The 55,667-nt window shown below is 51.9% G+C and carries 61 protein-coding genes and 1 pseudogene (2 of these 62 running past the window's edge); 39 read left to right on the top strand and 23 right to left on the bottom strand.

All coding sequences use genetic code 11. The features are described 5' to 3' along the window. A protein-coding gene (locus AO353_RS24565; protein WP_054597288.1) for a hypothetical protein crosses the window boundary here: on the top strand, positions 1 to 1,570 show its 3' portion. It extends 188 nt beyond the left edge of the window; 1,570 of the gene's 1,758 nt are visible here — the last part of the coding sequence; its start codon lies off the left edge, out of view; its stop codon occupies positions 1,568 to 1,570. Positions 1,571 to 1,747: 177 nt separating this feature from the next. Here the strand turns inward: AO353_RS24565 and AO353_RS24560 are convergent, their stop codons facing one another. Further along, positions 1,748 to 2,056: a helix-turn-helix domain-containing protein gene (locus AO353_RS24560; RefSeq protein ID WP_028941133.1), complete on the bottom strand. Its 309-nt coding sequence runs from the start codon at positions 2,054 to 2,056 to the stop codon at positions 1,748 to 1,750. A 120-nt stretch (positions 2,057 to 2,176) separates the two neighbouring features. Here AO353_RS24560 and AO353_RS24555 point away from each other — a divergent pair, with 120 nt between their 5' ends. The 6 genes from AO353_RS24555 to AO353_RS24535 all read left to right on the top strand — a co-directional run bounded on the left by AO353_RS24555 (position 2,177) and on the right by AO353_RS24535 (position 4,254). Further along, positions 2,177 to 2,695: a hypothetical protein gene (locus AO353_RS24555; protein WP_054597287.1), complete on the top strand. Its 519-nt coding sequence runs from the start codon at positions 2,177 to 2,179 to the stop codon at positions 2,693 to 2,695. Between the two features lie 39 nt (positions 2,696 to 2,734). Next, a complete protein-coding gene (locus AO353_RS24550; protein ID WP_054597286.1) occupies positions 2,735 to 2,926 on the top strand; it encodes an antitoxin Xre/MbcA/ParS toxin-binding domain-containing protein in 192 nt (63 codons plus the stop codon). Positions 2,927 to 2,958: 32 nt separating this feature from the next. After that, positions 2,959 to 3,114 carry a hypothetical protein gene (locus tag AO353_RS30950; RefSeq protein WP_237142924.1) on the top strand — a complete coding sequence of 52 codons (156 nt, stop codon included), beginning with the start codon at positions 2,959 to 2,961 and terminating at the stop codon, positions 3,112 to 3,114. Between the two features lie 67 nt (positions 3,115 to 3,181). Further along, entirely contained in the window at positions 3,182 to 3,541 is a 360-nt protein-coding gene (locus AO353_RS24545) for a hypothetical protein (RefSeq protein WP_054597285.1), read from the top strand. Positions 3,542 to 3,642: 101 nt separating this feature from the next. Beyond that, positions 3,643 to 3,960 carry a DUF7693 family protein gene (locus AO353_RS24540; RefSeq protein WP_054598326.1) on the top strand — a complete coding sequence of 106 codons (318 nt, stop codon included), beginning with the start codon at positions 3,643 to 3,645 and terminating at the stop codon, positions 3,958 to 3,960. 84 nt (positions 3,961 to 4,044) lie between these two features. Then, the gene (locus AO353_RS24535; protein WP_054597284.1) at positions 4,045 to 4,254 is read left to right on the top strand and encodes a hypothetical protein; all 210 of its coding nucleotides are present in this window, start codon (positions 4,045 to 4,047) and stop codon (positions 4,252 to 4,254) included. A gap of 9 nt (positions 4,255 to 4,263) precedes the next feature. Here AO353_RS24535 and AO353_RS24530 read toward each other — a convergent pair whose 3' ends face one another. Together AO353_RS24530 and AO353_RS24525 are read right to left on the bottom strand one after the other, a co-directional pair. Then, entirely contained in the window at positions 4,264 to 4,590 is a 327-nt protein-coding gene (locus AO353_RS24530) for a DUF1652 domain-containing protein (RefSeq protein WP_219731351.1), read from the bottom strand. A 99-nt stretch (positions 4,591 to 4,689) separates the two neighbouring features. After that, positions 4,690 to 5,604 (bottom strand): LysR substrate-binding domain-containing protein, encoded by a 915-nt coding sequence (locus tag AO353_RS24525; RefSeq protein ID WP_019579140.1) that lies wholly within the window; start codon positions 5,602 to 5,604, stop codon positions 4,690 to 4,692. 198 nt (positions 5,605 to 5,802) lie between these two features. Between AO353_RS24525 and AO353_RS24520 the strand changes: the two genes are divergently transcribed. From AO353_RS24520 to AO353_RS24460, 15 genes and pseudogenes are all read left to right on the top strand, one after another. After that, positions 5,803 to 6,552: an SDR family NAD(P)-dependent oxidoreductase gene (locus AO353_RS24520; protein ID WP_054598325.1), complete on the top strand. Its 750-nt coding sequence runs from the start codon at positions 5,803 to 5,805 to the stop codon at positions 6,550 to 6,552. Between the two features lie 97 nt (positions 6,553 to 6,649). Next, on the top strand, positions 6,650 to 7,948 hold the full coding sequence (locus AO353_RS24515) for an MFS transporter (RefSeq protein ID WP_019579142.1): 1,299 nt from the start codon (positions 6,650 to 6,652) through the stop codon (positions 7,946 to 7,948). Positions 7,949 to 7,965: 17 nt separating this feature from the next. Further along, positions 7,966 to 8,814 (top strand): transketolase, encoded by an 849-nt coding sequence (locus AO353_RS24510; RefSeq protein WP_054597283.1) that lies wholly within the window; start codon positions 7,966 to 7,968, stop codon positions 8,812 to 8,814. Then, complete coding sequence (locus AO353_RS24505) at positions 8,811 to 9,833, top strand: transketolase family protein (RefSeq protein ID WP_028941118.1); 1,023 nt, start codon at positions 8,811 to 8,813, stop codon at positions 9,831 to 9,833. The genes AO353_RS24510 and AO353_RS24505 overlap by 4 nt, the downstream gene beginning before the upstream one ends. Before the next feature lie 378 nt (positions 9,834 to 10,211). Beyond that, the gene (locus AO353_RS24500; RefSeq protein ID WP_008015705.1) at positions 10,212 to 10,544 is read left to right on the top strand and encodes a carboxymuconolactone decarboxylase family protein; all 333 of its coding nucleotides are present in this window, start codon (positions 10,212 to 10,214) and stop codon (positions 10,542 to 10,544) included. A gap of 66 nt (positions 10,545 to 10,610) precedes the next feature. After that, positions 10,611 to 10,811: pseudogene (locus AO353_RS31710) on the top strand (alkene reductase); the annotation flags it as partial. Between the two features lie 58 nt (positions 10,812 to 10,869). Further along, the gene (locus AO353_RS24495) at positions 10,870 to 12,213 is read left to right on the top strand and encodes a 2-hydroxycarboxylate transporter family protein (protein WP_054597282.1); all 1,344 of its coding nucleotides are present in this window, start codon (positions 10,870 to 10,872) and stop codon (positions 12,211 to 12,213) included. A gap of 71 nt (positions 12,214 to 12,284) precedes the next feature. Continuing rightward, the gene (locus AO353_RS30160) at positions 12,285 to 12,443 is read left to right on the top strand and encodes a DsbA family protein (protein ID WP_081013878.1); all 159 of its coding nucleotides are present in this window, start codon (positions 12,285 to 12,287) and stop codon (positions 12,441 to 12,443) included. After that, positions 12,443 to 13,195: an alpha/beta hydrolase family protein gene (locus tag AO353_RS24490; protein WP_052037635.1), complete on the top strand. Its 753-nt coding sequence runs from the start codon at positions 12,443 to 12,445 to the stop codon at positions 13,193 to 13,195. Before AO353_RS30160 ends, AO353_RS24490 begins: the two co-directional genes overlap by 1 nt. 153 nt (positions 13,196 to 13,348) lie before the next feature. Beyond that, entirely contained in the window at positions 13,349 to 13,981 is a 633-nt protein-coding gene (locus AO353_RS24485) for a response regulator (RefSeq protein WP_054597281.1), read from the top strand. Between the two features lie 295 nt (positions 13,982 to 14,276). Continuing rightward, entirely contained in the window at positions 14,277 to 15,635 is a 1,359-nt protein-coding gene (gorA, locus tag AO353_RS24480; RefSeq protein ID WP_054597280.1) for a glutathione-disulfide reductase, read from the top strand. A 390-nt stretch (positions 15,636 to 16,025) separates the two neighbouring features. Next, complete coding sequence (locus AO353_RS24475) at positions 16,026 to 17,459, top strand: NAD-dependent succinate-semialdehyde dehydrogenase (protein ID WP_019579150.1); 1,434 nt, start codon at positions 16,026 to 16,028, stop codon at positions 17,457 to 17,459. Between the two features lie 81 nt (positions 17,460 to 17,540). Next, entirely contained in the window at positions 17,541 to 18,038 is a 498-nt protein-coding gene (locus tag AO353_RS24470) for a CMD domain-containing protein (protein WP_054597279.1), read from the top strand. Continuing rightward, complete coding sequence (locus AO353_RS24465) at positions 18,035 to 18,610, top strand: peroxidase-related enzyme (RefSeq protein ID WP_008015715.1); 576 nt, start codon at positions 18,035 to 18,037, stop codon at positions 18,608 to 18,610. Before AO353_RS24470 ends, AO353_RS24465 begins: the two co-directional genes overlap by 4 nt. 288 nt (positions 18,611 to 18,898) lie before the next feature. Next, on the top strand, positions 18,899 to 20,014 hold the full coding sequence (locus AO353_RS24460) for an AraC family transcriptional regulator (RefSeq protein ID WP_054597278.1): 1,116 nt from the start codon (positions 18,899 to 18,901) through the stop codon (positions 20,012 to 20,014). Here the strand turns inward: AO353_RS24460 and AO353_RS24455 are convergent. After that, the gene (locus AO353_RS24455; protein ID WP_054597277.1) at positions 20,011 to 21,609 is read right to left on the bottom strand and encodes a phytoene desaturase family protein; all 1,599 of its coding nucleotides are present in this window, start codon (positions 21,607 to 21,609) and stop codon (positions 20,011 to 20,013) included. The two genes, AO353_RS24460 and AO353_RS24455, sit on opposite strands and share 4 nt — an antisense overlap. 290 nt (positions 21,610 to 21,899) lie before the next feature. On the opposite strand from AO353_RS24455, the gene AO353_RS24450 reads away from it, so the two are divergent. Next, the gene (locus AO353_RS24450; RefSeq protein WP_054597276.1) at positions 21,900 to 22,778 is read left to right on the top strand and encodes a TauD/TfdA dioxygenase family protein; all 879 of its coding nucleotides are present in this window, start codon (positions 21,900 to 21,902) and stop codon (positions 22,776 to 22,778) included. Positions 22,779 to 22,803: 25 nt separating this feature from the next. Beyond that, complete coding sequence (locus AO353_RS24445) at positions 22,804 to 23,118, top strand: EthD family reductase (RefSeq protein ID WP_054597275.1); 315 nt, start codon at positions 22,804 to 22,806, stop codon at positions 23,116 to 23,118. 101 nt (positions 23,119 to 23,219) lie between these two features. Here the strand turns inward: AO353_RS24445 and AO353_RS30155 are convergent, their stop codons facing one another. The 8 genes from AO353_RS30155 to AO353_RS24410 form a co-directional block, all read right to left on the bottom strand. Then, positions 23,220 to 24,359, bottom strand: coding sequence for a PLP-dependent cysteine synthase family protein (locus tag AO353_RS30155; protein WP_081013814.1), 1,140 nt, complete (start codon positions 24,357 to 24,359; stop codon positions 23,220 to 23,222). A 31-nt stretch (positions 24,360 to 24,390) separates the two neighbouring features. Continuing rightward, positions 24,391 to 24,768 (bottom strand): Rid family detoxifying hydrolase, encoded by a 378-nt coding sequence (locus AO353_RS24440; RefSeq protein ID WP_019579157.1) that lies wholly within the window; start codon positions 24,766 to 24,768, stop codon positions 24,391 to 24,393. A gap of 102 nt (positions 24,769 to 24,870) precedes the next feature. Beyond that, the gene (locus AO353_RS24435; protein WP_054597274.1) at positions 24,871 to 26,373 is read right to left on the bottom strand and encodes an FAD-dependent oxidoreductase; all 1,503 of its coding nucleotides are present in this window, start codon (positions 26,371 to 26,373) and stop codon (positions 24,871 to 24,873) included. Positions 26,374 to 26,651: 278 nt separating this feature from the next. Further along, the gene (locus AO353_RS24430) at positions 26,652 to 27,962 is read right to left on the bottom strand and encodes an NAD(P)/FAD-dependent oxidoreductase (RefSeq protein WP_231380584.1); all 1,311 of its coding nucleotides are present in this window, start codon (positions 27,960 to 27,962) and stop codon (positions 26,652 to 26,654) included. Positions 27,963 to 28,033: 71 nt separating this feature from the next. Beyond that, positions 28,034 to 28,699, bottom strand: a complete 666-nt coding sequence (locus AO353_RS24425; protein WP_019579160.1) for an amino acid ABC transporter permease — start codon at positions 28,697 to 28,699, stop codon at positions 28,034 to 28,036. Between the two features lie 10 nt (positions 28,700 to 28,709). Further along, on the bottom strand, positions 28,710 to 29,378 hold the full coding sequence (locus AO353_RS24420; RefSeq protein WP_019579161.1) for an amino acid ABC transporter permease: 669 nt from the start codon (positions 29,376 to 29,378) through the stop codon (positions 28,710 to 28,712). Then, a complete protein-coding gene (locus tag AO353_RS24415) occupies positions 29,362 to 30,165 on the bottom strand; it encodes an amino acid ABC transporter ATP-binding protein (RefSeq protein ID WP_019579162.1) in 804 nt (267 codons plus the stop codon). Before AO353_RS24415 ends, AO353_RS24420 begins: the two co-directional genes overlap by 17 nt. A gap of 46 nt (positions 30,166 to 30,211) precedes the next feature. Next, on the bottom strand, positions 30,212 to 31,033 hold the full coding sequence (locus AO353_RS24410; RefSeq protein WP_028941113.1) for a substrate-binding periplasmic protein: 822 nt from the start codon (positions 31,031 to 31,033) through the stop codon (positions 30,212 to 30,214). A 277-nt stretch (positions 31,034 to 31,310) separates the two neighbouring features. On the opposite strand from AO353_RS24410, the gene AO353_RS24405 reads away from it, so the two are divergent. Continuing rightward, positions 31,311 to 31,814, top strand: coding sequence for an Lrp/AsnC family transcriptional regulator (locus AO353_RS24405; protein ID WP_019579164.1), 504 nt, complete (start codon positions 31,311 to 31,313; stop codon positions 31,812 to 31,814). Positions 31,815 to 31,866: 52 nt separating this feature from the next. Here the strand turns inward: AO353_RS24405 and AO353_RS24400 are convergent, their stop codons facing one another. After that, positions 31,867 to 32,472, bottom strand: a complete 606-nt coding sequence (locus AO353_RS24400) for an ACP phosphodiesterase (RefSeq protein ID WP_019579165.1) — start codon at positions 32,470 to 32,472, stop codon at positions 31,867 to 31,869. Between the two features lie 301 nt (positions 32,473 to 32,773). Here AO353_RS24400 and AO353_RS24395 point away from each other — a divergent pair, with 301 nt between their 5' ends. The 5 genes from AO353_RS24395 to kefC all read left to right on the top strand — a co-directional run bounded on the left by AO353_RS24395 (position 32,774) and on the right by kefC (position 37,221). Beyond that, positions 32,774 to 33,106, top strand: a complete 333-nt coding sequence (locus AO353_RS24395) for a carboxymuconolactone decarboxylase family protein (RefSeq protein ID WP_008015729.1) — start codon at positions 32,774 to 32,776, stop codon at positions 33,104 to 33,106. Positions 33,107 to 33,150: 44 nt separating this feature from the next. Then, on the top strand, positions 33,151 to 34,293 hold the full coding sequence (locus AO353_RS24390) for an alkene reductase (protein WP_054597273.1): 1,143 nt from the start codon (positions 33,151 to 33,153) through the stop codon (positions 34,291 to 34,293). A gap of 169 nt (positions 34,294 to 34,462) precedes the next feature. Next, complete coding sequence (locus AO353_RS24385) at positions 34,463 to 34,681, top strand: tautomerase family protein (protein WP_019579167.1); 219 nt, start codon at positions 34,463 to 34,465, stop codon at positions 34,679 to 34,681. Positions 34,682 to 34,871: 190 nt separating this feature from the next. Further along, the gene (kefF, locus tag AO353_RS24380) at positions 34,872 to 35,393 is read left to right on the top strand and encodes a glutathione-regulated potassium-efflux system oxidoreductase KefF (protein ID WP_026331681.1); all 522 of its coding nucleotides are present in this window, start codon (positions 34,872 to 34,874) and stop codon (positions 35,391 to 35,393) included. Between the two features lies 1 nt (position 35,394). Continuing rightward, a complete protein-coding gene (gene kefC / locus AO353_RS24375; RefSeq protein WP_019579169.1) occupies positions 35,395 to 37,221 on the top strand; it encodes a glutathione-regulated potassium-efflux system protein KefC in 1,827 nt (608 codons plus the stop codon). Positions 37,222 to 37,259: 38 nt separating this feature from the next. On the opposite strand, the gene AO353_RS24370 is transcribed toward kefC, so the two are convergent. From AO353_RS24370 to AO353_RS24335, 8 genes are all read right to left on the bottom strand, one after another. Next, complete coding sequence (locus AO353_RS24370; RefSeq protein WP_019579170.1) at positions 37,260 to 37,589, bottom strand: thioredoxin family protein; 330 nt, start codon at positions 37,587 to 37,589, stop codon at positions 37,260 to 37,262. Positions 37,590 to 37,661: 72 nt separating this feature from the next. After that, entirely contained in the window at positions 37,662 to 38,357 is a 696-nt protein-coding gene (locus tag AO353_RS24365) for a DsbA family oxidoreductase (protein WP_054597272.1), read from the bottom strand. A gap of 65 nt (positions 38,358 to 38,422) precedes the next feature. After that, positions 38,423 to 39,046: a TetR/AcrR family transcriptional regulator gene (locus AO353_RS24360; RefSeq protein ID WP_019579172.1), complete on the bottom strand. Its 624-nt coding sequence runs from the start codon at positions 39,044 to 39,046 to the stop codon at positions 38,423 to 38,425. Positions 39,047 to 39,221: 175 nt separating this feature from the next. Next, the gene (locus tag AO353_RS24355; protein WP_019579173.1) at positions 39,222 to 39,995 is read right to left on the bottom strand and encodes an SDR family NAD(P)-dependent oxidoreductase; all 774 of its coding nucleotides are present in this window, start codon (positions 39,993 to 39,995) and stop codon (positions 39,222 to 39,224) included. A 97-nt stretch (positions 39,996 to 40,092) separates the two neighbouring features. Further along, on the bottom strand, positions 40,093 to 40,647 hold the full coding sequence (locus AO353_RS24350) for an OsmC family protein (protein ID WP_019579174.1): 555 nt from the start codon (positions 40,645 to 40,647) through the stop codon (positions 40,093 to 40,095). Positions 40,648 to 41,132: 485 nt separating this feature from the next. Then, complete coding sequence (locus tag AO353_RS32265; protein WP_054597271.1) at positions 41,133 to 41,543, bottom strand: hypothetical protein; 411 nt, start codon at positions 41,541 to 41,543, stop codon at positions 41,133 to 41,135. Between the two features lie 674 nt (positions 41,544 to 42,217). Further along, positions 42,218 to 42,781 (bottom strand): TetR/AcrR family transcriptional regulator, encoded by a 564-nt coding sequence (locus AO353_RS24340; RefSeq protein ID WP_008022721.1) that lies wholly within the window; start codon positions 42,779 to 42,781, stop codon positions 42,218 to 42,220. A 106-nt stretch (positions 42,782 to 42,887) separates the two neighbouring features. After that, complete coding sequence (locus tag AO353_RS24335) at positions 42,888 to 44,372, bottom strand: amino acid permease (protein ID WP_028941111.1); 1,485 nt, start codon at positions 44,370 to 44,372, stop codon at positions 42,888 to 42,890. Positions 44,373 to 44,762: 390 nt separating this feature from the next. Here AO353_RS24335 and metC point away from each other — a divergent pair, with 390 nt between their 5' ends. After that, complete coding sequence (gene metC / locus AO353_RS24330; protein ID WP_028941110.1) at positions 44,763 to 45,932, top strand: cystathionine beta-lyase; 1,170 nt, start codon at positions 44,763 to 44,765, stop codon at positions 45,930 to 45,932. 110 nt (positions 45,933 to 46,042) lie between these two features. Here the strand turns inward: metC and AO353_RS24325 are convergent, their stop codons facing one another. Continuing rightward, positions 46,043 to 47,356, bottom strand: a complete 1,314-nt coding sequence (locus AO353_RS24325; protein ID WP_028941109.1) for a sigma-54 interaction domain-containing protein — start codon at positions 47,354 to 47,356, stop codon at positions 46,043 to 46,045. A gap of 197 nt (positions 47,357 to 47,553) precedes the next feature. Here AO353_RS24325 and AO353_RS24320 point away from each other — a divergent pair, with 197 nt between their 5' ends. From AO353_RS24320 to AO353_RS24310, 3 genes are read left to right on the top strand one after another with little or no spacing between them, the layout of a single operon-like run. Beyond that, on the top strand, positions 47,554 to 48,438 hold the full coding sequence (locus AO353_RS24320) for an MBL fold metallo-hydrolase (RefSeq protein ID WP_054597270.1): 885 nt from the start codon (positions 47,554 to 47,556) through the stop codon (positions 48,436 to 48,438). A 44-nt stretch (positions 48,439 to 48,482) separates the two neighbouring features. Next, positions 48,483 to 50,159 carry a bifunctional protein tyrosine phosphatase family protein/NAD(P)/FAD-dependent oxidoreductase gene (locus AO353_RS24315; protein WP_054597269.1) on the top strand — a complete coding sequence of 559 codons (1,677 nt, stop codon included), beginning with the start codon at positions 48,483 to 48,485 and terminating at the stop codon, positions 50,157 to 50,159. Between the two features lie 3 nt (positions 50,160 to 50,162). Continuing rightward, the gene (locus tag AO353_RS24310; protein ID WP_054597268.1) at positions 50,163 to 50,993 is read left to right on the top strand and encodes a sulfite exporter TauE/SafE family protein; all 831 of its coding nucleotides are present in this window, start codon (positions 50,163 to 50,165) and stop codon (positions 50,991 to 50,993) included. Between the two features lie 67 nt (positions 50,994 to 51,060). On the opposite strand, the gene AO353_RS24305 is transcribed toward AO353_RS24310, so the two are convergent. Continuing rightward, on the bottom strand, positions 51,061 to 51,906 hold the full coding sequence (locus tag AO353_RS24305) for a fumarylacetoacetate hydrolase family protein (RefSeq protein ID WP_019579181.1): 846 nt from the start codon (positions 51,904 to 51,906) through the stop codon (positions 51,061 to 51,063). A gap of 232 nt (positions 51,907 to 52,138) precedes the next feature. Between AO353_RS24305 and AO353_RS24300 the strand changes: the two genes are divergently transcribed. The 5 genes from AO353_RS24300 to AO353_RS24280 form a co-directional block, all read left to right on the top strand. Continuing rightward, positions 52,139 to 52,825, top strand: a complete 687-nt coding sequence (locus tag AO353_RS24300) for a GntR family transcriptional regulator (RefSeq protein WP_054597267.1) — start codon at positions 52,139 to 52,141, stop codon at positions 52,823 to 52,825. 140 nt (positions 52,826 to 52,965) lie between these two features. Continuing rightward, a complete protein-coding gene (locus tag AO353_RS24295) occupies positions 52,966 to 53,514 on the top strand; it encodes a YbhB/YbcL family Raf kinase inhibitor-like protein (protein WP_054598324.1) in 549 nt (182 codons plus the stop codon). Continuing rightward, a complete protein-coding gene (locus AO353_RS24290) occupies positions 53,514 to 54,353 on the top strand; it encodes a helix-turn-helix transcriptional regulator (protein ID WP_054597266.1) in 840 nt (279 codons plus the stop codon). Before AO353_RS24295 ends, AO353_RS24290 begins: the two co-directional genes overlap by 1 nt. 299 nt (positions 54,354 to 54,652) lie before the next feature. Then, entirely contained in the window at positions 54,653 to 55,540 is an 888-nt protein-coding gene (locus tag AO353_RS24285) for a DMT family transporter (RefSeq protein ID WP_054597265.1), read from the top strand. Positions 55,541 to 55,612: 72 nt separating this feature from the next. Continuing rightward, positions 55,613 to 55,667: the 5' end (the start) of an ACT domain-containing protein gene (locus AO353_RS24280; RefSeq protein ID WP_054597264.1), read on the top strand. The gene runs 338 nt beyond the window's last position; the window shows 55 of its 393 coding nt (coding positions 1-55); the start codon lies at positions 55,613 to 55,615; the stop codon falls past the right edge of the window.

Here is a 55,667-nt window from a genome sequence, read left to right as displayed (position 1 = left end):
GTATTCACGCGACCTGAACGCCTATTCAGCAATGCGCTGGATGTACTACTTTCGACGCACACCCAACGCTGTTTTCGCTGGGGATTTGGCTTCAACCGGCCCTAACGCGCGTGCATTAGCTGAGGTCTACGCAAACCGTAGCGTCAAGCTGGAGTCAGCAGCGTATGGCAGCAACGGTTTTGTCTTTCCTATCAACGAAAGCACACTGAGGCATATCGCACGCTTCATAGCCTTCATCACCATCATTTACGACTTACAGGTTGGATTCAAGTTAGCGAGCAAGGAATACAGCTTTACTTTCCGAACTGAACGCTCTCGCGGCCCCGGCAGGCTTAAAAAAGGTGCGCTCACCTTCAGACCGATGGCAAGCCCGGCACCGACAATACTTCCGTGTAGCGTTTCAGATCCGGTATTGGAGTCTGCGGTTCGGATTTATGACCAGCGCCATGATGCCCATGGCCGCACATTTCATGGCGCTGCCTTGAACCAGGCAGGCTTGGCTCATGATGATGCCGCTGACAACGTCGACGATGCGAACATGAACTTTGCACAAGCGTATTGGGGCCTGTTAAGCGACGAAATCGCATTTTCGCCACAAGAGTTCCTGAAGGGGCACCCACATGCCGCCGCTTACGGAAGCGAAGGAAAGGTTTTGATTCGGTTCTGCCCAAGCAACCTAGATCTCGCGAAAATCTTTGAACTGTACAGAACGCCAGCGCTGGAAAAACACGGCATTGAGCCCAATGCCTCGCTTTGCCTCTTGGTACTTTTGATCGCTGGACGCTGGCTGCAGAGAAACCGCTACTCGATCCTGAGGGCTATGGAGCTCGGCTATTTCATCATGCCTTTCAACGAGTGGAACATGCTCGGGGAGAACGTGTATGACGCCGTCTGCGATGAGGTACGTCAGCACCTGCCTCAGTTCGAGGCACCGGAAAGCTTCAAAGCATTCAATTCCAGCTGTTTGAGCTTTTTGGGAGAGGTTTGGCCTGCCGCTCATGGTGCTCCTGCCAGGAAAACGAATGACTACATGTGTATCGACATGTGGGCCGCCTCGATGGGATTCTTGGCGTGGTTCAACTTCCCAAAGGCACAAGGTAAAGTCGCCAACGAGCGGGCAACAAAATTCGAGGATGTCGTTCAGCAAACGATTGATCGAACCCGCTGGGCCGACAACGACACTCGCGAGCTGAGGCAACGGACGCTCAAAGTCGGCGGCCAAGCCGTGACCGATATAGATGCAATTGGATCGTTTGAAGGTACTCTCCTCCTCGTGTCCTGCAAAAGCATCCCGTACTCACGGGAGTACGATCAAGGAGTCCATAATGTTATCCGCAACGCTGCGTCGACCGTAAACAGCGGTGTGAACACCTGGGTAAACATCGTGAATCGGCTTTCAGAAAACCCCGCGGGTGACAACTTCGACTTCACCAATTACGAGAGAATCGTCGGTGTTGTTTGCACCCCCTTCGCAGTCTATACGAGCGATGAACAGTCACTCTCGACTTCTGTTGGCAAGCTGCGATGGGCGTGCTCACTGGATGAGTTGATCGCGTTCCTCGAGGACTAGCCCCTTAGGGAGTGGAGAGGTCTAATGGCGGGCACAGCAGTCCGCTTACGCTAAATACGTTCAACGCCTTTCCTTAACTTGTCCTGTATGGCATTGAAATGCGCACTCAATGAGCCTCCTTTGAGTTAAACCATTCGATCAAGAAAAGCACTTTCAAAGCATTTCGCAGCGCGTACATCAGCCACCCAGTGCCAGTCGCTCCACCAGATCAACCACATCCTTGCGCTCCTTCCCTTTCAATAAATGAAAACACTGCAGCAGATGCGCCGTCTCGTCATCCTCGCAGTAAAAATACGGCACCGGTAAATTCAGGACAGCAGCAATCTGCTTCACGATGCTTTCACCAGGCTGGTGAACGCCCTTTTCGTACTGAGACATCCTCGCAGAAGCTGTGGCCGGCTCAATGCCCGCCTCAATCCCCAAACGTTCCTGTGAAAAACCTCTTATCTTGCGTGCCTCTTTCAAGCGCTTGCCAAACGTACCCATTTTCTCATCGCCGAAAGGCTAAGAGATTCTTAGATTCGCTTTGACGACATACTAAGTATTACTTAGTATTTGGCAGAAATATCCTTTTGCCATCACTTCAAACGCGAGACAGGGATCAAAATGAAGGAAATGCAAATCGTAGACGGCCGGCTCGACGAGAAATCGCGAGGGTTTGGCGGCGACGTGGTCAGCTACCACTACTGGAAAATTGACGGCAAGAAGCACGAAAGGCTCGAGATCCCGGACGTTCTCGATGCGCACGTTAAGGCGGGTAACCGGATTCGAGCGACGTATCAGCCAGGCAAAGACAACGTCAATCGGATCTGGGCCATTCAGCTCGACGATGAACCTGTCCGTTCAGTTGTCGACATTCCCTTCATTGCCGTCTCCCTGGGAAGGCTCAGCATCCTGCCTCTGGCGGTCGCCATCTTTACGATTTTTGTTGCCTACGGCTTTTGGGAGAACAGCGCCAACCATCGGAGCTTTCATGGCTCGTCCTACCAGTTGAGCTGGATCGCGCTCAATTTGTTCGTCAGCTACCGCTACATGATTAAGCCAATGCTGATGATCAAGCGAGGCATCAACGCGTTTCGCGAATATTGCGCAAAGGCTCCGGCATCGACCTCGACCGCTAGCTAAAACCGAGCGGACGCCGGCAAGTCTCCCGAGAGTCAGAAAATGAATTACGTCGAGCTGATCCAACACCAAGCCGAGCAGGTCTTTGGCAACAAATCGAAAGCAGATGTCTGGCTGAATCAGCCCATCGTAGGGACTGATGAATACTCACGGTTACAAGCAGCTCACAGTGAAGCGGGATACAAACTGGTAAAGGCTGAACTAGAAAGACTCAGTCACGGGTTTGCCTGCTGATGCGTCCCCCTCCTCCAAGCCCAGGACTCAACATGATTGTTTTTGATCTCAACACAAACAATGCGGAAGCCCTTCTCCGGCACGTCGAAGAATTCAAGCCGAGCTCGGGCGACCGGCGCGCGAGAAGCGTTGCTGGAATTGAAAGAAGCTTTGGTGTCGCATCTGGAAGACGCCAGCACGCCAGCTGACCCAAAACCAGAGCGACAGATTTAGGTCGAAACAGGAGCTCAAGCACATCATCATCCTGGCGTGTGTATGAAGATCACGACCTCTCTCGAAGGGCAGCTTTGGCAATTGGCTGTGGCCACGCTCGGCGCGCAAGGCTTGGAGCAGTTGGTGGCTGAACTGCTAAAGAGTCATGTAAGGACTCGCGCGGTGAACGTGTATGGATTTCTACGCCTCGAATGGCTCGACCAAGAGGCATTAGAAGCCCTGCGCAAGGGCCAGCGCCGGGCAGGAGCAGAGCTAGCGTTTTCCGGGGATGACCCGAGTAAAGTCGCGATACTTCACTGTCACTCCGGTCATCTGCTGCGAGGCATCGTCCAAACTTTGCCGCCGGAAGTACTGCCAGAGGACGTGCTTGAATGGCGTATGCAACTCGATATTGGGTTGTGATTTCATCCCGTAGCTCCTTGCGAGCTGAAGTGCGCTTCGGCGAAGTTCATTGAACTGGCCTAATGATTTTGGACACCTCAAGACGAGTATCGGTAATCAAGATGAGGGAAATTTTGAACACAAAGGCCCCTCTCACCGCCCGCGAGGTCTACCAGGTACTGAAGGACGTCGCGCTAGGCACACGCATCATGAGAAGAACCAGCAGCCAGTCATTGTGCGAACTCTACAACGACCTCATGACTGTTGAGATCGATGGCTGGCGTCTCACGCTTTTCAATGACGGCGGCACCTTGGATTACTGCGAGGATTGCAGGTCTCCTGACGGTCGCATCGGGTCTCTTGAAGACTGGCAACGCTATGTCGAGCTTTTGAGTGGTTGGGAGCGTGAGCAGCTTGAGCGTCTACTGAACGCGCTCTGACTCTGTGCGACCATCAATATCAGCGACAAGATCCTACTAAATTCACCTACTGCTACGCTTTCCTTTTTCCATGGAGGAATCGCAATGCAAAACTCAGACCTGCTCCCTTCCCTACTATTCAAGATCAACGAAAACCAGCAAGCCCTTGAGGCTGCCATTATGGAACTGACACTCTGGGTCGAGCAGCGTGGATCGGGTGAGGTTGGAGGCAATGTGCGCGGTGCCCTGGACGCGATCAGAACCAATGAAGAGTTCATCAACATGACGCTCGCTGTGTTGATGGCACCGGAATAATTCACCCCCCTACGCCGAAAGATCTTGCTGACCTTGGGTCACTGAAAACGTGCGCTTGCTGATTGTGCTCCGAGCCTGCTGAGCAAAAGAAACCCTCGTCGTGGCCATCTCTGAGCGAAGCTCGCTAATTAGATTGGCAATGGCTCGGCTCGATGTGAGATTCGCCGTCGAGATACCAGTGACCAGCAATTCCACTTGACCAGAGGATGGCTCGAATACCTTGATCATCAGAGATCCGTCGGGGTTCACGGTGCAGCTACAAGACAGCGGCAGGAAGCCACATTCAATGGTGTGGCGGAGCTCCAGAATGGAAAGAATGATGGTCGGCCTTAGCATTATTTCTCTTTAGTTTTTTCTCCCAAAGAATGGTCGTCAAGCAGTGTGACAGCGCAAAATATGACCAGTTGTCGCATGTCTTCATGTTGGGCACAGGCATCAATAGGCAAAGTCATGCCCCAGCTCTTTCTGCATCCACTCCAAAAAGCGCCTGACCCGAGGGAAATTTGAATGAGCCCTAGGGAAAACTAGATGGTGTGCAGTGATAGAAGCGCTCAGCTCCGGCGCCACCTCAACCAATGCGCCTCTCGCAAGATAGTCCCGGGCCAGCAGCGTGCTTTCTAACGCAAAGCCAAGGCCGTGACTGGCAGCTTCCAGCGTCATATACGAGCGGTCGAAGCTTAGCGTGTAAGGTTGTTCGGGACGCGACAGACCATGTTGTGCGAACAACTGCGGCCACTTTATTAACGTGGCCTCCGACAGAATCAGATTACAGTCCAGCAAATCCGCAACTACCCGGATGGGGCGCTTGGCCAACAGTTTCGGGGAAGCCATCACCGCCATCTTTTCATTGCGTATCGTGCGCACTTCATAGCTAGGCCAATTGGGCATGCCATGGCGGATATCCACATCAATCTTGTCTCGACTGAAGTGCAGTGATTCATAGGAGCACGAGAGGTTGAGCTGGATATCGGGATGGCTCTGGCGAAACTGCTCCAAGCGCGGCATTAGCCACAGCAAACCGAAACTGGGCGACGAGTGCAACCGCAGGCAATCCAGGCTGACATCACTGGTAGCGCGCTCTGTGGCTACGGCGAGGCTATGCAGGATGCCGGAAACCTCGGTGAGATATTGCTCACCAACCGGCGTCAATGTGACGCCTCTGGCCGTTCTGAAAAACAGCTGTCTGCCGATCATTGCCTCTAGTTTGGCCAGCTGGTGACTAACCGCCGAGGGTGTCAGGTCGAGTAATTCAGCTGCGCGAGCGACATTGCCGAAGCGCGCCGTCTGTTCAAAGGCCTGAATGGCTTTCAGGGGTGGCAGTATCGGAGGTGCATCGCCGGGTGAACGCATGATTATTGTTATTCCGCTGCAAGTGACATAAGCCGGGCATCCAGCTATTCAAGCATTCGCTCACTGGGTTGGCGAGTGCTGAATTTTTTTCAGCAACCAGTGAAATTCGCGTTATTGCTCAAGGTCACCCTGGAGAACAAGCTGGGCCATCGATTCATTGCGGGTCGACCCAATAACAACAATCAGAGGTACCCTCCCATGCTTCTTCAAGGCAAAGTCGCGATCATCACAGGTGCCGCCTCCGCACGTGGAATTGGCCGCGCAACGGCGACTACCTTCGCGCAACAAGGCGCGCGTGTCGTGATCCTCGATCTGGATGAATCCGCCGCACGGGATGCCGCTGCTTCCCTGGGCGAAGGTCATTTGGGGATTGGGGCCAACGTCGCAGACGAATTGCAGGTTCGGCAGGCCGTAGCCAAAATCATCGAGCACTTTGGTCGTATCGACATCCTCATCAACAATGCCGGCATTACCCAGCCCCTCAAGACATTGGACATTCGCCCTTCCGATTACGACAAGGTACTGGACGTCAGCCTGCGCGGCACCTTGCTGATGTCGCAGGCGGTGATTCCGACCATGCGTCAACAGTCTTCAGGCAGCATTGTGTGCATGTCTTCCGTTTCGGCTCAGCGTGGTGGCGGCATTTTCGGTGGCCCTCATTACAGTGCCGCAAAAGCAGGTGTGCTGGGGCTGGCGAAAGCAATGGCACGGGAACTGGGGCCGGACAAGGTACGCGTCAACTCCATCGCCCCCGGTCTGATTCACACCGACATTACCGGTGGCCTGATGCAGGACGAACGCCGCCACGCGATCATCGATGGCATCCCACTAGGGCGTCTGGGTGAAGCCCAGGATGTGGCGAATGCCGCATTGTTTCTGGCCAGCGATCTCTCCTCATATTTGACTGGCATCACGCTGGATGTGAACGGCGGCATGCTGATTCACTGATTACACCTGGCGGGCCTCGCGGCCCGTGCGGATCTGGATCGACGATGCAGCCGGGCCTTTGGCCTGGCGGTCAATAAAAACAAGAGATCAGACCATCATGACAACCCTGTCGCTCGAAGCGGTTTCGACCGTGCGCTCTAACGCCTACCGGAAAACCGCATGGCGCCTGATGCCTTTTCTGATGCTGTGCTACCTATGCGCCTACCTCGATCGCGTCAACGTCGGCTTTGCCAAACTGCAAATGATGAACGATCTGGCGCTCAGCGAAACGGTCTACGGACTGGGTGCGGGCATGTTCTTCATTGGCTACTTCCTCTGCGAAGTCCCCAGCAACATCATCCTGCACAAGGTCGGTGCGCGGGTCTGGATCGCGCGCATCATGATCACCTGGGGCATCGTTTCTGCGTTGTTCGCCTTCGTTGAAACCGCCTGGCAATTCTATGCCCTGCGCTTCCTGCTGGGCATCGCCGAAGCCGGCCTGGCGCCGGGCTTGTTGCTCTATCTGACCTACTGGTTTCCCTCCTACCGACGTGCGCGCATGACCGTGCTGTGGTTTATCGCCATTCCGCTGTCAGGGATGGTCGGTGGCCCGCTCTCAGGCTGGATCATGAACCACTTCGCCGGGATGCATGGCTGGGCCGGCTGGCAGTGGATGTTTGTCCTGGAAGCCGTGCCGACCGTCCTTATTGGCCTGCTGGTACTGAGCTACCTCAAGGACGGCGTGCATCAGGCCAGCTGGCTGGATGATGACGAGAAAGCACTGATCAGCCGCGAACTGGCCGAGGACGACCAGCAGAAAGTCACCCATGCCTCGGTGGGTGAGTTCATCCGCGACCGTCGCCTGTGGTTGCTGGCCGGGATTTACTTCTGCGTGGTCATGGGCCAGTACGCCATCACCTTCTGGCTGCCGACCCTGGTGCGTAATGCGGGGGTTTCCAATCCATTGCACATCGGCTTTCTGAGCAGCCTGCCCTACCTCTGCGCAATTGCGGCCATGCTGTATGCCGGGCGCAGTGGTGACAAACATCGTGAACGTCGCTGGCACCTCATCGTACCGATGATCGCCGGTGCCATCGGGTTGAGCCTGGCCGCACTGATGGGTGGAAATGTACTGCTCTCGATTCTCAGTCTGTGCCTGGCCGCTTCCGGAATCCTGTCCGCGACGTCGATGTTCTGGATGCTGCCCACCACGCTGCTCGGTGGTGTGTCCGCCGCCGCAGGCATCGCCGCGGTCAACAGCTTCGCCAACCTCGCCGGCTTCTGCTCGCCCTATCTGATCGGCTGGGTCACCACTCAGACCGGCTCCAGCGCCATCGGCATGTACCTGATCACCGGCGTACTGCTGTTCGGCGCGACGTTGGTGCTGCGCATCCCCGCCGCCTCGGTCAATCGTTGATTCATTGGAGTTTCACCATGACTGCTCATCCTGCATTCACGTCATCCACGACGCTGGCGCAACGCACCCATAACATTCGCCGCCATGCCTTGCGCATGGGTCAGGTTCAGGGGCAAGGCTATGTTGGCCAGGCCCTCGGCGCTGCCGACCTGCTGGCCGTGTCCTACTTCCACGCCCTGAGTTACCGGCCCGAAGACCCGGAGTGGGAAGCCCGCGATCGCTTCTACCTGTCGATCGGGCACTACGCCATTGCCCTGTATGCGGCCCTGATCGAAGCCGAGATCATCCCGCTGGACGAACTGGAAACCTACGGCGCAGACGACAGCCGCCTGCCGATGTCGGGCATGGCCGCCTACACCCCGGGCATGGAGATCACCGGCGGATCGCTCGGCCAGGGCCTGGGTATCGCCGTCGGTGCCTGTCTGGGCCTCAAGCGCAAAGGCTCGACAGCCTTCGTCTACAACCTGCTGTCGGACGGCGAACTGAATGAAGGCTCGACATGGGAAGCCGTGATGTCGGCCTCGCATTGGAAGCTCGACAACCTGATCGCCATAGTCGACGTCAACAACCAGCAAGCCGATGGCTACTCCAGTGAAATCCTCTCCTTTGAACCGATCGTCGATCGCTGGCAGGCCTTTGGCTGGTTCACCCAACGGGTCGATGGCAATGATCTGGAAACACTGGTCGCCGCGTTCGATGCCGCACGCAACCATCCTGGCACGCAACCGCGAGTCATCATCTGCGATACCAAAATGGGTAAAGGTGTGCCCTTCCTGGAAACCCGGGAGAAGACGCACTTCATCCGCGTGGAAGAGCACGAATGGGATCTGGCACTGAGCAATCTTGAAGAAGGAAAAAAGCAATGAGCAACGCCATCCACAGTCCGACTTCGACTGGCGAGCCAGCCAAAAAGCGCCTGACCACCTCGGCAATGATCGCGTCGATTGCCTCTGAAGGCCAAGCCACCCGCTCAGCACCTTTTGGCCATGCATTAGCCGCGCTGGCGGATCAGCGCTCAGACATCGTGGGCATGTCCGCCGACTTGTCCAAGTACACCGATCTGCACATTTTCGCCAAGGCCCACCCGGATCGTTTCTATCAGATGGGCATGGCCGAACAGTTGCTCATGAGTGCTGCAGCAGGGATGGCACGTGAAGGTTTCGTGCCGTTCGCCACAACCTACGCCGTGTTCGCCTCGCGCCGTGCCTATGACTTCATTTGCATGGCGATTGCCGAGGAAAACCTCAACGTCAAAATCGTCTGCGGCCTGCCCGGCCTGACCACTGGCTACGGCCCAAGCCACCAGGCCACGGATGACCTGGCGATCTTCCGTGCCATGCCCAACCTGATGATTGTCGATCCGTGTGATGCACTGGAAATCGAACAGGCGGTGCCTGCTATCGCGGCGCATCAAGGGCCGGTCTACATGCGGCTGTTGCGCGGGAATGTGCCGCTGGTGCTGGATGAGTACGGCTACAAATTCGAGATCGGCAAGGCCAAAACCCTGCGCACCGGTAACGATGTGTTGATCATCTCCACCGGCTTGATGACGATGCGCGCACTGGAAGCGGCCAAAGAGCTACAAGCGGACGGAGTTGATGTCGCTGTACTGCACGTACCGACGATCAAACCACTGGATGAGCAAACCATTCTCGCTGAAGCGAGGAAGTCCGGTCGCTTGGTCGTTACCGCAGAAAACCACTCGATTATCGGTGGATTGGGTGAAGCCGTTGCAACGGTCTTGCTACGTAACGGCGTAACACCAACCTTCAGGCAAATCGCGTTGCCCGATGCTTTCCTGGATGCTGGCGCCTTACCTACGCTGCATGATCGTTACGGAATTTCGACTCAGGCAGTCTGCGCCCAGATCAAAGCATGGCTTTGATCTGGGCCTAAAGAGAAGAGCCTAAGCATCGGCTTAGCTGTCAAGAGCGATGAACAAGGGCGTCTCTCGACGCCCTGACTTGTTAAGCGGTCTTGATTACTAACATCTCCAATGCATCTTTGGTGAGATGCTCATAAGCTTGACCAGGCGGATTTAAGAGAGGCGAACCTCGAGGACATTGGGCAAAGCCACACCAAATTCTCCTACCGCTACTGAATTGTCACGCCCATTCCCTCCCCCTTCGCAACGCCCTCACTACACATACGATCAAGTCGGCTGTCGCGCCCCCCTTGCAAGCCTACCAACTAGATGGTAGATTCTATCGGATTCACATTTCCTCCCGTAAACCTACAGGGCGCCCCGCCCAGGTGAGTCCCCATGCAAGATTGGAAGCAAACTCGAAAAGACATCAGCGCCCGCCTAGTACAGCTGAATGGCCTGTCCCCAGAGACCATGAAAGGTATGGCTTCTCTAGGGAGCGCCGGCGCAAAAACAAACCACCTCGATGCTAAAACTCGTGAACTGATTTCGCTCGCCGTAGCGGTGACCACCCGCTGTGATGGCTGCATCGCTTTCCACGCTGCTGAGGCCAAAAAGCTTGGTGTAACTACTGAAGAGGTTGCTGAAGCATTGGGTGTAGCAATCAACATGAACGCCGGTGCTGCATTGGTTTACAGCACTCACGTTTTGGATGCATTCGACAAACCTTAATACAGGGCATTGCGGAAATATCAGAACTAACTGCTGCCATCCGCCCAGCCAACTGCGAGACTTTTCATGAATGAGCTTTTCACGCCCTACGGTCTGTGCGGAACGCTATTAGAAAACCGTGTCGTTTTAGCCCACATGACTCGCACTCGAACACTGGAAAAAAATTCAAATGAACTTATCGCTCTCTACTTCGCGTAGCAAGCGTCTGCCAGTCTGATCACAGAAGGACTGGAGGCCCGTGGCTATTTGTATACCCCGGGTACTTACACTGCGGAATAGGTTGAGGCTGGCGCCAAGTCAGTGATGCTGTATGAGGAATAGCGACATGAACAAGTCTTATGAGCAGTCCCTGAAAATCGATGCTCCCCGTGATGGCAGGTTGCGTCAACTGCGTAGCCTGTGCGGTTACGAAATAGGGGTAATCCCACTCCCGATTTTTCTCGGCATCGCCGTAATCGTATATCTCTCGGCACACTTGGGTTTTTTGCCTAATAACATGATCGGTGGCCTTGCCGTCATCATGACGATGGGCATGTTCTTCGGCCAACTGGGTTCGCGTCTTCCGATTCTGAAGGAAATCGGAGGAGGAGCCATTCTGTGCTTGATGCTGCCATCGATTCTGGTGTTCTACGGCTTCTTCGGGCCGGCCACGATTGACGCTACAAAAATGCTGATGAAAGAAGCCAACTTTTTGTACTTCGTGATTGCCAGCCTGGTAGTCGGCAGTATTCTCGGGATGAGCCGATTTATTTTGATTCAGGGCATGATGAGGATGTTCATACCTCTTCTCGTCGGAACCCTGGCTGCCGTGGCAAGCGGACTCATTGTGGGAAAACTCGTCGGCTATAGTTTCTACCACACCTTCTTCTTTATCATTGTTCCCATTATTGGCGGGGGCATTGGTGAGGGAATCCTGCCTTTATCGCTTGCTTACTCAGCTATTCTCGGCGGTACGCCGGATATCTACGTTGCTAAATTGGTGCCTGCCGCTGTAGTCGGCAACATCGCGGCGATTATCTGTGCCGGCTACTTGGCCCGGCTGGCGCTAAAACGCCCGCATCTCAATGGCGAGGGTTCATTGATCCGTGCCAAAGACGAGAATGATAAATTCCAAGCCAGGGAAGATAACGGCTCGACTATCGATTTCAGAGTGATAGGTGCAGGCATTCTGGTCATCTGTGCATTCTTCGTCCTTGGCGGCCTGCTTGAAAAAATCTTGGGGGTTCCTGGCCCTGTCCTGATGATCTTGGCCGCTGTACTTTTTAAGTACATTCGCGTTCTGCCGGAAAAACTGGAGAAAGGCACAAACGCTTTCTACAAGCTGATTTCTTCCGCCTTCATTTGGCCGGTAATGATCGGCTTGGGCATGTTGTATGTCCCTCTCGATAGCGTCGTAAAAGTCTTTTCTATCAGTTATGTCCTAGTCTGCGTATCCGTCGTTGCCTCAATGGCCATCGCAGGTTTTTTCATTGGCAACCTGATGAAAATGTACCCCATCGAATCAGCCATCGTGACCTGCTGCCACAGCGGCCTTGGCGGTACCGGGGATGTTGCGATCCTCTCAGCCTCCAATCGTATGTCGCTCATGCCATTCGCTCAGATCTCCACCCGCCTCGGCGGCGCTTCGACGGTGATCATTGCTAGTATTCTTTTGCGTATTTTTGCTTGATGCCGAGTGCAGGACACTCATCATCAACCCCTCAATAAACCCAATGGTTTTCACTTTCTAGTGAACACCATCTGAGGTCAGATTTCGTCTGCCCTTGGTGCTGGATTGCTAAACGGCGCTTTAAAGCAGCCCTTGAGCAGTTTGAGCACAAACATCTGGTAGAGATAAAGCTGCGGGCCTACAGGCTCGCACCAGGCCAGGTATCAGAGCCGTTCAAGGAAAATTCATGATGAGCAAACAAAAGATAACGTTCCGAAACGCCCAGGGTATAAGCCTGTCAGGTCTGCTTGAGACGCCGGAGGCGCCCAAAGCCTATGCATTGTTCGCCCATTGCTTCACCTGTGGGAAGGATATTAAAGCTGCCGCGAGAATTGCTAAGGCGCTAGTCGACAATAATATCGCTGTACTGCGATTTGATTTCACAGGTCTAGGCAGCAGTGAAGGAGACTTCTCCAACAGCAATTTTTCCTCCAACGTTGCCGACTTGGTAGCGGCGGCGGAGTTTTTGCGTGATACATACCAGGCTCCATCCATCTTGATTGGCCATAGTTTGGGCGGAGCCGCAGTCATAGCAGCGGCGAAGTACATCCCAGAGGCAAAAGGCGTGGTGACAATAGGTGCCCCCGCTGACGCGACCCATGTTCTGAAGCAGTTCAAAGGTCACGTAGAAGCGATCAGAGACATTGGTGAATATAAAGTAATGCTGGCAGGAAGAGAGTTTACTATAAAAAGGCAGTTTCTCGACGATATTGAAACCCAACAGCAGGATACAAATATCGCTAACCTACGACGCGCATTGCTTATTTTTCATTCCCCAGCAGACAGCGTTGTATCAATAGAGCAAGCCCAGAAAATTTACCTAACAGCTAAACACCCCAAGAGCTTCATTTCACTCGACTCGGCTGACCACTTGCTTACTAATAGTCAGGATGCGGATTATGTTGCGTCATGCATTACTGCCTGGAGCTCTAGGTATCTGTAACCCTAGGCATTGCTTCCCGGCGAAAATGCCATAGCACTTTGGGGGTCATTTTCATATGGCATCAGCACTTGGCCGGAGCGAGCTGGATATCGTGATAAGTATTCCCTGTAAGAAAATCTGACTTTCCGACATCGATAACAGTTGGCACACTTAATGAACTTACCAACACAAATCCGGCTGGCCTTGGTCGATGATCACACCTTAGTGCGCGATGGGATCAGAGCTCTACTATCCGTCATTCCGACTGTGACCGTGGTTGGTGAGGCTGAAAATGGTGCGGATGCTATGGTGATGGTTGAGCACTGCAATCCTGATCTTCTATTGGTCGACATCAACCTTCCCGACATAAACGGTCTTGAGCTGACGCGAAAAATACGTGACAGGTTCCCCACCCTGAAGGTGCTCGTGCTCAGCATGTATGATAGTAAAGAGTATGTAAGTGAATCCCTACGCTACGGTGCGAGTGGCTATGTATTGAAAAACGCCCCCTCAAGAGAGATTGTCGCTGCGATTGAAGCAATTAAAAACGGAGGTACCTTCTACAGTGCTGAAATCGCACAAAAGCTGCTTCTTGATGATGGTATTATCAACGAGCTAACGCCCCGGGAAAGCCAAGTTTTATATAAAATGACTCAAGGACTTAACAACAAGGAAATGGCACGAGAGCTGAACATCAGCGTCAGGACTGTAGAAACCCATCGCTTTAGCATTCGACGCAAACTCAATATCGACAAACCTGCTGCGTTGGTAAAGTATGCAATAGACCATGGAATAATTCCGAGATAGGGAATTTAGCCAGTGGTCGTGGCGTGTCATTCATTTCATGTTTATAACAGTGCCCCCATCGGAACTGTATCGCCCATCCGCGACAGAAGTTTCCTAACGTGCCCACAAGATGTGGGCGTCATAGTCAGCGCGCCATTGCACACCTACCAATCGAATGGTAGATTATGATCACCCTCTAGAAATTACTAAGCAAAACTATAGAGCCTGTGCTCGATGAGTTGCAGACTTCCTACGACAGTCCGGCACGCTATTAACCAACCGCTCTTATGCTGGGTGCCTGCCGAGGAGATTGAAAATGCCCTACGATTTTGACCTTTACGTGATAGGTGCCGGTTCTGGAGGCGTGCGGGCTGCGCGTTTCTCCGCCGGTTTTGGCGCGAAAGTGGCTGTGGCCGAAAGCCGCTATCTGGGCGGTACATGTGTGAACGTTGGCTGCGTGCCGAAAAAGTTGCTGGTCTACGGCGCGCACTTCGCCGAAGACTTCGGACAGTCGCAAGGTTTTGGCTGGACGCCGGGCGAGGCGAAGTTTGACTGGGCGACGCTGATTGCCAATAAGGATCGCGAGATCAATCGACTGAACGGCATCTATCGCGATCTACTGGTCAACAGCGGTGTCACCTTGCATGAGGGCCACGCCAAGATCGTCGACCCGCACACGGTCGAGATCAATGGCGAGCGCTACACCGCCAAAAATATCCTGATTGCTACCGGTGGCTGGCCGCAGATCCCGGAGATCCCCGGGCACGAGCACGCGATCAGTTCCAACCAGGCGTTTTTCCTCAACAAGCTACCCAAACGCGTTCTCGTGGTCGGTGGTGGTTACATTGCTGTGGAGTTTGCGGGCATCTTCCACGGTTTGGGCAGCGAAACCACGCTGCTGTACCGAGGTGATCTCTTCCTACGAGGCTTCGATGGTTCGGTACGTAAACACCTTCAGGAGGAGCTGACTAAACGTGGCATGAATCTGCAATTCAACTCCGATATCGAACGAATCGATAAACAAGCTGACGGAAGCCTAACGGCTACCCTCAAGGATGGTCGTCAACTTGAGGCTGACTGCATTTTCTACGCTACTGGCCGACGTCCTATGCTCGACAACCTGGGATTAGAAAACACTGGCGTCACACTCGACAGGAAAGGTTTTGTCGAGGTCGATGAAATGTATCAAACCGCTGAACCGTCGATCCTGGCCCTGGGCGATGTGATTGGTCGGGTGCAGCTCACTCCGGTCGCACTTGCCGAAGGCATGGCTGTGGCACGTCGATTATTCAAGCCCGAGCAATACCGCCCGGTGGACTACAAGCTGATCCCGACCGCCGTGTTCAGCTTGCCGAACATCGGCACTGTCGGGTTGACCGAGGAAGAGGCGCGGGAGGCCGGACACGAAGTGGTGATCTTTGAAAGCAATTTCCGGCCGATGAAATTCTCGCTGACCGAATGCCAAGAACGTACGTTGATGAAGCTAGTGGTAGACGCCAAAACAGACAAAATCTTGGGATGCCACATGGTCGGCCCTGAGGCCGGCGAGATCGTGCAAGGTTTGGCGATAGCGCTGAAATCTGGTGCGACGAAGCGTCATTTTGACGAAACAATTGCTGTTCATCCGACGTCCGCTGAAGAATTCGTCACTATGCGTACGCCGGTCGCGGGTTAGTCACTCTTGCGCTTTAACATGCGTCTGGCTCTGTCGGAACGACAGCTGCGAGACGCACGCTTTCACGTTTCTATAAGGAACGCGCCCTACTATTTGTTGGGTGATGGATTACGACTAGAAGACCCCATGGTGCTCCTATCATAACCTTCCATAGAGTAGGGTCAAAATCATACACCGCGCCATGATTGGTTATTTTTTTTATCAAAAACATAATTTATAGAAGTATTTTCTAATTTATCAATAATTCCTGCAAAAAACGGAAAATTTTTCGTAATGGAATGCCCTATATTTTATTGAAGCCCATGTGTCGTAGATAGCTACTGATGAGCGGCACAACAAGCTTTTTCCAAGTCATGGGACGTCAAAACAATTAGCAACTGAGAGGTGATCATGGAACAAATACCACTGTTTATTGGCGGTGTGTGGCGTAACACGCATCCCGATGAATCGATCCCCGTAATCAATCCGGCAACTGAAGAGCAGATCGGACTCATTGCGAAAGCTAGCTTGGCTGATATTGAAGATGCGGCGATCGCAGCGGAAAAAGGTTTCGCCACTTGGAAGCAGGTATCTGCACTCGAGCGCGCAACGATTATGCACAAAGCCGCGAGTTTGATTCGTGAGCGAGCGGAAAACATTGCCCTTATCCTCACCACTGAGCATGGCAAGCCTTTGGGGGAAGCGATGGGTGAAGTTGCCGCAACCGCAGACACCATCGATTGGCACGCAGAAGAAGGCAGACGCGCATATGGGCGTGTCATTCCGTCTCGCGCATTAGGCGTTCATCAATTCACCGTGATGGAGCCCATTGGGCCTGTAGTGGGATTCGCCCCATGGAATTTTCCACTCATTCAAGCGGTAAAAAAAGTCGCCGGCGCGCTTGCCGCTGGCTGCTCGATAATTTTGAAGGGCGCAACAGAGGCACCTACGTGTGCAGTAGAGCTAGTGAAGGCGTTCGCTGACGCTGGCGTTTCTCCTGGAGCCGTCAACCTGCTATTTGGCGACTCGGGCCAAATTTCTGAGCATTTAATTGCCCATCCCTCTATCCGGAAAGTTACCTTCACCGGGTCTACGCCAGTAGGTAAAAAGCTTGCGAGCCTCGCGGGGCTCCACATGAAAAGATCCACGATGGAGCTGGGTGGCCACGCGCCTGTGATCGTAATGGATGACGCGGACATCGCCACCGCCGTTAAGATTTCTGTCGCCGCTAAATACCGCAATGCGGGCCAGGTTTGTGTCTCCCCTACTCGCTTCCTCGTTCACTCGAAAGTCTTCGACGAGTTCGTTAGCCGTTTCGTGGAAGGCGCACGCGCCGTCATGGTGGGTGATGGTCTTGATCCCAACGTAACAATGGGCCCAATGGCGCATGCTGGCCGGCTCAAGGCGACAGAGGAACTCGTGGCGGACGCGGTATCGCATGGAGCGAAGCTGGAAACCGGCGGAAATCGAATAGGCCACAAGGGCTACTTCTTCGAACCAACAGTTCTGACGAATGTACCGGTAACCGCCCGCGCCATGATTGACGAGCCCTTCGGGCCCATCGCATTGATCAACTCTTTCGACGACATCGATGAAGCCATCAAGGAGGCGAACAGACTGCCATATGGTCTCTCTGCATACGCCTATACCCGATCACTGAGCTCTGCAAATAAGCTGTTTAACGGAATCGAGTCTGGCGCCATCTCAATTAACCATCACAGCGTTGCACTACCCGAGCACCCGTTTGGCGGCGTAAAAGATTCCGGATACGGAACCGAAGGAGGCCCTGGCGCACTGGATGCTTTCATGACCACAAAGTTCGTTTCGCTCGCGAGCGTTCTTTAGCGTTCGGCGAACGTTTTTTCAGTTCGCTATCGAGCATTGCTGCATTCAGGAAATAACGCGTCGCTAACTATTGGAACTCATATGCTTACTCCGAACATTATCGAGCGTCTTGTCGGCGCAAACGAAAACTCTCCCCTCGCGTTGGCCATTGCTGAGCGGGCAGAAATTATGGCGCTGAGTCAAGCGAGCCATGATGCAGTGATCATTCCGAAAGATCCTGGTGGGCTGTCACATGCAGAACGTGCAGCCCTTGCTGAACGAATCGCTCGGTTAAGCAACTCCGAAGAACTGGCGGATCACTACCATGCTTGTCTTGAGACAGCAGGTGGCGAAGAGGGCCTTTATGTTGCCGCCAATCCTCAGCAGTCCGCTTACGGGGATGAACGCTTTATGGCGATCATCCGATTCACGGATCTGGTCACTCAAAAGCCGCGAGAAGCTACAAAGCAAGATATCGATACGTTAAAGGCCGCTGGGGTTTCAGAACCGGACATCGTAAGGCTCACTGAAGTCCTCGCTTTCGTGAACTACCAGCTCCGGGTCGTAGCAGGATTCAAAATTGCAGGAGAAATGAAATGAGCCAGGTCGTGCATAATTTCACCGTATCGGTGCCTCATTGGTCGCCGTACATCAAGCCTGTTGAGTTAGAAAGCGCGAGCCAAGAGCAGCTTGATGCGATGAAAGTGACTCCATCGAGCAAAAAAATCTCGGAGTATGTGCTCACTCTCGCCCATGACCCCGAATCGCTCGCGGTGCGATCCCCTTTGTTCAACGCCATTATGTATGGCCGCGCCGGCTTGCCCCCAGCTGAGCGTGAACTTGGGGCGATTGGTTCTTCAATTGTTAATCGATGCGTCTACTGCGCTGCAGTACACGGCGCCCGATACAATCAGCTGACCAAAAGTACAGAGCTGGTCGCAAAAATCTTTGCAGACGAAACCGAAGCACAATTGGATGATCGCTCTCAGGCGTTGTTTGACTTTGCGGTTGAGTTGGCCAAGTCACCCCCAATGCTGAATACACGGCATGCCGATGCCTTGAAAGAACTCGGCTTTGACACGCTTGGGGTTGTCGACCTCGTGCTGGCCACAGCCATCTTTGGTTGGGCAAACCGCCTGATGCATGTTTTAGGTGAACCCGTAAAAATCTGATCAGACGCTCCATTGAAGTGATATCAAAATAGCGGGCAGCCCCAAACTGCCCGTTCATCAAAATGACCGTTTTCGATAGCAGCATTCCGCATCCTCAGACTTCCCCCCCTACTCGTATCTCGAAGCGAAATCGACGCTGCCGGCCAGGCCTTGGAATATCCCTATCAGACGTGCTACACAGTCTGTCGCAATACTTCGCTGCCCCTGAGCAACCGAATTGCAATGCAGCGCCAAGTAAGGTCTCACCTCTTTCCGAGCAAGCATTGCGTGGCAACTAACGGACATACAATGACCCGACCTCTCACCGTCAGTGCCACTTGGCTTGTAGGCGTCATCGAGGAACTGACTCGGCAAGGTATCGAGCCTTCCCGTTTGGGTGCTCCCTGGACTCAACAGTGGGACGACGTGGCGCCTACGCGGCAGCTGCAACTCGTGCAAGTGAGGAGGCTTTGGCAGCGCGCGATGCAACTTTCCCAGGATCCGCTGCTCGGCTTGAAGGTTGGCTTAGCACTGCCACTGCAATCGATGAACGTCGTAGCACTGGTGTTGATGCACAGTAGCTCATTGCGCTACGCGCTCGCTCATACGGTCAGGCTGCAGCAGTTAGTTAGCAACTCTGGTCGTTTTTCAGTTGAACCTGTTTCCAACAATGGTGTTCAGCTGGTTTACCACGTAACACCCAGCCCGGTTGCCATGCATCCGGCCCAGATAGATTCGCTGTTTGCCGCGTACATGCGCCTTCTCTATAACTGTATGCCGACTGATCGAAGGCCAACCAGAATTGAGCTACCTGGTACTGACGCGTGTTTAGCCGACCGCTATCAAGTCTATTTCGAATGTCCGATCATTCTCGGAGTCGAGCACGCTCGTGTTGTATTTGGCGCTGAACTGCTGGACTCACCCTGGCAGGCTGCTGATCCAACATTGCTTCGCATCGTACTCGGTCGCGCGGAGACGATGCTTAAAACCCAGGGTCGCTCCGACACGCTCGTTGATTACGTGACAGCAGCCATTGCAGCACAGGGATTCTCGGAAGCAAATTGCGACAGCGTAGCGCGCTCGCTGGATCTCAGCAGGCGTACTCTTCAGCGTCGATTGGCTGAGCGCGGTTCATCCTTCCGCCAATTACTGGAAGCGGTACGTATGAGCGAGGCATTGGAAGGCCTGGCTGATCCCAATCTGCCGCTTGTGATGCTGGCAGAACGGCTGGGCTATGCAGAGCCCAGCGCTTTTTCGCATGCTGTGCGAGGTCATTTCGGTAAAGCACCTAGTGCGCTGCGCCAAGAATTAGCAAGCAGCTTCTCTGCAGGAGGAAAGGCCCTTGCAATCACCAGCAACGAGAGTTCCGACAACCAAAATACGGCTTGTGCAGCCGATTCGACCCGGTGCGATCTTGAGGGCTAAAGCTCTCGGAAAAGATCACGCTCAAGAACTGCACTCGCCGCGACCAGCCCACTGACCATCGCGCCACTGACTCCGGCAGCGGTCACATCCTGTCCACCGAAAAACAGACCTTTAACGGGGCCATGCGCACGCATCCAGCGCTGTGCAAAACGAAGTGGCGTTTGCTCATATCCCATGAAATTGCCGTGACTACGATTTAGAAAGTGATTGAAAGTAAGAGGTGTAGCCAACTCGGCATGAGCAATACGTCCGCCGATTTGAGGATAATGTTTTAAGGCCACGGCCAAGAGGTCTTCTCTAAGGCTTGCTGTCATGTCCTCGTACTCTGCACCTCGGTGCTTCCACTTCGTGCCAGTGAAACGCTCGAACACCGACCAATCTGTCAGGCCGCAGACGTCCATCGTGCTCTGCTTAGGGTGACGGTCGGCCCAACTCGGATCCCGCAGTGATGGATGGGCAATGAAATGAAGGGGCATGGGCTGTCCCTCTGGATCAGCTTTGTACCGAGCGAGATTCGCTGGTAGATCGTTGCTTGGGTGCACCCAAATATTGGCTGGATGAATGTTCAGATCTGCGTTTGCGATGTCGATTCCAAGGTTAAGCACAGCAAAACATTGAGTTGTACCAATGCTCTTAGTCACCTCGCCCAATGGCTGCGCCAGTTCTGGATTTGCATGAGCCAGCAGCGGTACGGTCTGAGAAATACCAATCGCACTGACGACTCTGTCCGCGAGAATTTGGCTTCCGTCAGCGGTTTTTACACCTACCACGCAACCATCACACATCTCGATGCTCACAACCTCAGCCGTAACAAGGCAAGCTCCTCCTGCAGCGCGTACAGTGTCGGCCATTGCTGTGGCGATGCGTTGCGAACCGCCAACGGGGTAGCTCGCACCATCGATGTAATGGCTGAAAACCATGGCATGGATCGCAAAAGAGGCCTCTGCAGGGGAATTGCAGTAGTCGCCGTAGTTCCCACACCAGACTGCCTTAAGGTCAGCGTTGTCAGTCAATTCGTCCAAAACATCCTGCACTGTGCGCTGTGCAAGTGGCATGAATGCAGTCTGAGCCTTGGTGAACGCTGCCTCAGACGCTGAACGTGGCAACGCCCGCTCTCCGAAGAAGCATTTCGCAGCCCGGCTTGCTTCACCCACTAGCTCTACGTAACGATCGATCGCGCGCGCATCCTTCGGAAAGTAGTCCTTGAGTCGATCCTTGTAGGCTTCTGCACCAGCCATATGATCGTAGCTATTGGCACCTACGATAATCCGATTGTAGTTTTCGGGCATGGGCGCCCATTCAAGTTGACCACCTGAGACTTTGTCGAAAAGGCGATAGAGGCCACTCGTTTTGCGGTGTACCTCGCCCATATAGTGCAGGCCTACGTCCCACTCGAAGCCCTGGCGTTTGAAGGATTGCAAACAACCACCCAACACCGCGTGGCGTTCGAGCACCAAAACGCGCTGTCCTTCGAGCGCCAACAATGCGGCTGTGCTTAGGCCGCCTGCGCCAGAACCTATGACAATCGTGTCGAACCTGCTGTCTAGCTCGCCACGAGCCAACGCGCGCTTAAAACTCAGATCGTAATCGCTCATCGTTCGTTCCTTCCCTGCCCTTTCCGGGATTTTTATTGATCACTGCTGCGCAATCGCTACGCCGCCTGGCTGAGTGTGGGTACGTGGGGAATCGGCGTGAATGGCACCACACGCCAAAGATTTGTTTCGACGCGACAATTTAAATGGTGGGAACACCAACCGCCCAAGGTATTGGCATCCCAAATCAATTCTCTGTCGCACGGTAGCAACGACAGCAGAGGACTGGCATCGGAGAATCCCTCCACGGTCTTCCTGTGATTTATTTATAAAAACGAGAGAAAGGGACTGCGATGATGGACAGCAACTTTAGGCATATTCAGGTGGAACCCGAGGCTCAGGGTTTTGGAGCCAGGATTACTGGTATCTCGATTGATAAGCCACTCGCGGCAGCTGTACTAAGAGAGGTGAAGGAAGCGTGGGCTAGGCACTCGGTGATTTACTTCCCGGATCAACCTCTCTCCCACACACAACTGGAGGCGTTCACGCTTCAGTTTGGTGAGTTCGGCGTAGACCCATATATCATCCCGATGGAGGCTCATCCGCACATTCTCGAACTCAGACGCGAGGCTGATGAAAAGGCAGTTAACTTTGGTGCACAGTGGCACTCAGACTGGAGCTTTCAGGAACAGCCGCCAGCGGGAACCATCCTACATTCCAAGATCACTCCGCCCGTGGGCGGCGATACGCTATTTGCCGACGGCTATCGTGCCTACGATGATCTTTCTGAGACCATGAAGGGACTCATGAATCATCTCGTCGCGATACATTCTGCGAGCATGCCCTATGGCAAAAATGGCCTGTTCGCAAAAGAGACAGAAGCACGTTCAATGAAGATAGTGGTCAGTGAAGACGCCGACAAAACCTGGCCACACCCGCTGGTACGTGTACATCCCGTAACGGGTCGCAAATCCCTCTACGTGAGCCCTGTCTACACGCAGGGTATTCAGGGTTTGACTCATGGAGAATCGACGTCGCTGCTGAGTTATTTGTATCAGCACATGGTGCAGGACACATACGTCTACCGTCACCGATGGGCGCCGAACATGCTTACTCTGTGGGACAACCGCTGCACGCTTCACAATGCAGAGGGTGGCTACGACGGCCACCTACGCCTCATGCATCGAACAACCATCTCAGGCGAACGCCCTGTTGGTGTTGCCGCCGTTTAATCAATAAACCAGGGAAATACACCCAATGATTGACGTAAGCATTCTGTACCCGAATGAAGCTGGCGCAACCTTCGACTTCGATTACTATCGTGAGCAGCATATGACGATGATTCAGCAGAAGATGGCCGGGGCCTGCAGTCACTTCACTATTGAAAAAGGCCTTCAAGGCCCAGTGCCTGGAAGCGCTCCAACCTACATTGCGATAGGTCATCTCTTCTTCGAATCACTCGACGCGTTCGCCTCCGCATTTGGGCCGCATGCCAAGGCTATCGGAGCGGACATCGCCAATTACACCAGTCTCAAGCCCACCATTCAGATCAGCGAAGTGATCGTCGGCTGATCCCCAAGAAACCAATTGGCGCACACCGAAAGGCACCTGTTTTTAAGAACCAGGTGCCTAATTATTTAACGCTTGCATAAGAGCCATCAATTTATTAATAACTAACAATGAGCCACAACACTACTACCGCATATATTTTTACAAAGGCTGATCAGTGACACATCCGAACTCTTTCCATCGAGAAACAAATTCAAATATTTCTCATAAGGCCTTATGTCAATATTGGCTTCTTTGAGCCAATCAGCATCGTAATATGTAGAGGCATAACGATCTCCCGAATCGCAAATTACCGACACTATCGAACCTGTCTGTTTCTGTGAGCGCATTTGCTCCGCAATACAACAAACACCAAAGAAATTCGTTCCCGTAGAACCACCAACACGGCGCGATAACCGCTCTGAAAGAACGTGCATGGCAGCAAGTGAAGCGGCGTCTGGAATCTTGATCATGTGATCGATGACATCAGGGATGAACGAAGGCTCTACCCTAGGCCGACCAATACCTTCGATGCGAGACGGAGTCGCACAAGTGCTCGCCTTATCTCCAGTATCGTAGGATTCGTAGAAAGCGGAATGTTCAACGTCAACTACACAAAGTCGAGTATTCAGATGCTTATACTTGATATACCTTCCGATTGTGGCTGATGTTCCTCCAGTGCCGGCACTCATAACCACCCAAGCTGGTTCAGGATCTTGCTCCATTGCCATTTGCGAAAATATACTTTCGGCAATGTTATTATTGCCGCGCCAGTCTGTAGCGCGCTCTGCATTTGTAAACTGATCTAAATAATGACCACCCGTTTCACGAGCAAGTTGCTCGGCGACCGTATAGATAGCTCCAGGATTGTCAACAAAGTGACATGCCCCCCCTAATCGATTGATAGCATCGATTTTCTGGCAACTGGTGGAGCGCTGCATTACCGCAGTAAAGGGCAGATTTAGGAGCTTAGCGAAATACGCCTCACTGACAGCTGTTGAACCAGAAGATGCCTCGACTAATAAAGTACCTTTCTTTATCCAGCCATTGCAGATGCCATACAGGAAAAGCGATCGTGCCAAGCGGTGCTTCAGACTGCCTGTAGGGTGAGTAGACTCATCTTTCAGATAAATCGATATCCCAGGTAGCCCATTAAAATCCAAAGGAATCAGATGTGTATCGGCAGAGCGATTAGCATCCCCCTGCAACACGCCGATCGCCCAGCGAGTCCACTCTTTATCCTGATTTCCGAGATTAAGATTCATAAATATCCTGTTTTGGCCACTAATTCAACATTCAGTCCAATGCGACAATTGCGTCTACTGCGACGAGGGCTCCTTTCGGAAGTGCGGAAACCTCGAACGTGGCTCGAGCGGGGAACGGTGAAGAGAAATAGGTCGCATACACTTCATTCAACCTGGCGAAATCACCTAAGTTCGTAACCATTATTGTTGTTTTGATAGTCTTTGAAATATCAGTACCTGCTGCTCCAGCAATCGCTGAAATATTGCTGAGGCACTGTTTCATTTGAAGCATGGCATCTTCCGCCACTAGCTCTCCCTTGGAAGGGTCGATACCGAGTTGTCCCGAAACAAACAGATACTCGCCATGGCATACTGCTTGCGAATATGGGCCGACGGCAGCAGGCGCTAACAAAGTGGAAATATTTTTCATAAAAATACCCTACCCTTTTTAGAATATTAAAATTCACAGCTTCGATATTAGTAAAGGTACCGATTGCCGATACCTTTCATGAACTGAACAACGATACTTAATTCAATCAGCGAAAACTTTTCTTTTTTGAGTTGAATTATTGAAGGGAACGACCCCTACTATTTCAAGCTCAGCGTAATCGGTAAATTTATTATAAATTTCTTCAGCATCCTCAAGATATAGCGATTTGGTGATACCACGAACCGCGCGAGGAACCGAATATCTAAAGCCGCTGATAGCGGAGCCGGAAAGCCCCATACTGACGAGCGCGCTATAGGTAAAATTGAATATCTTCGAAATGTAGGGAGTTTCCCCAGACCTTTTCTCGACAAACTCAAAATTCTCACCCAAGTAGGGATGACTGGAAATTTGAGCATCTTCCTCCCCATGAGCCGGGCTATATTTGTCTTGCCAGAGTGCTATGCTATTGGCAATGCTTGAAAGCTCCGGGCGTAGAGAAAAATCATTCACAAAACCGACGGCGACGATCAAATAGTCCACTTTGAGCTTGTCTCCAGACGCAAGGGAGACCTCAACTTGTTCTTTTCCGTCATCAATTACGAGTTTCACCCCTTCCCAGGCCGCATTGGTACGAACGCTTGCACCTTCTAGGCCTGACAATCGATTGTAGGCGTCCTGCGGAGCTGGAATGTTGTACCTGAACATATGCCGCATGTATTTCCACTTCAGGGAATCGTCCATATCAGCGTAATGATTAAGGAACCCTGCTTTTGCCATCCAGATCTGAGGATTAATACGCTGGATATCCTTGCGACGAATACAAACAGTCGCTTCTAACGCTCCCGTCTCAAGTGCGGTCGAAGCGTTATCGAAAGCAGATGCGCCTGCACCGAGAACAGCTATCTTCTTCCCTACAAGCTTGGAAAAATCAATATGCTCTCCTGAAGAAGCATATCGATCTTTGGGCAATGCCGATGAGATGAATTTGGGTACATGCCACGCCCCACTGCCATCAACGCCCGTCGCAACAACGACTCTGCGAGCATAAACAAACTCGCGAGACGATATTTCCCCTCGACCGTCAAATCTGTTCAGCTCTAGTCGAAACAGTTTGTCTTCTGGAATAACGTTGGATACGCCAGTAAGATTCTCGACTGGAATCTTCAGCGTATCGCGACACCATGTAAGATACTCTTGCCAGTCCCCTTTCGGAATCTTGACCAGCTCTTCCCAAGCCTCTTCACCGTATTTGGCTGTGTACCAGGCTTGAGGTGCAAGACTGGTTAAGGACGCATCAATACCTGGCAAATGCTTTACGGTACGCAAAGTGCGCATCCGCGCCGTATTGTTCCATGGGCCTTCCAGTCCCTTAGGCTGCTGATCAAAAACAACGATGTTATCAACCCGTTCGCGCAAAAGCCCCGCCGCGATTGCCAGCCCGCCTTGGCCTCCCCCGATGATCGCCACGTCATAGACATGCTTGCCGCTAGGGTGCGTCTTGGGCAGCACCCAAGGGTCATGGGGAAAACGTAGAACGTGGAGATCGGCCTGTACCCTGGACGCCAATTCATCAAGAGCACTACATTCTGTTGATTTCACACTCATTTTTCTTCACCTATCTACATAGATCCGAAATATAGGTCATCTCGTCGCAAACAGCCCTAGAGGCCACTCATATCGCTCTTTCGCTAATCCGGCTTGATAAAGTCAGTGTATTCTTCCTTCACTAAAAGCAGTTTCCAATCTTCACCGCTAAAGCCAAGCAAAACCGAATAGACTTCTAAAAAAAGCTAAACTTTTGGAAATATTTTCCAAGCATTCGCTAATGCGTGAACAAAGATCTCCAACAACACTGCAGAGCCCACAAATTTTTTTCGTCTTGGTTACGTAAAAAGTAACGTATTGCGATAGAAACGAATTCCAGCGTCATACGCTTCTAATGCGATCTCACGCATTGGATATTTCGAAGACGTTCTTAATGGCAACGGAGTGATTACATCATCGCCGAGTGCGATTTTAGCCAGCATTTTTCCGAAATAGGCATTTGGCGCAATGCCTCGCCCATTACATCCGATGGTTGCAAAGATGCCCGGGCGCGGCTCAACGAGATGCGGCAATCTGTCGACCGTTTGGCCAAGGGTGCCTGACCACCGATAGCCCCATTTGAATGTAGGCGCGAAAGGATAGACAAACTTCATTGCGCGATTTACCCAGTTATCCCCTTCCGAATGAATGGGAAGGAATCCAATAGATCCAACATGAAGACGCCCTACCGGGTCATATCTAAACCACAGCGGTATCTTATGGGTGTCCCACATGGCTATGTAGTGAGGCAAAATTCGCTCTCTCCACTCAGGAGGTAACGGATCTGCAGTGGCGATACCAAAAGCACCAAGAGGCATTATTTCCTCTTTGAAACCTGGTACCAGATCATTGCTGTATGCGTTGGTTGAGAGAATGACCTTGTCGGCTTTTATTGTCGTATTGCCGGTGGTAGCGACCCATCCGGTACCTGAAGGCTCCAGGGATGTCACTTTAGACCCGGTAGAAATTCTAAGACCTCTGGCGACTGCGGCTCGCGCTAACCCGCGCACGTAGGCAAGCGGTTGAAGCGTAAATCCGCGATGATCGATCAATGCAGCTTTATATCGGATCGATCCGTTCATCTCTTCGAGTTCAGAGCCATAGACCATCTGAACATTCGCGCCCAAGGCTTGCCAATCCGAGGCCTGGATTTCGAGTTCTCGTGTTTTCTGAGGAGACGTTGAACAGCGGATGATAGGCCTTTCGTCAGCGGCACAGTCAATACCGTAATCGCGTATCAGTTGACGGACGACGTCAGGCGCGCTGCCCAACTCCTTCAAAAAGAGCTGACCGTAATCCGGGCCGAGCGCACGAAGAATTTGTTCCGGCGAGAGAAACTGACCCGGATTTACCTGCCCTGCGTTCCGTCCGCTAGCACCAGAACCAATTTCTTGGGCTTCAACCAATATTGTCCTAGCGCCGCGTTCTGCACAGTGGAGCCCAGCAGTCACGCCATTGAATCCGCCGCCAATGATCAGGACATCGCAGGACTCTTGCCGCGCCAGAACCACGCTTTCTGGCTTTTCCCCACCGGTCGCAGACCACATTGAATGGTTGATTTCAGATTCTTGTCCGCTAATGAAAGGTCTATCGCCATTAAACATAATCATCCTACTTCGCTACGAGCGTTTAATTTATTAACTGTTTTCAATCGCTACAAAGGGTTGGTTTTTTTGCTTAACTAAATAGCCATGGTATGCAAAATTTTTCGCTCCAGCGCCGTAACAGCGCGAGTAATAGGAAACGCAATTACAAAATAAATTACTGCAGCAGCGGTCAAGAGCTCAACCGGATGCCCCGTTCGGTTAGATATGTTTTGACTAACAAACATTAAGTCGGCCATACCCACGGCGGAGACGAGCGCACTCTCCTTAAACAAGCTAGTGCAATTCGATAAAAGCGTGGGAGCCGCTCTGAGGAGCGCCTGCGGTAGAAGAACGTACAATGTATGCACACGGTAAGTTAGTCCGAGAGCAACCCCCGCATCATGTTGCTCTTTGCTAACGAAGCTGAACGATGCACGGAACGTCTCACTGGTTATCGCCGCCATATACAACGTAAGCGCGATGATTCCACAAGTCAGGTTCGAGAGTTCAACACCCAATACCAGAGGCAAGCAGAAAAACATCCAAAACAACTGAATGAGCACTGGAGTGCCGCGAAACAGCGCCACATATACGGTACTAATCCCATATATAATTTTGTTTTTTGAGCTGCGCGCTATGGCGACCATAAAGCCTAAAGCGCAACCCAATATCACACAGATTGCTGTGAGCTTCAGGGTTAATAAAAGGCCGAAAAGTAAGGCAGCCTTGTAATCGAAGATTACTGAAAAATCTAGTTCCATGGCCGCGTCCTCATGAGTTTTCCGCTTTGCGGCGGCGCTCTATGTATTCTACGAGCTGAGATATTGGGAACGATATCGCAAAGTATATGAGTGCAATAACCGTGAACACTTCGATAGGACGATAGGTATCGGTGGCCAAGATTTTTCCCATATACATAAGGTCTTGCAAAGCGACAATCGCAACGAGTGCCGTTTGCTGAAAAGCGCCGATACCATTTGCAACCAACACGGGTAGAGCCGAGCGAAATGCCTGGGGCAAGACTACATAGACCGTTCGTTGAAACGGAGAGAGACCTAACGCAACAGTCGCGTCGTACTGATTACTTTGCACTCCTTGGATGGCCGCCCTGTACGCTTCTGCGTTGAACGCTGCGAGATTAAGCCCAATCGCCAAGATCCCCATCGTCAGTGCGTCTATGTAAACATCGAAGATGATTGGTATGCAGTAGAAAAACCACACGATCTGGACAAGCGCAGGAGTACAGCGAAAGAACTCAATGAACAGAGTGAAAGGCCAACGGAGTATCGGATTGGGGCTCATTACCAGGAGCGCAATAACGAAACCCAGAGTCAAACCTATGATGTTCGCCGCCACGGTGAGTTGAAGGGTTACGACTAACCCCTTCAGTAGTGGCCAGAGCCCGCTCGTGATAAAGAACAAATCAAATTGATAGTTCACGTCCGACTCCTACAGTCTCGCCAATATGAAAGACTCTCTGTATGAACTCTCTCGTTCGAGCTTCCTTGGGTCTCCCCAGTACCTGTTCAGGCGGGCCATCTTCGACCACCACACCGCCAGCGCAGAAAATGACGCGGGAAGCGATGTTCCTGGCAAAGTGCATGTCGTGAGTCACTATCACCATCGGCATAGACTGTTCAGCCAAATGCATAATGACTTGCTCGACTTCAGCGACAAGTTCAGGATCAAGGGCTGAGGTAACTTCGTCGAAAAGCATCAGCTTTGGGTCAAGCATTAAAGCCCTGGCAATGGCCACGCGTTGCTTTTGCCCACCAGACAGGTGGGCTGGATAAGCTTTTTCCTTTCCTTCCAGTCCAAATCTGACCAATAAACCACGTGCACGCTGTTCTGCCGATTGTCTTGACTCTCCTCGAGCCTTGATCGGCGCAAGTGTCAGATTTTGTAAAATATTCAGATGCGGAAACAAAGTGTAATGCTGGAAAACCATACCGATGTTGCGACGAATATCCTTATCAATTACGGTTCTTCCGAACTTATCAGTCGTAATATAGTTTTTACCTTGAAACAGTAATTGGCCTTTATCAATATCTTCTAGACCCATCAACACTCGTAGCAACGTACTTTTTCCGCCACCACTCGGCCCAATCACGACGACACGGTCACCAGGGCACATGCTAATGTCCAAACCTTGCAGCACAGGTTTTACGCCGCCTGCGTAGCTCTTGTGCAGCCCCTTCATTTCTACGAGATAGTTTGCATTTGCCATTAGCTTCTACTCCAAATTCAGACAGCCACTACCACTCACAAGGAAATTATTTAGTCTCGTGCGCAATAGCTTTCTTGATTAGCTCATCCATATGACCGGTCGCGACGGCATCATTGATATAAAGGTCTAATACTTGAAGATCAGCGTATGAGGTATCGCGCCGTAGGCCGAACGAAACCCCTTTTTTATCGATCGCTGGTACAGGTCTAAGAACTACTGCCCAGTCGGGGTGAGAAGCGGCGAAAAGGTCATTAGCTGCCGATGTATCGAAAATCACATCAGCTCGTTTTGACATAACAGCCAAACGGATTTCGTCGGGGCCAGGCAGCCGCATGATCGATGCGTTTTTGATGATGGCCGTTAAAGACTTATCCTGAGCCGTGCCAGATGACACCGCGATGGTGACTCCCGGTTGGTCGATATCAGCAACTCCCTTAGGCTGATTCGTCTTGGGATTTTTCTGGTTGTAAATAAAGGTCGATTCGGTAGCTGAAAGGTTTTTAGAGAACACGATAGAAAGCGCACGTTGCGGGGTAGCCGTAAGTGCCGGTGCCAAATCCCATTTTCTGGATTGCAAGCCAGCTATCATGTTGTCCCAACTGGTGTCCACAAAGACCGGCTTGACCTTCAGTATTTCAGCGAACTCTCTGCAAGCGTCGACAAAGAAACCTGAATACTCCCCGGTGGCCGGGTCTTTCATGATGTAGGGCGGAGCCTCCGCCGTGCCACATCGAATAGATCCAGATTTTTGGGCTGCGGCCCATATGCCATCCCCCTCTCCCTCGGCGTAAACGCCTGACGATCCGGAAACCACTCCTACTAGAACCAATGCCGGTAACAGACGCATGCCCATACGTTTGAAAATCATATCGGTATCTCCCAGTGATGCGCTGGCCATGCGCAGATTTGAGGGGATGGCCCTCTGAGCCTCTTGTTATTTTCAGCGCGCCCGCTTTGGGGCTGGGACGCACCTCTTTTTTTTTCTCCCTGATGAAGCACTCCGCTCGATCCGTTTAGCTGATGAAAAAAGACTACCATTTGACAATAGGTAAACTATTGCAAAATTTCCACACCTCAACCTCTTGACATAGAAGCAACTTCCAATGTTTTCTGTATCTGTGCAATATTTTTTCGAGGCTGTCTAAATGTCCAGTTCTTCAAAGCCGCCGGATCGTTCCTCCCGTCTAGACCGTATCGATCGTCGAATACTGGCGGGACTTCAGCGCGACGCTACTCAGCCCGTAACCGAGCTCGCAGAGCAGGTCGGGCTCTCTATGACGCCCTGCTGGCGCAGAATTCAGCGCCTGGAACAGCAAGGTTTCATCAAGAAACGTGTCGCCATCCTCGACAGAACGACGCTGAATGCAAAAGTGACAGTGTTCATAATGATCAAAACAAGGGAGCACTCCATCGAATGGATAGATCGCTTCCACAAAGCCACACGTGACATGACCGAAATTGTCGACATCTATCGGATGAGCGGTGAGGTCGATTATCTAATCCGCGCTTTCCTACCAGATATTCAAGCGTACGACGCACTTTATAAAAAAATCATTAGTCAGTTACCGGTTGCGAATATGACTTCAATGTTTGCAATGGAAGAAATAAAGTCAACAAGCGAAGTACCGCTTGAATTTATTCCAGACTAAATCAGATTCTGAGGCAGCTCGTTGTATCCAGACGAGCTGCCTGGTTTAAACTCTAACCATCGGAATTGGCGATATTTTTCCCTAATTCCGAACCGGGTTGGGCGTACTGCCACAGCAATGGATAGAACTCTAGGAAATCCGCACTCAGCGGCTCATACAGAGCTGTCAGCTCTTCGTATGCCCCACGCAAGCCTTCTGGCTGGGATAGGCGCAAGGAAATGACTTCCAGCCCATGTCCGATCATCGAAAAATCCCTATACGCGCCAAGCCAATTTTCCGAAATGATTAATGGCGCGATCTGGGCCAAGCGCTCCGGCAACGCGGGCTCATCCTCTAAAAGTCGGTAGATTTTTTGAGAAAAAACGTCCAGGGGCTGATCGGCGTATCGCTCCCAATCCCGCGCTAAGCAATGATCAAAAAACATGTCGAGGGCGATACCTGCGTAGCGACGTTTTGTGACAGGAAATCGCTCAAGCGCCCTTCTAACCAGTGGATGGGAATCCGTAAAAGCATCAATTCGGCGATGCAGCCTGATTGCCTCTTCAGTCTGCGTAGAGAAATTTCCTAAAAACGTCCCCTTTACAAAATCCCCATAAAGACTCCCCAGCAACTGCTGTGGCTCCTGACCGCCTAAGTGGAGATGTGCAAGGTAGTTCATCAACGACTCCTACTAACTATAGGGCTTTTGGGAGGGTTGATAGCGCTGGGCGCCGCCCGTCCGAGATCGGCCCTCCACATAAACGCTACCATTCACTAGGTAGGTCATCAATAGCAGATTTAAAGCCGCCCAGCCACCCTGCTCTGCAGCTGCGTGTCGCCCGCAGCCACCTTCAAAATTACACGATGACGCCGATTGTCGTTTTTCTCATTGCATGCCTACCAACTAGATGGTAGCGTATATGCAGATTCAAAATTATCCCCGTGAACCTGCAGGGCGTTAACGCCCACGTGAGAATCCTATGCAAGATTGGAAGCAAACTCGTCAAGACATCAATGCCCGCCTGGTACAGCTGAATAGCCTGTCCCCAGAGACCTTGAAAGGCATGGCTTCGCTAGGAGGTGCTGGCGCGAAAACAAACCAGCTGGACGCCAAAACACGCGAACTGATTTCGTTAGCCGTAGCGGTGACTACCCGCTGCGATGGCTGCATTGCTTTTCACGCTGCAGAGGCCAAAAAGCTCGGCGTAACTACTGAAGAGGTGGCAGAAGCTTTGGGCGTAGCAATCAACATGAACGCAGGGGCTGCGCTGGTCTATAGCACTCACGTGCTCGACGCCTTCGACAAGTCATAAGTCTTTCTCCGCCCTTCAACTCTTTAACGACGTCGAGATTAATCATGAATAAGCTGTTCACCCCTTACGATTTGTCAGGCATTGCGCTGAAAAACCGTGTTGTCATGGCGCCGATGACCCGCACCCGTACCCTGAACAACATTCCAAATGAATCCAACGCGCTGTATTACGCGCAACGTGCTTCTGCCGGCTTGCTGATCACCGAAGGCCTGCCTATCTCCGACGAGGCTCGCGGCTATCTGTACACCCCTGGCATTTACGAAGATGAGCACTTGCCAGGCTGGCGCAAAGTCACCGAAGCCGTACATGCCAAGGGTGGGAAGATTTTTGCGCAGCTCTGGCACGTTGGCCGTATGTCTCATGTTTCGGTGCATGGCATGGTGCCGGTCTCCTCGGGTACGGTGCCTGCGGTTGATACCACGGTGTATGCGTGGATCGACCCTGGCAAATCAGGCCCGGTTCAACCTAGCGCTCCACGTGCTCTGGAAACTGAGGAAGTAAAACGCGTTATCGCCGACTTTGTGAAATCTGCGCGAATGGCAATGGACGCAGGTTTTGATGGTATCGAAATCATGGCGGCGAACGGCTTTCTGTTCGATCAGTTCCTGAGCAGTGCCTTGAACACTCGAACCGACCAGTACGGTGGCTCGATTGCCAACCGTCAGCGCTTCCTGCTGGAGACCATTGACGCAATTGCTGCTGAAATCGGTGGTTCCCAGATTGGTGTACGTTTCTCGCCGTTTGGTCGCCTGTATGACTTCGGCGTGTACGACGGTGAAGAAGAAACCTGGATGAGCATGGCAGCAGCCCTCAATGAACGGGAACTAGCGTTCGTTCATCTGAACTACCAACCAACCATCCTCGCCGCGCAAACACCTCCGGGTTTCGGAGCAGCCTTCCGCGAAGCCTACAAAGGCACCTTGATGGCTGCTGGCGGCTTCACCAAAGAGATCGCAGAGTCTGAACTGGCCAAAGGTGAACTCGACCTGATCGCTTTCGGCACCGCCTACATTGCCAACCCTGATCTGGTAGAGCGTATGCAGAACGGTTGGCCATTGGCGGAAGGCGATCGCGCAACCTACTACGGCGTAAGCGATTCGATTGAAAAGGGTTACACCGACTATCCGACTTACGCTAACGCTTACGCTAACGCTAACGCTGCTCAGCGGGTTCCGGCTGAAGCGTAATTGCTTTAAGGCTCAGCCTACGTTGAGTTCTGCGTGGGCAGGCCCGTCGTAATGCGGTACCTATCAGTCATGTCTGCTGTAAAGACTGGATAGAAGCCGCGCCCCAAAGTCACGGAGATATGGGCGTCTTCGGTACTGACCTATAGCCCTTATTGAAATGGAGCACACTATGCCGTTAGTCATTATTAAAGGTATCGAAGGCGTTTTCACGGAAGAGCAAAAAGCCGAGGCGATTCATAAAGTCACCGAGGCCATGGTCTCAGTCGAAGGTGAAAATATGCGCGCTCTCACTTGGGTTCTTTTCGAGGAAGTGAAAAGCGGCAGTTGGGGGATTGCAGGAGAACCAATCACCGCAGAAAAGGTGCTGAAGCTACAAGCTGGCGAATAAAGCGCGGCCCTGAAAATCAAGCCTTTTCTGGATTTGGTGCATCTCGTTCCTTGGGACTTGGCATCTTCTCCAGGAAGGGCTTTTTCATTCAAAAGACATTAATTGGCCTCAAAGTGCTTGAATGAAAACCATCCTTTACGCGGGATGGCCTCTATCACTCATCGACCTAACGGACATCCTGGAGGTCATCTTGATTCTTATCATTTACGCTCATCCCTACCCCGAAAAATCACTTGTTAATCGAGCAATGCTCGAACGCGTATCCAGCAATCCGGACATAGTCATACGTTCCCTGTACGACCTTTATCCAGACTTCAATATCGACGTTGAGGCTGAACAGAAAGCGGTCGATCAAGCACAGCTGCTCGTACTGCAACATCCGATGTATTGGTACAGCTCCCCGCCCCTTTTGAAATTATGGATCGATAAAGTATTCACTCACGGTTGGGCATACGGCAAAGGCTCTGTCGCCCTCAAAGATAAGAGTCTGCTGTGGGCCGTCACGACGGGTGGCGAGCACGATCATTTCCAAATAGGCAACCACCCAGGCTTCTCGGTGTTGGCTCAACCCCTCCACGCAACGGCAATCTATTGCAGCATGCGCTGGCTGAACCCGGTCGTGGTACACGGCGCGTATGCAGCTGCACCCGACTCCCTACACTCACAAATCGAGCACTATTACGCGCGCTTGGCCTCCTGGAAGGAAGATTGATATGGAGACTCACAGTCTGATTGAAATGCTCATTTACTTGGGCTCAGCTGCCTTGATAGTCCCAATCGCCGTTCGGTTAGGCCTTGGCCCGGTTCTGGGCTACCTGTTGGCCGGCTGCCTGATCGGCCCGTGGGGCCTGAAGCTGGTAACGGATGTGGAGTCCATCCTGCACTTTGCTGAAATCGGCGTAGTTTTGATGTTGTTTATCATTGGTCTCGAACTTGATCCCAAACGTCTTTGGGCCATGCGCCGAATGGTTTTCGGTGGAGGCGCATTACAGATGCTGGCCTGCGGTGTTGCAATTGCCGTGTTTTGCGCCGCACTTGGCTTGAACTGGACAGCAGCACTGTTGGTGGGGTTGACGCTGAGTCTGTCGTCGACCGCCATCGCCATGCAGGCCATGAACGAGCGAAACATGATCCCGACCGCCGTGGGTCGCAGCAGCTTTGCCGTGCTGTTGTTCCAGGACATCGCGGCGATTCCGCTGGTCGCGATGATTCCATTGTTAGCCGCAAATGGTGGTACGCCTACCGGCGCGGAACTCGCGTTGTCCATCGCGAAAATCGTCGGTGCGATCGTCGCGGTGGTGCTCCTGGGTCAGTACGTCTCCCGGCCCGTTCTGCGCTTTGTCGCGCGCTCAGGCTTGCGCGAAATCTTCAGTGCCGTTGCGCTGTTTCTGGTGTTTGGATTTGGGTTGTTGCTGGAAGAGGCAGGATTGTCCATGGCTATGGGAGCATTTCTCGCCGGCGTCCTGTTAGCCAGCTCGGAATACCGGCACGCTTTGGAAAGTGACATTGAACCATTCAAGGGGCTGCTACTCGGTTTGTTCTTTATCGGCGTCGGCATGTCGATCGACTTCGGCACGCTGATCGATGCGCCACTGAAAGTCTTAACGCTGACCTTGGGTTTCATCCTGATCAAGCTGCTGGTAATCAAACTCCTTGGCCGCTTCCTGAGTGTCCCTACTGAACAGCGCTCTTGGCAGGCGGTGTTTCTCGGTCAGGGCAGTGAGTTCGCCTTCGTCGTGTTTGGCGCAGCAACGGTTGCCGGCATCCTGGTCGACCCTTGGGGTAAAAGCCTGACCTTGGCGGTAGCACTGTCCATGTGCGTCACACCTCTGCTGATCCTAATGCTCAATCGCTTGGAGTCCGCAAATAAACAGGGCAACCAGGAGGCTGACACCATCGATCAGCGCAATCCTCGGGTAATCATCGCCGGCTTTGGTCGATTCGGCCAAATCGCGGGCCGTCTCTTAATGTCCTGTGGCTTTGAAGTAGTGGTGCTGGATCATGATCCCGATCATATCGAGACGTTGCGCAAGTTTGGGGTCAAGGTGTTCTACGGCGACGCGACCCGTCTTGATTTGCTGCACGCCGCCGGTGCTGCTCAAGCAGTGGTGCTGATCAACGCCATCGACAATCAGGAAGGCAACCTGGCACTGACTCGGCTGGCCCAAGAGCATTTTCCCTCCCTGAAGCTGGTGGTGCGCGCTCGCGATATGGGGCACATCATTACCCTACGCCAGATGGGCATAGAGGCAGTTGAGCGGGAGACTTTTGAAAGCGCTTTGTCCCTTGGACGCAGAGCGCTGGAGCAACTGGGCGTCGGGCGCTACGAGGCCCGTGAACGCGCGGATCGATTCCGCCGCCTGAACCAGGAAATGCTTGAAGAAATGGCCGCGCAGCCCGAGGACGATACTGAGTTCAAGTACGACGCATACAAGCGGGCCAACGCCCTTCTGACGGAAATTTTCAACGAAGATCGAGCTCATCCGATCATTAACTGGCCGGATCAAAGTCGAGCCAAGGCGGAAGAGAAAGATAGCTAAACGAACGTCGAAAAATTTAAAGCCATTCTGAGGTCAGTCTAAAAGACGTCCTTTAAGTCAGCCAAGATTGCTTTCTTCAACGCGGCAGCCGATCGAGAGCCGGCCAAGACTAAGCGCAACCGCCCTTCGTGAAAAATCGCCAAGGATGGCACTGACCGGATACCGTACATTTGGGAAATCGTCGGCGAAACAGCCACATCAATCCTTCCGAATGCGGCGCGAGAATGCAGCTTGTCTGCCAGGTCGTGAAAGACCGGCTTCATTTCCTGGCATGGCTTGCACCAAGACGCCGAAAACAGCACGACGCTGCTTCCTTTTGCAACGAATCTGGCGAACTGTTCGGCTTTCAAGTCTACGATACGGTTCATTTGCACCTCACCCACAACGCCACTTCAAATCTAGAGATTGCAGCACCAACAGGTGCCGCAAAGTCTCTAGCATCAATTACACCCATCAATACCGCAGACTTGACCGCTGAACGACTCCTCCTCGCCCTTTGCTTCCAAATACATTTGATTCAATGCTTGGAGAAAGTCTTCTGGACGCTGAGCACCCGCCATGGAAAATGCGTTATTGAACACAAAAAATGGAACGCCTGAGCCGAATTGGGCCGCCGCGCGCTCGTCTTCCTGCATCTGAAGGCGCAGATCCGGGGATGACCACGCGAGTCGAATCGACTCATCAGATACCCCTACAGACTTCGCTATCGCCTCTAAACTTTTCCTGTCAAAGAGCGATTTACCCTGGGTGGTACTTTGCTCATAGAGCGCTTCCACCAGGTTCTTCTTCACTGCTACATCTTCGACTGCTTTGACCAATACGTGCGCGTCCGCAGTGTCACCAAACAGCATGGTTTCGAAACGGTAATCCAGCCCCGAAGATTGGCCATATTGCTTAACTGTACTCATCATGGTTACAGCAGCGGTTGGACTACCCAATTTACGTTTGAGGGCTCCTACCATAGGCTCAGCAACATGGTTCGGAGCAAGACGGTAAGCTCTAACGTTGACTTGAACGCTGTCCTTGTGAGGAAAGTTTTCAAGCGCTTTTTCGAAACGACGCTTAGCGACCCAGCACCAAGGACAGACGTAATCAGACCAAATATCTATTACGAATTTCTTCGAAACACTGCTCATAAATCACTCTGTATTAAAGGAAATAAAAGAAGCCGTCGCTATTTAGGGAAGACTAAAAGCGACTGTTAATAACTCTGTTGATGCTCACTGGTATGTCTGATCTCATGAGCAGCCATTGCGGCTGATCGCTCCACCGATTCGAGCAAGCAGTCGAACCCAGCTAAGGGATCTGCCGATCTGCCCAATGTCCAATCAATGAGACTCGCCCCCTCTAATGCGCTCAACAGCATGAATGCATAGGCTTGAGCGGGCCTGGCCAGCAACCAGCCTTTCTGAATAGCTGCCTCACTGATGGTTCTCTGGAGCCAGTCAAGTTGCGTCTCGAAAAAGACTCGAGTCAGCACTTGAAGCGATAAAGGTAGCGCAGCCATTTCTGCCGCCAGTGCGCCACACAAAGGTAGAAGCCCATCATTCGCACTGACGACAAACAGACGAGAAAAAGCTCGAAGCCGCATCAAAGGATCCTTATCAGTGTCTTCAATTGACCTAATGGTCGCTTCGAAGCGATTGATTGAGTCTTTGATCAACTCCTGACCGAGACACTCTTTGGTCGGGAAGTGATGATGAATGCTGGCTTTTCTAATACCAATCGTTGCGGCTAGATCAGCGTAACTAAATGCTGAGTAGCCCTTAGACCTCATCTGGTCTTCCGCGACTTTTAACAGCGCTGCTCTTGTCGAAACAGACATTGAAAACTCCTGCGGCTAGGGTTCAGCCGCCCTACACCAAAAGCTGGCAAGCTGCTGCCAACTGGGCCAGTCAAATGGCCTTTGATTAACGTTCGAGCCATTGCACCTCCCAGCACTCTTGGTGATGGAATGGAAGTCGACTTAGGCGACTTCCATCAGACAGCGTTAGCTGAAATCAGGCACGAACGGCCATGATTCCCGCATCCACGTCCCAGATAGCACCGGTCACCCAGGATGTCTTGTCCGACAGCAGGAACACGATGGTGTTGGCCACATCCTCAGGAACACCAACTCGACCCAATGGGTGGAAATCGTTCAGCGACTTCATCGCTTCTGGGATCGCCTCTTTGTCCATGAAACCTTCATAAATCGAGGTGTGAACGATCCCTGGCGAAACTGCGTTGACGCGGATACCCGAGTGAGCCAATTCAATTGCCAGGTTGCGTGTCAGCGCATGCAGACCTGCCTTCGCCATGGAGTACGCAGAGGCCGGCGAACCTGCCAAAGCGGCCTGTGCACCGATGGAACCGACGTTGACAATTGACCCTTCGCGCTTGGCGGCGAGCATGTTCTTGACTACTGCCTGGGTGATGAAGAACGTTGCACGGTTGAGAGACAGGTACATGTCGTACTCAGCTTCGTCGTGCTCGGTGAAAGCTTTGGGAATGAATATGCCAGCAGAGTTCACCATCAGGCTGATATCGCTATGCTTGGCATTGATTTCGTTGCGAACGAAATTCATGCCTTCTTCAGTCATGAGGTTTGCGACTATCACAGAAACCGGGCCAAACGCGCTCAACTCGTTACGGACGGCGTCTGCCTTGTCTTGCTTGCTGCCTGTCAACACCACGCTGCCACCGGCTTTCAGCACCATGCGAGCAGTTTCCAGACCCATACCACTGGTACCACCTACAACAAGCAGTTTCTTACCTTTGAAAAAATCGTTCATTTCATACTCCAGCTAACCAAGTTATCGAAAATTGCAGCGCCAGAGTTCATTCGTCTGCTGGCGCTCTTAGGGTTCAGAGAATCAACCCCCTTGAAAATCAGTCCTCACGAACCTCGAGAGTCGGCTTCATACGGATAGCTTTCGAGAAGTTGGCGTAGTTAACCGAAGTCTTAATTACATTTTTATGCAACTCTTCCACGCGCTCACGAGGTGCGTCGGTGTGCAGGCGAATCACGACGCTCACTTCGTCGTACCCTGGGTTGACGCTCTCGTCGAGGCCCAAGAAACCACGCAGGTCGAGCGTACCGTCCGTCTCAATTTCCAGACTGTGGATCTTGATGCCCATCATGGCGGCGTTGGCTGCATAGCCGACCGACATGCAAGCGTTGAGAGCGGCCATTAGCAGCTCTTGAGGGTTAGGCGCACTGTTCTGGCCCAGCAACTCATTTGGCTCATCGGCGACGATTTCGAAATCACGCGAATAGGTCTCACCGGCGAGGCTGTAGCGACTGACTTTCGCCACAGAGCGCGTCTGGCCTTTCCACTGAGTCTTAACGTTAAAGCTGGCGTGGCGCTTGCCCGCATCCTCAGCAACACCTTGGGCAAACTGCTGCAGGGCGGCTACGTCAATACCGTTCAGGTTATTTGTCATTTGGTAAGTCCTCTGTGCAACGCATTTTTGCGCGTGGGTTGATGTTCGACGGAAGAACTCTACCAACTGGTAGGGAGGCATGCAATAGAATTTTTTGAAATTGCTTGATGCGCGAAACCCAGCAAGGAGTAATCTACTCACAAGCCCGGTAAACATAGCCCAAAGCTAAGCACCGTCTATCCGAACGGACAGACGGCAAAACGCCTACGAGTAGGATGGCTTAAAGCAAAGAAGCTATTACCCTCTAAATCTTTACCAGGCTTAAAAAATTAATTGAAAAGGTATCAGGGAGAGTAGTCATGAACCGTAAAATAGCTTCAGGTCTTTTTTTATCAGCAATTGGAATATACATCGCTGTGCCTCAAACGTCGTTACGTACAGAGGCGCAAGAACTACCTACCGCAAGTTCTGTATCAGCTATTGATAACCAATCCAAATCTACCGCTACTGCGTCTGATGGTGCTGATCATGTCGGCGCCGGCGCATTAGCACGAAGTGGCGCTGAGCATGGCACGGGCCAGGTGGCTGCTGACGGTGCCGATCATGTCGGAGCCAAAGGTGTCGCCGCTGATGGCGCCGATCACCTCGGGGCCAAAGGTGTCGCCGCTGACGGTGCCGATCACGTCGGGGCCAAAGGTTTCGCCGCTGACGGTGCCGATCATGTCGGAGCCAAAGGTGTCGCCGCTGATGGTGCCGATCACGTCGGGGCCAAAGGTGTCGCCGCTGACGGTGCTGATCATGTCGGAGCCAAAGGTGTCGCCGCTGACGGTGCCGATCATGTCGGGGCGAAAGGCTTGGCCGCTGACGGTGCCGATCACGTCGGGGCCAAAGGTGTCGCCGCTGACGGTGCTGATCATGTCGGGGCCAAAGGTGTCGCCGCTGATGGCGCCGATCATGTCGGAGCAAAAGGTCTAGCCGCTGATGGTGCCGATCATGTCGGAGCAAAAGGTCTAGCCGCTGACGGTGCCGATCATGTCGGAGCAAAAGGTCTGGCCGCTGAAAGCTCGGATCGCGTGGGTAAAAATCAAGTGGCTTCCAAAGAAACTAAGATTCGGGTCGGTGGTATTGGCTCCGATGCGGTGGCTTCACTTAGGTAGTTGGTCAATCTATAGGAGTAGTAGTGAATCCTATGGATCTATATCTCTAAAGGTCGCGGTGGAAATGGCAGTTAGCTGCCATCTCCTCCGCAGATCCGTGCGGAACTATCGCATACGGCTCCTCGCCTTAGTGACGCGAAGCGTTCCCCTGAGTAAGGATGTGCACTTCTGGTTTTGGGGGCTTTCTTGCCTACATGGGCGGCATGCCGGAGACCGAAACCGCCAAGACGTATCCGGTTTTCGTCGGCGCGTGACAGTTGAAATACTCCCCCCTCTCACCTGCGATGCTGTACAACGGAAAATTCGATCAGCTTTGCCGTCGAAGCATTAAAGGGAGAATCAATCTTGGCTAGTGCGGTACTCATTGCACCGGAAGATGCTGCGCCTGCCATTGCGCTAACCCACTAAACTGTCGTCCGCGTAAAATGCCCCCCACGGAAGAGCGGCAATATAGATCAAATCCTAAGCACAAGTTACGAAACGATAATATTTTGCAAAATCAAATTAAACCCAGACTGATCAACGACCTTGTCGCTAAGTGCCCAGGAGACAAAACTGCTGCCTTCAAGCAAGCTCAAGATCGCTCTTGAAACCTCTTTCGGATTGAGATCTGCCTTAATAACTTTTTGGGATTGACCTATGACTAGATTACTTTCTAACCAAGAAATATGAATCTCAAAAAATTTCTTAGTCAACTCCTTAAGGCTTTCTGGCAGCGCAGACAACTCAGCTGCAAGCGCACCGCAAAGTGGCAACATGCCGTTATCCGAGCTATCGACAAAAAGCTCGGCAAATGCTTTTAGCCGACCTACTACATCATGACTCTCTTCGTTTATTGACTCTAGATTCTTGGAAAATCTAAATAGGTAACTCTCAATAACAGCAATTCCGAGCCCTTCCTTTGTAGGGAAGTGATGATGAATGCTCGCCTTTTTTATGCCAATTTCGTCAGCCAGATCGGCATAGCTAAATGCAGCGTAGCCTTTGGTGCGCAGCAATAACTCGGCGGTGGTTAAAAGGTCGGAACGCGTACTCATAAAGCTTACCTAGAGTTTTTAATGAATGCATATTAGCTGCCTTAAGGCAAGAGTTCAACTCTAGAGATGAGAGGACGCTGTAAAACGACCTCCCATCTCTATTAAGCTAGGCCCCTACGTGGCTAGGATCGCTTTTAATTTCTTCCGAACCTTTAGCTTTGGAACGGACGGCCTTCGACCAACCCAGCATCAGTGCACCAGCGACTAACGGTATAGAAAGAACGGTGTAAGTTCCGTTGGGATAATCGAACGCCAAGAGAACCAATACCACAAGCAAGAAAACAAGAGTTAGCCAAGAGGTGAACGGCGCTCCAGGCATTCTAAATGAGACCATTTCGACCTCACCTCTTTTTACAGCACGACGGTAATTTATTTGCGATAAAACAATGAATGCCCAAGTCGAAATAATTCCCAGCGATACCAAGTTCAGTAAGAGCTCAAATAATTGCGCGGGGATCAAGAAATTCAGTACAACACCAAATACGTTAATCCCCATGGTGACCAAGATCCCCATATAGGGTACCCCTTGACTACTCATGCGTTTAAACATTTTCGGCGCTGACCCACCCATCGCAAGTGACCTCAACACGCGCCCAGTGGCGTATAAACCTGAATTGAGACTTGAGAGCGCCGCTGTCATTACAACAATGTTCATTACGGAGCCAATGCCAGGTACACCAAGTGCTTCAAAAAAAGTTACAAAAGGACTGACGTTAGCGCTATAGGCTGTCCAAGGGAGCACAGTAACAAGCAGGAATACGGAGCCCACGTAAAACAAACTTATTCTCCAGATCACCCCATTAATGGCTTTGGGAATGACTTTTCTTGCATCCGCCGTCTCGCCAGCAGCAGTCCCCACCAACTCTATGCTCGCATAAGCAAAGATGACGCCTTGCACGATGATGATTGCTGGCAAAAGCCCATGAGGAAATATCCCCCCGTTATCCGTGATCAAATGCAAGCCCGGAATATGTCCTGCCACCTCATGCCCAGTAGCAAAAAAGAACGACCCGATCACCAAAAAAATACTTATAGCGGCGACCTTTATCACAGCGAACCAGAACTCCATTTCACCAAACCATTTGACACCGACCATGTTCATCAATGTCACTACACCCAAAGCACTTAGCGCGAATACCCACTGAGGAACATCCGAAAACACACTCCAATACTTCATATAAATAGCAATGGCGGTTATATCAACAACACCTGTTAACGCCCAAACCACAAAATACATCCATCCTGCAACGAAAGAGGCACGTTCACCCATAAACTCCCTGGTGTAAGATACAAAACTTCCACTGCTTGGACGGTGCATCACTAGCTCACCCAGCGCCCTCAAAATGAAAAAGGCAAATATCCCACAAACCAAATAAATCACCGCAAGTGCAGGCCCCGCGATTTGCAGTCTGGCCCCTGCGCCCAGGAACAGACCTGTACCGATGGCTCCACCTAGCGCCATCATTTGTACATGACGTTTCTTTAAATGCTTTGAATATCCGCTTTCATGAGAATCAAGCCAGTTCGATCTATCTTTTAGTTCGCTGCCACACTGAACTGCTGAGAGAGATTGTATTTTTTGTTTTTTCATGTTTCACCCAAGCGATTAATTTGCAGTTTTTGTTCTTATCCCTTGCAAACTTAACTTTCTTCTTCCCATTCCAAACGGGAAGTGCGAGAGAAGCCTTGAGCTCCCATGTCGTCAAAGACACTAAACCTCTCCCGCTCAATGCCACAACACGCTCAGATCATCGCTTTTCGGTCGACCAGGTAGCGAAATCCCAAGACACAAAAAACCTACCATTCACATGGTAGCCATGCAAACTCTATTTTTAACTATTTTTAATATATTGTTTTTTAACGATTTTTACCTACAAGCCAACCTTGTGGTAGACATTTAATGAAAATGGCATTTTAATCTTGAATCTGCGGTAGCTAGTACGTAGCCAAACCTCACCAAATGCTAGAATTGGAAGCCGGTATGAAAAAATATAAAAACGTGCAAACCCTACTCGCCCACGCCTCTATCGAGCCTGATCAGCATCATGGCTTCGTTAATACACCGGTTTACCGGGGTTCCACTGTGGCGTTCCCTACGTGTGAGTCGATGCGTGAGGGCCGCCAAAAATATACGTATGGCCGGTGGAACAACCCCTCGACGGAAGCATTGACTCAGGCCCTCCAGCAGCTGGAGGGAGCGGAAGGCACGGTTCTTTGCCCTTCGGGGCTCTCGGCATGTACGACTGCCATACTGTCGGTGGTGGGAGCTGGGGATCACCTGCTCATTGCCGACAACGTGTATTCGCCGATAAGGGCTTTTTGTGAGCAGGTGGGTCAACGCCTTGGAATCGAGGTCACGTTTTACGACCCGACAATAGGTGCCGGCATCGTAGATTTCCTCAAACCAAACACTAAAGCCATCTATACCGAATCTCCCGGCTCTTTGACTCTGGAAATACAAGACATCCCTGCAATAGCCAAGGTTGCCCATGAACATGACATCCTAGTTATTACAGACAACACTTGGGGTACCCCGCTTTACTTTCCATCACTGGAACTTGGTGTCGATCTATCCATCATGGCTGCCACGAAATATATCGTCGGTCACTCAGATGCCGTTCTTGGTACCGTATCAGCCTCCAAGCGTGCGTGGGATAGCCTCAAGCGATTCCATTTCAACATGGGATTGTTTGCGAGTCCGGATGACGTGACGCTGGCGCTCCGAGGGATGAGGACGCTAGACGTGCGACTGGAACGTCATTACAAAAACGCGACGACTGTCGCCAAGTGGCTGGAGACACGCGAGGAAGTGGAAGCAGTTTATTATCCTGCATTAGAGTCTCACCCTCAGCACCAATTATGGAAAAGGGATTTTAAAGGAGCATCAGGTTTACTGTCCTTCGTGACAAAACCTTCCACGCAAGCAGCGGCAGATGCACTCTTGGATAGCCTATCGTTGTTTTCAATTGGCTACTCTTGGGGCGGTTTTGAAAGCTTGGCGATGATCGCAGATCCCAAACCCGTTAGAAGTGCGACGTCCTGGGAAATTGATGGGCACCTTGTGCGGCTGCATATTGGTCTTGAAGACCCATCTGATCTGATCGAAGACCTCGAACAAGGCTTTGCGAAATTCAACATGTTACGCGGCTAATCTTCAAGCTAATTATATACACAGCCCTTAATTGGGCTGTGCTTTCTTGTCCGCCCGAATGCTTTATCTCAAGATCAACACCTTCAACACTGCCCGCCGATAAGACTCATCTATTTCCCTTCTAAAACCTGAATCCGACGATAAAGCGTCCGCTCACTAATCCCCAGTTCTTTGGCTAAATCTGCTCGCGACCCTTCGAACCCATTAAGTACCTGGGCAAGGTTTTTTAGAGACTTGCTATTTCTATTTGTAGTTTTGTACTGGGAGACGTAGCCAGTTACATTCGTAGGCAAATCTCTTTCCCGTACAATCCCGTCGTCACTGAACAGACGCGCCCGTTCAAGAATATTTTTTAGCTCCCTGATATTCCCCGGAAATGAATACAGCATAAGGCGCTTCAATGCTTCCTCGTCAATTTCAGCCCGACTGCCAGGTGCAATTCGTTTTAGATGACTTTCTATAAGCAGCGGCAAATCGTCTAAACGCTCTCTCAATGGCGGAAGCGTTATAGGGAAAGCACTGATTCTGTAGTAGAGGTCTTCGCGAAAAGTGCCAAGTTCAACCATATCCTTTAAAGGCTTATGAGTTGCAACAACGAGACGGAAATCGGAATGGATCGTCCGTAAACTACCAACAGGTCTAAAACTGCCAGACTCAATTAGACGCAACAATTTGACTTGCATGGAGAGAGGTACATCGCCTATTTCGTCCAGAAAAAGCGTACCGCCATGCGCAGCCTCTGCAAGCCCAATTTTCTTACTGAGCGCGCCTGTGAATGCTCCTTTTTCATGGCCAAATAATTCACTCTCGAACAGCGACTCTGAAAGGCCGGTGCAGTCGACTACAACCAGAGGTGCCTTTGAGCGCGGACTACCCATATGGAGCGCCCTAGCGAACAGCTCTTTACCGGTTCCCGACTCACCCTGCAAAAGAACGGGAATCGGGGAAGGCGCCGCTCGCTGCAGCGCGCTCAACGCTTGTTTAAAAGACGGCGATACGCCCACTAGCCCCTGCTTTTGCGGCTGCGCAGACGCTATGTCTACGGTGATCAATCTTTCAACGTAAGCAACTACCTGGCCCTGGCGATCCAAAATGGGACGAAGCTCAACATCAACGTGTTCTGGCCCCCGGGGAGTGTGGTGAATATGCAGTACCCTTTCCGCAGCATGGCTATCAAACGCCTTGCGCATTGGACAAAGCTCACCCGCCTGATCGCAGGGAACGGCATAGCCATGCGAAACCTTGAAGCATTTGGAGCCAACGTGCGGTTTTCCCTCAACACCAAAATGCCTTTGATAGGCCTTGTTGGAGGCAATGACGTTGTACTCGACATCCAGGACGATGGTGGGTCTATCGTCATGCTCAAGGTAAGAAATCAACGCTTGAACATCTACATTGCTCGTAGCGATTAGCCCACTACTCATAATCTTCTCCCGAACACGTATGCTTTCTACTGCCAAATACTGCCACAGACTGCCAGTTAACTGCCAAAAATAATGGCAGACACGAATACCTCGCCCTGGAAACTCAGGAAACACGCTGTTTAGAGCGTTCAATGGAAAGATCAACACTGGCATGGATCTTGAGACTGCTGACATAGCAGCTATTCAGGAGCTATCTAATGTATTTCGGCGAAAAAATATTGGTCGAAGAATTCTTTGACGAAGCGACATCGACGTTCAGCTATCTGTTGCTTGACCGCTCTACCATGCAGTGTGCGCTTATCGATAGCGTGCTTGACTACGATCCGAAATCGGGCCGCACAAAAACTGAATCAGCCGACAGAATCGTTGCACGCGCGACGGAGCTGGGCGCATCCGTCGAATGGATCCTTGAGACACATTTACATGCCGATCATCTGACCGCTGCTCAATATTTGAAACAACGGCTAGGCGGCAAGATTGGCATCGGAAACAGAATAAAAGACGTTCAAAAAGTCTTTAGCCACTTGTTCCATACAGAAGATGAACTTAGAAGCGGTTCCGATCAGTTTGATATTTTGTTTGATGACAACGATACGTTTCATATTGGCAGCTTAACCGCCCAAGCGTTGCATACGCCTGGGCATACGCCTGCCTGTATGACCTATCTTATCCAGGATGAACAAGCAGGTCTCGCGTTCGTGGGCGATACATTGTTCATGCCTGATTACGGCACAGCAAGGTGCGACTTCCCTGGAGGGGACGCCAGAACACTCTTTCGGTCAATACATAAGATTTTGGCGCTTCCTGAATCAACCCACATTTTCATGTGCCACGATTATCGTCCGAATGGCCGACCGCTCGCGTTTATCACCAGTGTAAAAGCACAAAAGCGTGAAAATATCCATGTCCGTGAAGGTACAAGCGAAGATACGTTTGTGAACATGCGAGAAACACGTGATGCAACTCTCGACATGCCAATGCTGATACTGCCATCCGTCCAAATCAATATGCGTGGCGGCAACATGCCAGAGCCAGAAACGAATGGTATCCGCTATCTGAAAATACCGCTCAACACGCTTTAACGCTTTAACGCTTTAACCTTGCGTAGTTATCAACGGAAAATAATATGAATACTTATAAATTAAGTTCGGATTTTTCTATTGCGTCGCAACTGACCGTGGTCGATGTGAAGCAACTGGCTGAGCTCGGGATTCGTACTCTCATCTGCAACAGGCCGGATGGCGAGGCAACCGACCAGCCAACACATGTAACGATCCGCCAAGCAGCCGAAGCAGAAGGCATGACGTTTCACTACCTGCCCACCCAAGCATCAGCCATTGCTGATGAAACGGTAGACTCCTTCGTCGCAATTTTAAAGGAAGCGTCGAGGCCTGTGGTTGCCTACTGTAGAACTGGCACCCGGTCAGCGATGCTGTGGGCGCTCTCTGAGGCAGGCAAGCAGAGTCTGTCCGCCATTCTCGAAAAAACCAAAAGCGCACAGGTGGATGTTTCTTCACTTGCACGCAGAATCAGCAATGGTGGGCGCACCGCTAATGCCATGGCTACGACTCATCACCAGATCGTCATTGTTGGTGCCGGCTCTGCAGGCATTGCCACCGCAGCCAGCCTGAAGTCACGAGAACCGAATCTGGATATCGCACTAATCGACCCTGCTGATGCGCACTACTATCAACCTGGGTGGACTATGGTCGGCGGAGGCATCTTCGAGGCTGAATCTACTGTAAGGACTATGGCATCTGTCATGCCTCGAGGCGTGACGTGGATCAAAGCAGCGGTAACTGCTTTCGACCCACAGGCCAACGCAGTCGTCCTCGATGGAGGGAGAGTTATTCAGTACGACCAGCTTGTCGTCTGCCCAGGCTTGAAGCTCGATTGGTCGGCTATCAAAGGACTGACTGAGACATTAGGCTCCAATGGCGTAACCTCTAATTATCGCTACGATCTTGCGCCTTACACCTGGAAGCTTGTCCAGGAACTCAAATCAGGTAAGGCCCTCTTTACGCAGCCGCCAATGCCAATCAAGTGTGCGGGTGCGCCTCAGAAAGCGCTCTATCTCTCATGCGATCACTGGTTGAAAAACGATCGCCAGGCGCAGATAAAAACGCAATTTTTTAATTCCGGCGGTGTGCTATTCGGCGTCGCCGACTACGTCCCAGCCCTCATGGCGTACATGGAAAAATATGCGGTCGACTTGAAATTCAGCCACAAGCTGGTCGCCGTGGATGGCCCCAACAAACAGGCGACTTTCGAACGTACCGATAAAGATGGAAACACCCAGACCGTGATTGAGTCGTTTGACCTCCTTCACGTCGTGCCTCCGCAGGTTGCTCCAGACTTTATTCGCTCAAGCCCGCTAGTGGATGAGGCGGGCTGGATCGACGTAGATCCGACGACCTTGGCTCACCGCAAATTTTCCAATGTTTGGGCGCTAGGAGATGTGGTGAATACCACAAATGCGAAAACCATGGCGGCTGCACGTAAACAAGCGCCGGTCGTAGCGAACAATGTCTTGGTTAACCTAGGGATGAAACAGCATCAAGCTGCGTATAACGGCTATGGCTCCTGCCCTCTGACGGTTGAGCGTGGAAAGGTTGTCTTGGCCGAGTTTCTCTATGGCGGAAAGCTAGCGCCGACGTTTGCCACCTGGTTTCTGGATGGGCGCAGACCCTCTCGTTTGAGCTGGTTTCTTAAAGAGAGAATTCTCCCGCCGTTCTACTGGCATTGCATGCTGAAAGGACGTGAATGGTTCGCTGACACGGAAGTAAGTCAGGCGGAGCATTAAAATATGGATGAGCACAGCATGCTGGCCGTCGTTCTTGGCGCGGTCATTGGAGGTGTTTTGGCCATGACCGGTGCAGGCGGGGGAATCCTCGCCATTCCTGTATTGGTTTTCGGTCTAGGTTTATCAATGACTCAGGCGGCGCCCGTCGGGCTGCTAGCAGTCGCTTTAGCTTCCGGCGTCGGAGCTGTGCTCGGATTGAAGCAAGGCGTCGTTCGATATAAAGCAGCAGCCTACATATCGTCGATTGGAATCGTGGCTGCGCCGCTAGGCTTACACCTGGCTCAGCGCATTCCAAACAAGCCTCTCGCGTTGGTGTTTTCGTTAGTTCTCGTGTACGCCAGCGTGCGCATGTTGCGCAATGCAAGTCGGGAAATCCGTAATGGCGTTGCCACCCCACGACGCGAGGTGTTGCCCTGCGTACTCAATCCGGCAAAGGGGCGGTTACGCTGGACGCTGCCCTGTGCTCGAGTATTGGCACTAACCGGTTTCACGTCAGGCTTACTGTCAGGCTTGCTGGGTGTCGGAGGAGGATTTGTCATCATTCCGGCCCTGACGCGATACACCAATCTGGAAATGAAAAGTATTGTCGCAACTTCTCTTGCGGTGATCGCCTCGGTTTCAATCGGCGGAGTGATTGCTGCCGCTATTAGCGGCGTCATGTATTGGCAAGCAGCGGTACCGTTTGCTGCCGGTGCGGTTTTAGGATTGATCGCGGGAAGGCAGCTAGCTCACAAGCTGGCCATTCCTCGTTTACAACAGGCATTCTCGATCGTCGGAATCGTCGCAGCCATCATGCTGGGAGCCAGCGTATTCGATTTAGGTCTGGGATCATGACGTGCCAGACAAATTCCAATATCAGCAAGCGTCTCCACTGGGAGACGCTCATTTGCCGAGTTACAGATTACCTGGCTGGCACAACCTTCTGCCGCTGCTCTCCCAGACCGTCAATCCATAAATGGATCTGGTCGCCGGGGTGTAGCCACTGGGGCTCCGGTTTCATCCCCATGCCCACCCCCGGAGGAGTTCCTGTGCAAATTACGTCACCGGGCTGCAATGTCATGTACCGACTGCAGTAGGACACGATCTGCGCAACAGAAAAAATCATCGTTTTTGAGTTGCCGATTTGGCGTCGCTCGCCATTTACGTCAAGCCACATGTCGAGATTCTGCGGATCCGCAACTTCGTCTCGGGTCACCAACCAAGGCCCTATCGGCCCGAAAGTGTCACATCCCTTGCCTTTATCCCATTGTGAACTTTGCATCTGGAAAGCCCGCTCAGAAACATCGTTCACCACGCAGTAACCAGCGACGTAGTCCAGAGCATTGGCTTCGGACACGTATTGAGCCTCACTTCCAATCACTACCCCCAGCTCAAGCTCCCAATCAAGCTTTGTTGAATGCGGAGGCTGGACGATGTCGTCATCCGGCCCAGAGAGGCAGCTGATGGCTTTATGAAAGATGATGGGTTCGGTGGGAATCGCCATGCCAGCTTCTTCAGCATGATCTCGGTAGTTGAGTCCAATAGCGATAAATTTACGCACTTGGGCCACGGGTACTCCGTACCGAACGCCCTCCTCTACCACCGGCAATCCAGCGACATCTAGCTTAGATAGTTCAGCAAGAGCTGCAGGAGCCAGTACCGAAGCATCGATATCGGTGACATGCGCAGAGAGATCGCGAATCCGACCATCGGTATCCAGTAAACCTGGACGCTCCTTGCCTGGAGGGCCAAAACGACAAAGCTTCATTACTACCTCGACTGTCTTCTAAAAAAACAACGAACGTTAATGGAGGCCGTTGAAGGAAGCGCAGCCTCAATCGCAGTGGAATGTGTGTTCTGTGAGCGCTTTAGTCCGATGAAAGCCCTGAGGGGGAGCAGTCCGAGCAATCAGCGACTCTTTTGATAATTGAGAAAATCCATCTTATGACATAAAATATATTTTTCGCAATAAACAATATTTTAGTTTTGAGAGGCAGGTAATGGTAGAAAGCGCGGCCAAAAGTCTCACTCAGGCGACATACGAACGCCTACGCAGAGACGTTTTGTCCTGCATGTTGCCGCCTGGAAGTAGAGTCAACGTCAAGGAGCTATCTGGACAGTACGAAGCCAGCGCAGGCGCAGTGAGAGAGGCCTTGTCCAGAATGACTGCCGAGGGGCTTGTCATAGCCGAACCTCAAAAAGGATTTCGAATTTCAGCTGTTTCGCTGGCGGATCTGAACGACCTCACGCAGGCCCGAATTGAGATAGAAGCGAGCTGCCTTCGCCACTCCATTGAAAACGGCAATGTCACTTGGGAGTCAGGATTGGTTTCGGCCTACCACTGTCTTTCGAGGATTGCAGGGCCTGACACCATCGACCAATACGAAGCTGACGCCTGGAATACAGCGCATGAGGCGTTTCACGAAGCACTGGTCAGCGCTTGCCCAAACACCTGGCTGTTGCGAATGCGAGCAATGCTATTCGAACAAACGGCGCGCTATCGGGCGATGTCGATAGCAATGACTGCCAAGAATAGGGATATCGGTGATGAACACAGGAGGCTCCTCGATGCAGCCTTAGCAAAAGATGCGACCAAGGCCAGTGAGTTGTTGATTCATCACATTCAGACGACTTCCGCAGCTCTGATAAAGGGGCTGGCGAGTATCCAAGCAATGAAGGAGCAATAGCGCTGAGTTAGTGCATCGCCTCTTTAATAATATTGCGGTTCGCCCAAATTGACTGGATTGCAATCAAATTCGAGCGGCGGCAAACGGGCAAGGAGTGGCTGGCACCGCAGAATATCGACTCCAACCACATCGGAGTCGGTATGAAAAAATCATTTCTAGTCGCTGGCATCTTGGCGCTTTCGTTGGCCGCAGGCATTACTCAAGCCCAAGAGTTCAAGGTGCAAAGCAGCAGCCCATTGAACGGACATCTTCAACAGGCCCAGTTCGCCAATGCGTTCGGCTGCAACGGCAAAAATCTTTCCCCTCAAATATCCTGGAGCGGCGCTCCGCAAGGTACGAAGAGCTATGTGGTGACTATGTATGATCCCGACGCACCTACCGGGTCAGGCTGGTGGCACTGGGTACTGGCGAACGTACCTGGAAATGTAAATGAGCTAAAGGAAGGCGCGGGCAGCTCTGGAGGCAAACTTCCAGCCGGCACGCTTGAGATTAAGGGCGATAGCGGTATGCCTGGTTACCTTGGAGCCTGTCCGCCTGAAGGACAGACACACAATTTCCTCATCACGGTTAATGCCCTGAAAGTCGATAAGCTCGAATTACCACCTACTGCCACACCGGCGATGCTCGGATTTATGGTGCTGGGCAGCTCGCTTGGCAAAGCAACACTCACGGTACAAGGCAACCGCTAATGTCGATGACGTACGCTTACGACTCCTACAGGACTCTGCACATCATTACTCGACCCGGTGTCGGGACAGCAGGAGTCGTTCTCCAGCAACAGAATCTGGAGTTCAAGCGTTTGTATATCGAAAGCCCTGTGCTGATATACGTCGAGAAAGGCATGAAAGCGGTTCGGTGGCCCGGAGGAGAGTATTTGATCCGCGCAGGTGAAGCGATCGTTGTAGCTGGGGGTCAATCGCTCGACATCACCAACAAATTAGCGGAAGACGGTAGCTACCGAGCGCACTGGTTGGCGTGGGATGAAACGCTGATCGCCTTATACGCCGAATCCAATCCGGATTTGCCAGTCATTAAACATGCCCTTCCCATAAGCAGCGATACCGCAGATTTTGCGGTATCGCTTCACCGTTCAATTAAGGCGGTGGAGGACAGCACAGTCCCGACCATGATTGCTCGCCATCGCTTGCAGGAGCTTTTGGTGTGGATCGGCATAAACGGAGGACGACTTGAGCAGTCACGAGTGCTGACAATGGCGGTCAAGGTCAGACGACTCATAGGAAGAGATCTGGCTAACGAATGGAGCGCTGGAGCCGTAGCGTCGGCATTTGCGATGAGCGAGGCCACTATGCGCCGTAGATTGGCTGAGGAAGGGACTAACCTAAGCAATCTGCTGATCGATGCTCGCATGTCATTTGCGCTGCAGCTACTCCAATCGACAACTCAACCTGTAATGCAGATAGCACTTTCCGTGGGCTACCAGACGCCGTCTCAATTCGCTGTCAGATTTCGACGTAGATTTGGCTTTCCACCGAGTGCAATCAGGGGACATCGACGCGCAGATCCTTGATTTGATCGAGCTCCCCGCCCCCCCTCTCCTAGCCCCGGCCATATGCCAGAGTTTTTTGCTTGCCTCATGCCCCCAGAGCAGAGCAAAAAAGAACTCTCTGGGAGTCCACTGCACAATCACAGATAATTCTGTTGCAAGCCTACCAACTGAACGGTAGCCTTAATCATAGCAACCAACCATATATTTTATGAATTCCGCTTGACTTGAACCACTGCTACTGGTCGCAGAAGCTGGAAGCCCCAAGCGCGAGGTAACTTTACAAGTCTGTAGTAACCTATACGTCCTGTGGGGAACAGCTAGTGTCACAGCACATACTTGATATACCGCTATTCAAAGGCGCCAAAAAAGTAGTCCTGTTGACTACTTTAGCAATGCTAGCTTTTGCAGCCAACTCGGTGCTTTGCCGACTTGCTCTTCGTCATACAGAAATTGATCCTACCTCCTTCACACTAATACGCCTGGTGAGCGGAGCTATCATGCTTTGGGTGCTCCTAGCGATTAAAAATACTACGCCCCGCCCGTCAGGAACCTGGTTTGGTGCTTTCACCCTGTTCACCTATGCATTCGCTTTTTCATACGCATATTTGAACTTGGAAACTGGGACTGGCGCGCTACTTTTGTTCGGCGCAGTACAGCTCACCATGCTTGGTTACGGGTACTGCAAGGGCGAGAGGATGCAAGGAGTCGCAATAGTAGGGCTACTCCTTGCTATCGGAGGTCTTGTGGCCTTGTTATTACCCGGGACAAGTGCGCCTGCGCTTGGTAGCGCTGGAATTATGCTGTTGTCAGGCATTGCATGGGCCGGATACTCCTTAATCGGCAAACAATCGAACGACCCACTCGCATCGACTGCAGGAAATTTCTTGCGAGCCATCCCTATGATGCTTTTGGCATCGATCCCCTTCGTACAAGACTTTTCAATAGATTTATTGGGCGCTTTTTGCGCCATTGCTTCTGGGACGATTGCCTCAGGTGTTGGTTATGCCATCTGGTACGCGGCGATACGTTCGCTTTCATCGTTTCGAGCAGCAACCATCCAACTGAGTGTTCCTGTCTTAGCGTCTCTCGCTGGGGTACTCCTCTTGGGTGAACAGCTTACCGTTCGCTTAGCACTGACATCGTTAGCAGTATTGGGAGGAATTGGATTGGTGCTCAGCGACAAGCGCTTAGCAAATGGTGCTAGCTAATCTCAAGATTCCTATAGCCACAGGTGGGCAATCACCAACGGTTACACGATCGCTTCATCCTTAAGGAACCTCATGCAACTCGCCAAAAGCATCAATCTGAAAGTATTGCCCGACGCCTACAGCATTT

It is taken from the genome of Pseudomonas fluorescens (genome assembly GCF_001307155.1).
Lineage (GTDB): Bacteria > Pseudomonadota > Gammaproteobacteria > Pseudomonadales > Pseudomonadaceae > Aquipseudomonas > Aquipseudomonas helvetica.
Note: the sequence above shows the minus strand (reverse complement) of the source record. Positions and strands in the feature narration are given on the sequence as shown.

What these genes read in the sequence shown, in the direction of transcription:
- AO353_RS24560 (WP_028941133.1), bottom strand. Translation starts at nt 2,056, where the DNA reads ATGGGTACGTTTGGCAAGCGCTTGAAAGAGGCACGCAAGATAAGAGGT.
- AO353_RS24555 (WP_054597287.1), top strand. Translation starts at nt 2,177, where the DNA reads ATGAAGGAAATGCAAATCGTAGACGGCCGGCTCGACGAGAAATCGCGA.
- AO353_RS24550 (WP_054597286.1), top strand. Translation starts at nt 2,735, where the DNA reads ATGAATTACGTCGAGCTGATCCAACACCAAGCCGAGCAGGTCTTTGGC.
- AO353_RS30950 (WP_237142924.1), top strand. Translation starts at nt 2,959, where the DNA reads ATGATTGTTTTTGATCTCAACACAAACAATGCGGAAGCCCTTCTCCGG.
- AO353_RS24545 (WP_054597285.1), top strand. Translation starts at nt 3,182, where the DNA reads ATGAAGATCACGACCTCTCTCGAAGGGCAGCTTTGGCAATTGGCTGTG.
- AO353_RS24540 (WP_054598326.1), top strand. Translation starts at nt 3,643, where the DNA reads ATGAGGGAAATTTTGAACACAAAGGCCCCTCTCACCGCCCGCGAGGTC.
- AO353_RS24535 (WP_054597284.1), top strand. Translation starts at nt 4,045, where the DNA reads ATGCAAAACTCAGACCTGCTCCCTTCCCTACTATTCAAGATCAACGAA.
- AO353_RS24530 (WP_219731351.1), bottom strand. Translation starts at nt 4,590, where the DNA reads ATGCTAAGGCCGACCATCATTCTTTCCATTCTGGAGCTCCGCCACACC.
- AO353_RS24525 (WP_019579140.1), bottom strand. Translation starts at nt 5,604, where the DNA reads ATGCGTTCACCCGGCGATGCACCTCCGATACTGCCACCCCTGAAAGCC.
- AO353_RS24520 (WP_054598325.1), top strand. Translation starts at nt 5,803, where the DNA reads ATGCTTCTTCAAGGCAAAGTCGCGATCATCACAGGTGCCGCCTCCGCA.
- AO353_RS24515 (WP_019579142.1), top strand. Translation starts at nt 6,650, where the DNA reads ATGACAACCCTGTCGCTCGAAGCGGTTTCGACCGTGCGCTCTAACGCC.
- AO353_RS24510 (WP_054597283.1), top strand. Translation starts at nt 7,966, where the DNA reads ATGACTGCTCATCCTGCATTCACGTCATCCACGACGCTGGCGCAACGC.
- AO353_RS24505 (WP_028941118.1), top strand. Translation starts at nt 8,811, where the DNA reads ATGAGCAACGCCATCCACAGTCCGACTTCGACTGGCGAGCCAGCCAAA.
- AO353_RS24500 (WP_008015705.1), top strand. Translation starts at nt 10,212, where the DNA reads ATGCAAGATTGGAAGCAAACTCGAAAAGACATCAGCGCCCGCCTAGTA.
- AO353_RS24495 (WP_054597282.1), top strand. Translation starts at nt 10,870, where the DNA reads ATGAACAAGTCTTATGAGCAGTCCCTGAAAATCGATGCTCCCCGTGAT.
- AO353_RS24490 (WP_052037635.1), top strand. Translation starts at nt 12,443, where the DNA reads ATGAGCAAACAAAAGATAACGTTCCGAAACGCCCAGGGTATAAGCCTG.
- AO353_RS24485 (WP_054597281.1), top strand. Translation starts at nt 13,349, where the DNA reads ATGAACTTACCAACACAAATCCGGCTGGCCTTGGTCGATGATCACACC.
- gorA (WP_054597280.1), top strand. Translation starts at nt 14,277, where the DNA reads ATGCCCTACGATTTTGACCTTTACGTGATAGGTGCCGGTTCTGGAGGC.
- AO353_RS24475 (WP_019579150.1), top strand. Translation starts at nt 16,026, where the DNA reads ATGGAACAAATACCACTGTTTATTGGCGGTGTGTGGCGTAACACGCAT.
- AO353_RS24470 (WP_054597279.1), top strand. Translation starts at nt 17,541, where the DNA reads ATGCTTACTCCGAACATTATCGAGCGTCTTGTCGGCGCAAACGAAAAC.
- AO353_RS24465 (WP_008015715.1), top strand. Translation starts at nt 18,035, where the DNA reads ATGAGCCAGGTCGTGCATAATTTCACCGTATCGGTGCCTCATTGGTCG.
- AO353_RS24460 (WP_054597278.1), top strand. Translation starts at nt 18,899, where the DNA reads ATGACCCGACCTCTCACCGTCAGTGCCACTTGGCTTGTAGGCGTCATC.
- AO353_RS24455 (WP_054597277.1), bottom strand. Translation starts at nt 21,609, where the DNA reads ATGAGCGATTACGATCTGAGTTTTAAGCGCGCGTTGGCTCGTGGCGAG.
- AO353_RS24450 (WP_054597276.1), top strand. Translation starts at nt 21,900, where the DNA reads ATGATGGACAGCAACTTTAGGCATATTCAGGTGGAACCCGAGGCTCAG.
- AO353_RS24445 (WP_054597275.1), top strand. Translation starts at nt 22,804, where the DNA reads ATGATTGACGTAAGCATTCTGTACCCGAATGAAGCTGGCGCAACCTTC.
- AO353_RS30155 (WP_081013814.1), bottom strand. Translation starts at nt 24,359, where the DNA reads ATGAATCTTAATCTCGGAAATCAGGATAAAGAGTGGACTCGCTGGGCG.
- AO353_RS24440 (WP_019579157.1), bottom strand. Translation starts at nt 24,768, where the DNA reads ATGAAAAATATTTCCACTTTGTTAGCGCCTGCTGCCGTCGGCCCATAT.
- AO353_RS24435 (WP_054597274.1), bottom strand. Translation starts at nt 26,373, where the DNA reads ATGAGTGTGAAATCAACAGAATGTAGTGCTCTTGATGAATTGGCGTCC.
- AO353_RS24430 (WP_231380584.1), bottom strand. Translation starts at nt 27,962, where the DNA reads ATGATTATGTTTAATGGCGATAGACCTTTCATTAGCGGACAAGAATCT.
- AO353_RS24425 (WP_019579160.1), bottom strand. Translation starts at nt 28,699, where the DNA reads ATGGAACTAGATTTTTCAGTAATCTTCGATTACAAGGCTGCCTTACTT.
- AO353_RS24415 (WP_019579162.1), bottom strand. Translation starts at nt 30,165, where the DNA reads ATGGCAAATGCAAACTATCTCGTAGAAATGAAGGGGCTGCACAAGAGC.
- AO353_RS24410 (WP_028941113.1), bottom strand. Translation starts at nt 31,033, where the DNA reads ATGATTTTCAAACGTATGGGCATGCGTCTGTTACCGGCATTGGTTCTA.
- AO353_RS24405 (WP_019579164.1), top strand. Translation starts at nt 31,311, where the DNA reads ATGTCCAGTTCTTCAAAGCCGCCGGATCGTTCCTCCCGTCTAGACCGT.
- AO353_RS24400 (WP_019579165.1), bottom strand. Translation starts at nt 32,472, where the DNA reads ATGAACTACCTTGCACATCTCCACTTAGGCGGTCAGGAGCCACAGCAG.
- AO353_RS24395 (WP_008015729.1), top strand. Translation starts at nt 32,774, where the DNA reads ATGCAAGATTGGAAGCAAACTCGTCAAGACATCAATGCCCGCCTGGTA.
- AO353_RS24390 (WP_054597273.1), top strand. Translation starts at nt 33,151, where the DNA reads ATGAATAAGCTGTTCACCCCTTACGATTTGTCAGGCATTGCGCTGAAA.
- AO353_RS24385 (WP_019579167.1), top strand. Translation starts at nt 34,463, where the DNA reads ATGCCGTTAGTCATTATTAAAGGTATCGAAGGCGTTTTCACGGAAGAG.
- kefC (WP_019579169.1), top strand. Translation starts at nt 35,395, where the DNA reads ATGGAGACTCACAGTCTGATTGAAATGCTCATTTACTTGGGCTCAGCT.
- AO353_RS24370 (WP_019579170.1), bottom strand. Translation starts at nt 37,589, where the DNA reads ATGAACCGTATCGTAGACTTGAAAGCCGAACAGTTCGCCAGATTCGTT.
- AO353_RS24365 (WP_054597272.1), bottom strand. Translation starts at nt 38,357, where the DNA reads ATGAGCAGTGTTTCGAAGAAATTCGTAATAGATATTTGGTCTGATTAC.
- AO353_RS24360 (WP_019579172.1), bottom strand. Translation starts at nt 39,046, where the DNA reads ATGTCTGTTTCGACAAGAGCAGCGCTGTTAAAAGTCGCGGAAGACCAG.
- AO353_RS24355 (WP_019579173.1), bottom strand. Translation starts at nt 39,995, where the DNA reads ATGAACGATTTTTTCAAAGGTAAGAAACTGCTTGTTGTAGGTGGTACC.
- AO353_RS24350 (WP_019579174.1), bottom strand. Translation starts at nt 40,647, where the DNA reads ATGACAAATAACCTGAACGGTATTGACGTAGCCGCCCTGCAGCAGTTT.
- AO353_RS32265 (WP_054597271.1), bottom strand. Translation starts at nt 41,543, where the DNA reads ATGATCGGCGCCATCAGCGGCGACACCTTTGGCCCCGACATGATCAGC.
- AO353_RS24340 (WP_008022721.1), bottom strand. Translation starts at nt 42,781, where the DNA reads ATGAGTACGCGTTCCGACCTTTTAACCACCGCCGAGTTATTGCTGCGC.
- AO353_RS24335 (WP_028941111.1), bottom strand. Translation starts at nt 44,372, where the DNA reads ATGAAAAAACAAAAAATACAATCTCTCTCAGCAGTTCAGTGTGGCAGC.
- metC (WP_028941110.1), top strand. Translation starts at nt 44,763, where the DNA reads ATGAAAAAATATAAAAACGTGCAAACCCTACTCGCCCACGCCTCTATC.
- AO353_RS24325 (WP_028941109.1), bottom strand. Translation starts at nt 47,356, where the DNA reads ATGAGTAGTGGGCTAATCGCTACGAGCAATGTAGATGTTCAAGCGTTG.
- AO353_RS24320 (WP_054597270.1), top strand. Translation starts at nt 47,554, where the DNA reads ATGTATTTCGGCGAAAAAATATTGGTCGAAGAATTCTTTGACGAAGCG.
- AO353_RS24315 (WP_054597269.1), top strand. Translation starts at nt 48,483, where the DNA reads ATGAATACTTATAAATTAAGTTCGGATTTTTCTATTGCGTCGCAACTG.
- AO353_RS24310 (WP_054597268.1), top strand. Translation starts at nt 50,163, where the DNA reads ATGGATGAGCACAGCATGCTGGCCGTCGTTCTTGGCGCGGTCATTGGA.
- AO353_RS24305 (WP_019579181.1), bottom strand. Translation starts at nt 51,906, where the DNA reads ATGAAGCTTTGTCGTTTTGGCCCTCCAGGCAAGGAGCGTCCAGGTTTA.
- AO353_RS24300 (WP_054597267.1), top strand. Translation starts at nt 52,139, where the DNA reads ATGGTAGAAAGCGCGGCCAAAAGTCTCACTCAGGCGACATACGAACGC.
- AO353_RS24295 (WP_054598324.1), top strand. Translation starts at nt 52,966, where the DNA reads ATGAAAAAATCATTTCTAGTCGCTGGCATCTTGGCGCTTTCGTTGGCC.
- AO353_RS24290 (WP_054597266.1), top strand. Translation starts at nt 53,514, where the DNA reads ATGTCGATGACGTACGCTTACGACTCCTACAGGACTCTGCACATCATT.